This window comes from Pseudomonas sp. N2-3-1-14 (assembly GCF_041228395.1).
GTDB lineage: Bacteria > Pseudomonadota > Gammaproteobacteria > Pseudomonadales > Pseudomonadaceae > Aquipseudomonas.
Map to the genome: position 1 here is coordinate 6,076,068 of NZ_CP166199.1, position 56,009 is coordinate 6,132,076.

A 56,009-nucleotide genomic window follows, 5' to 3' on the forward strand; every position below is an offset into this window, starting at 1 on the left:
TGACTGACACTCCTTCATCGGGGGCAAGCCCCCTCCCACATTTTCAGAGCGCGTTGGCTTTAGTTCACCGCAAGAATCGGGCTACCCAGCTTTTCCAGCAATGTCGCTTGCGCACTGCGCGGGTTCTGGTTGCCAGTCGGCGTGTTGCGCACGTAGCGGCCATCCGACTGCAGGCTCCAGCTGTGCGTGTTGTCAGTGAGGTAGCTTTCCAGCTCTTTCTTGACGCGCATGATCAGCTTCTTGCCTTCCACCGGGAAGCAGGTCTCTACACGCTTATCGAGGTTGCGCTCCATCCAGTCGGCACTGGAGAGGAACATCTGCTCTTCGCCGCCGTTGAGGAAGTAGAACACCCGCGTGTGCTCCAGGAAGCGGCCGATGATCGATCGCACGTGGATGTTATGCGAGACCCCGGCGATGCCCGGCCGCAGGCAGCACATGCCACGCACCACCAAGTCGATGCGCACACCGGACTGGCTGGCCTTGTACAGCGCGCGGATGATCTTCGGATCGGTCAGCGAGTTGAACTTGGCGATGATGTGCGCCGGTTTGCCGTCGAGGGCGAACTGGGTCTCGCGGGCAATCATGTCGAGCATGCCCTTTTTGAGCGTGAACGGCGCGTGCAGCAGCTTCTTCATGCGCAAGGTCTTGCCCATGCCGATCAGCTGGCTGAACAACTTGCCGACGTCTTCACACAAGGCGTCGTCGGAGGTCAGCAGGCTGTAGTCGGTGTAGAGCTTGGCGTTGCCGGCGTGGTAGTTGCCAGTGCCCAAGTGCGCGTAACGCACAATCTCGCCGGCTTCGCGGCGCAGGATCAGCATCATCTTGGCGTGGGTCTTGAAACCGACCACCCCGTAGATCACCACCGCACCGGCCGCTTGCAGGCGGCTGGCCAGTTGCAGGTTGGACTCTTCGTCGAAGCGCGCACGCAGCTCGATCACCGCGGTGACTTCCTTGCCGTTTCGCGCGGCGTCTACCAGTGCGTCGACGATTTCCGAGTTGGCGCCGGAGCGGTACAGCGTCTGGCGCACAGCCAGAACATGCGGGTCCTTGGCGGCCTGGCGCAGCAGGTCGACCACCGGGGTGAAGGACTCGAACGGGTGCAGCAGCAGAATGTCCTGCTTGCTCACCACGCTGAAGATGTTCTCGCTGTTTTGCAGCAGTTTCGGGATCTGCGGAGTGAACGGCGTGTATTGCAGCTCCGGGTGGCTGTCCAGGCCGGTGATGCTGAACAGGCGCGTCAGGTTCACCGGGCCATTGACCTGGTACAACTCGGACTCGGCCAGGTTGAACTGCTTGAGCAGGTAGTCCGACAGGTGTTTAGGGCAAGTGTCGGCCACTTCCAGGCGCACCGCGTCGCCGTAGCGGCGCGAGAACAGCTCACCGCGCAGGGCGCGGGCCAAGTCTTCGACGTCTTCGGAATCCAGCGCCAGGTCGGCGTTACGGGTCAGGCGGAACTGATAGCAGCCCTTTACCTTCATGCCCTGGAACAGGTCATCGGCGTGCGCGTGGATCATCGACGACAGGAATACATAGTTGTCGCCAGCGCCCCCCACCTCTTCCGGTACCTTGATGATTCGTGGCAACAGACGCGGCGCCGGGATGATCGCCAGGCCTGAATCGCGACCGAAGGCGTCGATGCCTTCCAGTTCGACGATGAAGTTCAGGCTCTTGTTCACCAGCAGCGGGAACGGGTGCGTCGGGTCCAGACCAATCGGGGTGATGATCGGTGAAATCTCGTCACGGAAGTAACGGCGCACCCAGGTCTTGATCTTGGTGGTCCAGTGCCGGCGACGAATGAAGCGGACCTGATGTTTTTCCAGCTCCGGCAGCAGGATGTCGTTGAGGATCGCGTATTGGCGGTCGACATGACCGTGCACCAGCTCGCTGATGCGCGCCAGGGCCTGGTGCGGCTGCAGGCCGTCGGCACCGGCTTGTTCGCGGGCGAAGGTGATTTGTTTCTTGAGGCCGGCGACGCGGATCTCGAAGAACTCGTCCAGGTTGCTGGAGAAAATCAGCAGGAATTTCAGCCGCTCCAGCAGCGGGTAGGACTCATCCAGCGCCTGCTCGAGTACGCGGATGTTGAATTGCAGTTGTGACAACTCGCGGTGGATGTACAGGCTGCTGTCATCCAGGTTGGTGACCGCGACCACCGGGGCCGGCGCGGGCGCTTCGGCCACCACGGCAGGCGGTGCGGGCTCCAGCTCCGGCGGGGTTTCGGTGACTTGTTCCACCACCGGGTGAGCGTCTTTTACGGCAACTTCTGAGAGTCCTTCGGTATTCATTGAGTGTTCCTGTGAGGGCTATTGTTGCTCTCTAAGCAATTGGGCGGCGCGGGCGGCGAAGTAGGTCAGAATGCCATCAGCGCCGGCACGTTTAAAGGCAGTCAGGGATTCGAGGATCACCGCTTCACTCAACCAACCATTCTGGATCGCGGCCATGTGCATCGCGTATTCACCGCTGACCTGATAGACAAAGGTCGGCACCTTGAATTCCTCTTTGACCCGATAAAGGATGTCCAGGTACGGCATCCCTGGCTTGACCATCACCATGTCGGCGCCTTCAGCCAGATCCGCCGCCACTTCGTGCAGGGCTTCCTGGCTGTTGGCCGGGTCCATCTGGTACGAGGCCTTGTTGGCCTTGCCCAGGTTCAGTGCCGAGCCCACCGCATCGCGGAAAGGCCCGTAATAGGCGCTGGCGTACTTGGCCGAGTAGGCCATGATTCGCACATTGACGTGACCGGCCAGTTCCAGGGCTTCGCGAATCGCCTGGATGCGACCGTCCATCATGTCCGACGGCGCGACGACCTGGGCGCCAGCGGCTGCGTGGGACAGCGCCTGTTTGACCAGCGCATCGACGGTAATGTCGTTTTGAACATAGCCGTCTTCGTCAAGAATGCCATCCTGGCCGTGGGTGGTGAACGGATCCAGCGCCACGTCGGTGATCACACCCAGCTCCGGGAAACGCTCGCGCAAGGCGCGCGTGGCACGCTGGGCGATCCCTTGCGGGTTCCAGGCTTCGCAAGCGTCAAGCGACTTGAGTTCAGACGGCGTCACTGGAAATAGCGCCAGCGCCGGAATCCCGAGTTCCACCCAGTTCGCCGCTTCGATCAGCAGCTGATCAATGGTCAAGCGCTCCACACCCGGCATCGATGCCACTGCTTCCCGACGGTTTTCACCGTCCAGCACAAACACCGGCAAGATCAGATCGTTCGTCGTCAGCACGTTTTCACGCACCAAACGGCGAGAAAAATCATCACGGCGATTGCGGCGCAGGCGGGTAGCAGGGAACAGGCGATTGGCAGGGGTAAAGCTCACGACAGACTCCTGAGCCCGTGTTTACGGGCGAGCGTTGCAGTTATAAGCGGCCATTATGACGAAGGAATGACAGTTGTGCTTATCGATGCGACCTGCAGTCGCATTCGTCGCATATGTAGGAATTGTTCACTTCGTGACACATCTCGATACTTTCATGAATGTCCACGAAGGCGTAGGCTGCGCGTTCATTTCGCCAGCACCCCAGACCATGCTTCAACAATTTCTGCATGACTTCGGCTACTTTGCGCTCTTCCTGGGCACGTTCTTCGAAGGCGAAACCATTCTGGTTCTCGCAGGCTTCCTGGCGTTCCGTGGATACATGGATATCAACGTGGTAGTGGTCGTTGCCTTCTTTGGCAGCTATGCCGGTGACCAGCTGTGGTACTTCCTGGGGCGCAAGCATGGCCGCAAACTGTTGGCGCGCAAGCCGCGCTGGCAATTGATGGGCGACAAAGCGCTGGAACACATCCGCAAGCATCCGGATATCTGGGTGTTGAGCTTTCGGTTCGTCTACGGGCTGCGCACCGTGATGCCGGTGGCGATTGGCTTGTCCGGTTACCCGCCTTTGCGCTACTTGCTGCTCAACGGCATTGGCGCTGCGGTGTGGGCGGCGGCACTGGGCGCTGCGGCTTATCATTTTGGCGCGGTGCTGGAAGGCATGCTCGGCAGCATCAAGAAATATGAGCTGTGGGTGTTGGGCGCACTGCTGTTGCTGGGCTTGGGCCTGTGGCTGCGTCGCCGCTTCAAGAACGCGCGCATTGCCCGCCAGGCCTGCGAAGATGCCAAAGCCCGGCTGGCCGCAGAGCAACTCGCCGAGCCCGCCAAGGTCGACGCGCCTAAGACGCCAATCGAGTAAGCCGGTTTCTGCAGCAGTAGAGACCGATCACGCTGAGCAAGCTGTAACTCACCAAGCCCAGCCAGCCCAAATTGCTGGCCGGCCACAGCCCGACCAGCGGCGCCAGCCATACCAACGGTACATTCAGCCCCAGGCGCACCAGCTCAGCCTTCAGGGCCCAGGGGCGATTCTCCAACGCCACGCCCAGCGTGAACAACCCTAACGCCATCGCGCTCCAGCCCAGGATCAACGCCGCCGTGGGCAGCCCTTCGCCTGCATTCATCAGATAGCTGCCAAACCCCACATACGCCGCAAATTGCAGGGCAACGTAGACCTGCTGGCGTGCGTCCAGCGGCACTTCAAATTTGCGGAACTGGCTCAAATCGGGCTTGGCCAGCGGGTACTTGGCCTTCACGTCCGCCGGGCGCCAGCCGGTGCGCATGAACCAGATGCGCAGCTTGTCCCACCAGCGCTCGGTACGCCGCGCATCACTCCACAACTGTGCATAAAACTGCAGGTTGGCCCACAGCGGGTTCCAACTGGCCAAGGGCGTGGTCACGCCAAAGATCACCGGTTCGTTGTCGTCTTCTTCCTGGAAGCTGCCGAACAGCCGGTCCCAAATAATGAACACGCCGCCATAGTTGCGATCCATGTAAAGAGCGTTCTGTGCATGGTGAGCCCGATGATTGGACGGTGTGACGAAGAACCATTCGAACCAGCCAAGCTTGGGCACGTGACGGGTGTGCACCCAGAATTGATACAGCAGATTGAGCGAGGCCACGCTGATAAACACCACCAGCGGCACGCCCACCACGGCCAGGGGCAGGTAGAAAATCCAGCTCAGCAAGAAGCCGGTACTGGTCTGGCGCAAGGCGGTGGTGAGGTTGTAGTCCTCACTCTGGTGATGCACCGAGTGCGCGGCCCACAGGATGTTGCGCTCATGGCCGCAGCGATGCAGCCAGTAGTAGCAGAAGTCGTAGAACACAAAGGCGAACACCCAGGTCCACACACTCTGGGCCGAGAGCTCGACCAACGCCAGGTGCTTGAGGGCGAAGGCGTAAGTCAGCAGCCCGACCCCCTTGGTCAGCAAGCCCGTGGTGGTGGACAGCACACCCGTGCTGAGGCTGTTGATGGCGTCGGCCACCCGATAGTTGCGCGCGCCGCGCCAACGGTCGGCCAGCAGTTCAACCACGATCAAGGCAATGAAAAACGGTACCGCGTAAGGCACGAAGTCCATGGGCTAGTCCGGTCTGTTTTTGTTAGATCAAGATTAGGTGTAGCGGCGCGAGATCCCATTGGCAACAGATGACAAATTAGTAGACATTTAACGCCATGAAATAGGGAAAAATACTCATGAGCAAAAAGATTGCAGTGATCCTTTCCGGCTGTGGCGTGTACGACGGCGCAGAGATCCACGAAAGCGTGATCACCTTGCTGCGCCTGGACCAGCGAGGCGCCCAGGTCCAATGTTTTGCGCCGGATATCGCGCAACATCACGTGATCAACCACCTCACCGGCGAAGAGATGCCCGAGTCGCGTAACGTGCTGGTGGAGTCGGCGCGGATTGCTCGGGGTGACGTGAAAGATATCCGTGAGGCCCGCGCCGAAGACTTCGATGCGCTGATCGTGCCCGGCGGGTTTGGCGCGGCGAAGAACCTGTCGAACTTTGCCGTGGAAGGTGCGGGTTGCAGCGTCAACCCGCAGGTGCTGGCGCTGGCGGAAGCCTTCGCCGAAGCGAGCAAGCCGGTGGGGCTGATCTGCATTTCGCCGGCACTGGCCGCGAAAATCTACGGCCCCGGCGTGACGTGCACCATCGGCAACGACGCCGACACCGCCGCCGCCCTCGACAAAATGGGCGCCACCCACCGCGACTGCACAGTGGAAGACATCGTCGAGGACACCCCGCGCAAACTGGTGAGCACCCCGGCCTACATGCTCGGCAAGAACATCAGTGAGGTGGCCTCAGGTATCAACAAACTCGTGGATCGGGTGCTGGAATTGACCCACGAAAATGATTGAGCGCGTCCCGAACACTTAAGGGTGGTTATCCCACCCTTCGTGGCGGGCAGTCTCTTCGTGGCGAGCGGGCTTGCCCCGCGTTGGGCTGCGCAGCAGCCCCAATCCAGGCAACGCGGTCAGTCAGTTAATCTGCGGCGTGAAGTTTTGGGGCGGCTTCGCCCCCCAACGCGGGGCAAGCCCGCTCGCCACAAGAACACTGCTCGCCAACGTCAGGCCTCGCGCATCAACTTGGTCAATATCCTGTCCAGCGCATTGGCAAACGCCTGCTTATCCTTTTCCCCATGGGGCGGCGGGCCTCCGCCCATCTGGCCCTGCTCGCGCAGATCCGTGAAAAGGTTACGCACCGCCAGCCGTTCGCTCATGTTGGCCGGGCTGAATTCCTTGCCGCGAGGGTCAAGGGCCGTGATGCCCTTCTTCACCAGCCGGTCGGCCAAGGGCACATCGCTGCAAATCACCAGCTCACCGGGCACGGCGTGCTCCACCAGGTAGTCATCCGCCGCATCCGGGCCGCTGGGCACCACGATCAACTTCACACAAGCAAAGCTCGGTTTGATCTGGCTTTGCCCCGCCACCAGTACCACCTCGAACTGGCGCTTGAGGGCGAATTTCACCACCTGGTCCTTGGCCGCCCGTGGGCAAGCATCCGCATCGATCCACACGCGCATGGTCAGGCTGCCACGCGGCGTTTTTCTGCCAGGCGGCTGCGGCCGTACAGCACCACAATCGCCAGGATCGCCACGGCCTGCGCACTCAACGAATACGCGTCGGCGTGGATGCCCAGCCAGTCGAAGTCAAAGAACGCCACCGGCCGTGTGCCGAAGATGCCGGCTTCCTGCAAGGCCTTCACGCCATGGCCGGCGAACACCACCGACAGCGCGCACAGCAGCGCCGCGTTGATGCCGAAGAACAACGCCAAGGGCAGCTTCGCCGAGCCGCGCAGGATCACCCACGCCAGGCCCACCAGCAGCACCAGCGCCGTGGCGCCACCGGCCAGCACCGCGTTGTGCCCGGCGGGGCCGGCTTGCAGCCACAGGGTTTCGTAGAACAGGATCACTTCGAACAGCTCGCGGTACACCGAGAAGAACGCCAGCATGGCAAACCCGAAGCGCCCGCCGCCGCCCACCAGGCTGCTCTTGATGTAATCCTGCCAGGCCGCCGCGTGGCGTCGGTCGTGCATCCACACGCCGAGCCACAGCACCATCACACTGGCGAACAGTGCCGTGCAGCCTTCAAGCAATTCGCGCTGGGCGCCGCTGACGTCAATCACATACGCCGCCAATGCCCACGTCGCCAGGCCGGCCAACAGCGCAAGGCCCCAACCGACGTTGACGCTGCGCACCGCCGATTGCTGGCCGGTGTTACGCAGGAAAGCCAGAATCGCCGCCAGCACCAGGATCGCTTCCAGACCTTCACGTAACAGAATCAGGAGGCCGGAGATGTAACTCAACGACCAGCTCAAGCCATCGCTGCCCAGCAAGCCGGCAGATTCAGTGAGTTTGCCCTTGGCCACGTCCAGACGCTGCTGCACCTGCTCGATCGGCAGGCCGTCCTGCAATGACTGCCGGTAGGCCATCAGGGCTTTCTCGGTGTCCTTGCGCACGTTGGCGTCGACGTTGTCCAGCGAGCTTTCCACCAGCTCAAACCCTTCCAGGTAGGCGGCTACCGACAAGTCGTAGGCCTGTTCGTGATCACCGTTGCGGAACGCGGCGAGGCTCTTGTCCAGCGTGGTCGCGGTGTAATCGAGCAACTGCGCCGGGCCACGCTTGACCTGCGGCGGCTGCGCACGTTGGGCGCGGAACGTCGCGGCGGCGGCCGGGCCGTTTGCGGCGAGCACTTCATTGGGGGTCTGGCGGGCCAGGTCGGCAAGGTTGAAGGGTTGTTCGCTGTTTGCCGCAGCCGGGTCAGCGGTGAAACCGGCGATGTAGGTCGCCAGGTCCCAGCGTTGACGGTCATCCAATTGGTCAGCGAAAGACGGCATGTCAGTGCCCTCGACGCCCAGACCGAGTGTGTTGTAGATCGCGTAAAGGCTCAGGCGGTCCAGGCGCGCGGCGTCACGCAGGTTCGCGGGCGGCGGCGTCATGCCCGTGCTGGCCGGGCCATCACCAGCGCCCGCAGTGCCGTGGCATACCGAGCAGTGCTGGGCATAGAGCGGTGCGCCGCGCGTGGGGTCTGGGGTGATCGCCGGAGCCTGGCTGACCTCGTACGCCACTGCCAACTTGGCACCTAACTGACGGGACTGGTGGGCGACGGTCGTGCCCTCTTCACGCGCGGTCACCGCCGCCAGCAATTCATTGACGCCCTTTATCAAATCGGCGCGTTCGGGCTTCTCGGGTAAATCCGCTACCAGGCCCTGCAATACCCCAAGAAATTCCACCTGTTCGCGGTATTCGGATTCATCCACGACCTTGCCCGCGTCCACCGCTGGCGGGTAGTCGGCACCGATGTAATCGAGCAGATGCAAGGCTTGAGGCGCGCCCTCGGCAGTTGCCGCCAACAGATTAAAGCTGCACGACATCAGCGCCGGCAGCAGCAGCCAGGCGAGAAAACGGTAAAGGGCAGTCATGAATGAATCTCAAAGGGAAATGCGAAGTAACACATTGTTTAACGTTAAGGGGTTTGACTCAAGACGTCAGTGATAAGGCGATAGAAATATCGCCGTCGACATGATGGCAATCGCACAAAAAACGGAGCAAAAAGCCATTGTTTTGCCAGTAATGGCGCCTATAATGCCGCGCCCTGTTATTGCGAAAGGGAATTTAATTCCTCGTTTTTATGAGGAATAGGCACATCGGCTGATTATTTTCAGGGAAGAAGTTTGTATGGCATTTCGCGCCTTAACCCCGCTCGCACTCGCGGCGGTGACCTTGCTGTCCGGTTGTTCGATGTTTCGCAGCTACGACACAGAGCTGCAAGCCACCAACCAGCAGCTGGCCACCGGCAATGTCGACGGTGCCCTGACCCTGCTGGAAAAAAACAATACCGGCGACGACAAAGACCTGCTCTATTTCTTCGAAAAGGGCGAGCTGTTGCGCGCCAAGGGCGACCTCACCGGCAGCCAGACCGCCTGGCGCAGCGCCGACCTGCAAGTCTACAAGTGGGAAGAGTCAGTCAAATTCGACAGCGAAAAGTACCTCGCCCAGTTCGGCAGTTTCCTGGTCAACGACAAAGTGCGTCGCTACGAAGGTTATGACTACGAAAAAGTCATGCTCACCACCCAGATGGCCTTGAACCTGCTGGCCGTGAACGACTTCGACGGTGCCCGCACCGAGATCAAGAAGACCCACGAACGCGAAGCGGTGATCGCCGACCTGCGCGACAAGGAATACCTCAAGCGCGAAAACGAAGCCGAGCGCCAAGGCGTCACCACTCAGATCAAAGACTTGCGCGGCTACCCGGTGGAGGCACTGGACGCGCCGGAAGTGGTCGGCCTGAAAAACAGCTACCAGAGTGCGTTCAGCCATTACCTGGCAGGCTTTGTCTACGAAGCCCTCGGCGAAAAAGACCTGGCTGCGCCCGGCTACCGCAAGGCCGCCGAACTGCGCCCCAACACGCCGCTGCTGGAGCAGGCGTTGCTTGAGCTGGACAAGTCCAAGGTCGGCGCCGATGAGACCGACGTGCTGATCGTGGTCCAAAGCGGCCTGGCACCGGCACGTGATTCGATCCGCCTGCCATTGCCGATCCCGATCAATGGCAACCTGGTGATCACCCCGCTGTCGTTCCCGGTGATCAAGGCCGACAACTCCACCGCGACCTTTGCCCAGATCGGCGTGGACGGCAAGCAACAGAACCTCACCGCACTCAACAGCACCACGGCCATGTCGCGCCGCGCCCTGCGTGATGACATGCCGGGGATCATCCTGCGCACCACCGTGCGTGCGGTCAGCCGTGGCGTGGCGCAGAACAACCTGAACAAGACCAACCCCATGGCGGGCCTGGTGCTGGGCATCGCCTCGGCCGTGACCGAAGGCGCCGACACGCGCACCTGGCGCACGCTGCCGGACCTGACCCAAGTGACGCGACTGCGCCTCAAGCACGGCGACCACCAAGTTAGCCTGCCCAACGCCCTGGGCGGCACGCTGGTGACGGTTAAGGCCGACCAGCGCTATCAGGTGATCACCCTGCGCGTGGTCGGCAACCAGGTATTCGCCGGTGGCCTCGCGGCCCGCGTGGTGCCGAGTGCTGCCAACCAGGCCATCGCCCTCAAACAACCTTAAGGAGCACGCTATGCGTCATTTCATTCTCGGCGCCCTGGCGCTGGTCCTGCTCGCCGGCTGCGCCACACCGCCGCCGCCGGAGCCTGGCAGCGCCGCCAGCAAAATCGTGGTGATGGGCACGTTCAAAGGCATCGCCGTCGGTGCCATTCGTGTGGCCCGTGAAAATGGCTTTCTCACGGCCAAGGTGCAGCTGAGCAACATCACCAGCAGCAACCAGATGATGTATTACCGCTTTGCCTGGCTGGGCGCCGACGGTTTCCCGGTGGGCGATGAAGAAACCTGGAAAGTGCTGAACCTGTACGCCAACCAGGCCACGTTCTTGCCGGCCATCGCCAACCTGCCTCAGGCGGCAGACTTTCGTCTTGAAGTGAAAACGCCTTGAAGCCTTCACCTATCAGTTTTCAGAGAGATTTCCCCATGTTTGCACGCGTCTCGATTCTCGCCGTGGTTGCCCTGCTGGCCAGCGGTTGCTCCAACACCTCGCCGGTCCTTGGCGGCAAGAACATCAGCTACGGCGACTCTAAGGCCGTGGAATTGGTCACCAACGAGTTCGGCTCGACCGACCTGCAGATGATCGCCGAAAGCATGACCCGCTCCCTGGCCCAGTCCGGCATCTTGCAGGCCGTCCGGTCGTGCAGGTGTATGACGTGAAGAACAAGACCAGCGAGTACATCGACACCCGTGAGATCACCACGTCGATCAAGACCCAGCTGATGAAGACCGGCACTGCGCGCTTCGCCAGCGACAACACCGATATGCAAAGCCAGGTTGACCAACTCAAGCTGCAAAACCAGAGCGGCCTGTACAAAAAAGCCACCGTCAGCAAGACCGGCAATATGGTCGCCGCCAAGTACCGCCTGGAAGGCTCCATCAGCTCCATCGTCAAGCGCAGCTCGGACTACAAAGACGTCTTCTACAAATTCAGCCTGCAGCTGATCGACGTCGAGAGCGGCCTGGCCGAATGGATGGATGAGAAAGAAATCCGCAAAACCACGGAGCGCTGAGCAATGCGTGCATGGATCGGCATGATCGGCCTGCTGTGCGCCTTTGGCGCCTCGGCCGCCCCGAAGATCGCGGTGACTGACCTTGCCTACGAGGCGCGCGTCGAGGAGTACATCCACGCGGTCTCGGCCAGCAACAACTTCCAGGCCAGCGCCTATCAGGCCAGCGGTGCGTCGAGCTACAGCGAGTATGAGAGCCGCACCAGCTACATCGAACAGGCCGAGCTGCGTAAATTCAGCGGAGATATCAAGGGCGAGATTCTCAAGTCGCACCAGCTCCAACTGGTACAGGGCACGCCTTACACCGCCGACGCCAAGGGCGATGTGTACGACGTGATCAAGCGCATCAAGGCCGGCAACTTCAAGGGCGCCGACTACGTGCTGTTCGGCACCCTGTCAGACATCGACTTCACCCAGGACATCAACGCCCTGGACCACACCAACAGCTACTCGGCCGTGCTGGGCCTGACGCTGGTGGCGGATTTCAGCCTGATCAACACGCGCACCTTCGAGATCACCTCGGCGTTTACCGCGATGGGCGAAGGCCAGGACACCAAGCTGGTGAACAGCCGTGATGTGCGCGTGAGCCTGAACCGGCCACGAGTGGTAAGGGACGTGTCGAAAGCCTTGGGTGAGGATGTGGCCAGGCAACTGGCAGAGCAACTGGGCGGCGGGTATCAAGACCCCGGCAAGCCTGCGCTGCGCAACAACCTGCCCAGGGATGAAGCGCCGAAGATTCTGCGCTGAAGCTGCGATTGCACACGCAACACAAAACAAATGTGGGAGCTGGCTTGCCAGCGATGCAGGCACCGCGGTGTATCAGTTACACCTTGGTGATGCTATCGCAGGCAAGCCAGCTCCCACATTTTTAGCCGGTTTTTTCAGCCTCAGGTCGTTGCGCGATGCAAGCTGGCCAGGAAACCCGCAGCCCCCACAAACAACCCGGCAAAGGTGCGGTTCATGCGTCTTTGCTGTCTAGGCGTGCGCAGCAGGCGTAAGACCTTCGACGCCAGCCCCGTATAGCCCGCCATCACGATCATATCGACGCTGATCATGGTCGCGCCCAGGATCAGGTACTGGATCAGCAGTGGCGCCTGCGGGTTCACGAACTGCGGCAGCACCGCCAGCATGAACACCAGGGCCTTGGGGTTGCTGGCATTGACCAGGAAGCCACGGAACATCATCGCCAGCGGCTTGCCGATCGGGCGTATGGCCGAGTCTTCGCTCATGTCCATGGGCAGCGCGCGCCATTGCTTGACCGCGAGGTACACCAGGTACGCCACGCCAAACCATTTGATCGCATAAAACGCGTTCGAGGACGCCGCCAGAATGGCACCCAGGCCGCCCGCGACCACGGCAATCTGCATCGCCAGGCCCAGTTGCAGGCCAATGGCATTCCAATAGCCGCGCAGGAAACCGTATTGCAGGCCGCTGGACATCGACGCGATGGCGCCAGCGCCGGGGGACAGGGAAATGATCCAGCTGGCCACAAAAAAGGCCAGCCATGTGTCGAGTGCCATTACACACCTCAGAGGGAGAGTTAGCGATTGAGCCTAAAACTAACTCCGCCGAGCAAAGGCTGGCTAGATATTTTTACAGGATGTAAATACTAGCGGTCGCCAGGGAACACATGGGTGCCTGGCCAACGCCGCACCGAGCGCTGGAAGAACAAGCTGTTAGGCACTTGCACCATCGCACTGTCGGTGCCGGCGTCCTGCACTTCGATCAGCGTGGTGTAGAGCAGGTTGATCGCCACGACCCGGCCTTTGACGCCCGGTTTGTCGACGGTATCCACCAACTCGACAATGTCACCCAGGCGGAACGGCCCGACGGTGAAAATCAAGATCGCGCACAGCAGGTTGGACAGCACCGACCACATGGCGAAAAACGCCACGGCGGCCACCGCGACAAACCCCGACAGCGCCGTCCACAGCACCGTGGCTGACACGCCGAGACGGCCCAGCACAAAGATCAACGCGCTGCCCATGATCAGCCAGCGCAGGCCGCCACGCAGGGGCATCAGCAGTTGTGGCGGGAACGGGTAACGCTCCCCCAGACGATTCAAACCCTTGGCGACGAAGCGCTGGGCGAGATAACCCGCCAGCAGGATCAGCAGGATTTGCACACCGATCCAGACCGGTTCGACCCACTGCGTCGGCAATGGCAATTGCAGCGCTTCCATCAGGACAGCGCCTCCAGCTCCGCTTGCAGGGTTTCCAGCAGTTCGAGGGCTTCCATCCAGGTTTCCTCCAACTGACCTTCACGCACCTTGAGTTTGGCTTGTTCGGCCAACAAGTCGCGCAACTCGTCCTTGCGCGCCGCCTCGTACACGGCGCTGTCGCCCAGGCTGGTTTCGATCCTGGCCAGGCGCTCGTGCACCTTGCCCAGCTCGGCTTCCAGCTTGTCGGCTTCGCGCTTGTGCGGCGCCAGCTGCTGACGCAGGGCGGCGGCGGCCTGGCGCTGGGCCTTCTTGTCGGTCTTGTCCGGGTTGACCGGCGTAGTGCTGGCCGGCGCGTTGCGCAGACGGTAGTCCGTCAGCCAACGCGCGTAATCGTCCAGGTCGCCGTCGAACTCTTCGACTTTGCCGTCAGCCACCAGCAGGAAGTTATCGGTGGTGCTCTTGAGCAAGTGGCGATCGTGAGACACCACCAGTACCGCACCACTGAATTCCTGCAGGGCCATGGTCAGCGCAAGGCGCATTTCCAGGTCCAGGTGGTTGGTCGGTTCGTCGAGCAGCAGCAGGTTTGGCCGGTCCCAGGCGATCAGGGCCAAGGCCAGGCGGGCTTTTTCGCCGCCGGAGAAATTCAACACCGGCTCATCGATGCGTGCGCCACGGAAGTCGAAGCCACCGAGAAAATCACGCAAGGTTTGCTCACGTTCGGTCGGCGCCAGACGCTGCAGGTGCAACAACGGGCTGGCCTTGGAATCGAGGGAATCCAACTGATGCTGAGCGAAGTAGCCCACCACCAGGTTCTCGCCACGCGTCAGGCGGCCGGCCAGGGGTTGCAGTTCACCCGACAGGTTCTTGATCAGCGTCGACTTGCCTGCGCCGTTGGGGCCGAGCAAACCGATACGCGCACCTGGCGTGAGCTGCAGCTTGACCTTCTCCAGAATGGTTTTGTCGCCATAACCCAGGCGTGCATCCGAGAGGTCCAACAACGGGCTGGAGATCTTCACCGACTCACGGAACACGAAGTCGAACGGCGAATCGACGTGGGCCGCCGACAGCTCTTCCATGCGCTCCAATGCTTTGATCCGGCTCTGGGCCTGACGGGCCTTGGTGGCCTGGGCCTTGAACCGGGCGATGTAGCTTTCCATGTGCGCACGTTGCGCTTGCTGCTTCTCGAACGCTTGCTGCTGCTGAGCCAGGCGTTCGGCGCGGGCGCGCTCGAATGCGGTGTAGCCGCCACGGTAGAGCGTGATTTTCTTCTGTTCGACGTGGGCGATATTGTCGACCACGGCGTCGAGGAAATCCCGGTCGTGGGAAATCAGCAGCAAGGTGCCCGGGTAGCTCTTGAGGAAATCCTCCAGCCACAGGATCGCATCGAGGTCCAAGTGGTTGGTCGGTTCGTCGAGCAGCAACAGGTCGGACGGGCACATCAGCGCCTGGGCCAGGTTCAGGCGCATGCGCCAGCCGCCGGAGAAGTCGGCGACCGGGCGGTCCATCTGTTCATTGGTAAAACCCAGGCCGGCCAGCATCTTGCGGGCGCGAGCGTCGGCCGTGTAGCCATCGGCACTGTCGAGTTCCGAGTGCAGACGGGCCTGGGCGGCGCCGTCCTGGGCTGTCTCGGCCTCGGCCAGGTCGTGTTGCACCTGACGCAGGCGCAGGTCGCCATCGAGCACGTAGTCGATCGCGATGCGGTCCAGGGTGTCGATCTCCTGGCGCATATGGGCGATACGCCAGTCGGCCGGCAGCAGGCAATTCCCGGAATCCGGGGTCAGCTCACCAAGCAACAGGGCGAACAACGTGGATTTGCCGGCGCCGTTGGCACCGATCAGGCCGGCTTTGTGACCGGCGTGCAGGGTCAGCTCGGCGTCTTCAAGAAGACGTTGCGGGCCACGCTGTAATGTTAGGCTTTGAAGTCGGATCATAATGGCGGCGGAGTCTACCAGCTTCGTTGGCCGCTGGCTTGGGTGTGAATATGTGCGCTGACCTGTGGAGCTTTGCCCTCTCGACGTATGCCCACCCGGGCATTGAAGCTGCTTGCCTGCGCTTGCAGGCACAAGGCGCGGATGTGTGCCTGTTGCTCTGCGGCGCCTGGCTGGAGCAGCGCGGTGTTGCAGCGACCGCCGAACGCATGCAGGCGTTGCGCCAGATTGCGCAGCCGTGGCAGCAAGACGTGGTCGAACCGTTGCGACAGGTACGCGTGCAGTGGCGAACCATGGCGCAGCAGGATGCGCAATTGGCGGCGCTACGCGAACGGGTCAAGGCCCTGGAGCTGGAAGCTGAACGGCAGTTGCTGACGCGCCTGCAAGTGCTGGCGCAAACATGGCCGACTGGCGAGAAAGGGGGTCAATCGAGATGGCTTGAAGGCTTGGCGACCGGAGCCGCCAACCTTGACCACGACGCGCTGCAGTCGCTGCGCGTCGAGGCCACCGGCACTTAGGAAGCGCTGGTTGGGGTGGTGCTTGGCGCTGCCGGTGCAGGCGTGCTGCTGGCCGGCGCAGTTGGAGCGGTGGACGCTGCCGGGGTAGTAGCCGGAGCTGCCGGGGTTGCCGGCTTGGCCGGTGCAGGCTTGGCGGCTGGCTTTGCAGCAGTGGGTTTTGCGGCTGGCTTAGCAGCTGGTTTTGCAGCAGCCGGTTTGGCAGCTGGCTTGGCCGCCGGTTTTGCAGCAGCGGGTTTAGCGGCTGGCTTGACGGCTGGTTTTGCAGCAGCAGTCTTAGCGGCAGGCTTGGCGGCTGGTTTTGCAGCAGCCGTTTTAGCGGCTGGCTTGGCAGCTGGTTTTGCAGCAGCAGTTTTGGCAGCTGGCTTGGCGGCTGGTTTTGCAGCAGCAGTTTTAGCGGCTGGCTTGGCAGCTGGTTTTGCAGCAGCAGTTTTGGCAGCTGGCTTGGCGGCTGGTTTTGCAGCAGCAGTTTTGGCAGCTGGCTTGGCGGCTGGTTTTGCAGCAGCAGTTTTGGCAGCTGGCTTGGCGGCTGGTTTTGCAGCAGCAGTTTTAGCGGCTGGCTTGGCAGCTGGTTTTGCAGCAGCAGTTTTGGCAGCTGGCTTGGCGGCTGGTTTTGCAGCAGCAGTTTTAGCGGCTGGCTTGGCGGCTGGTTTTGCAGCAGCAGTTTTAGCGGCTGGCTTGGCGGCCGGTTTTGCAGCAGCGGTTTTAGCGGCTGGCTTGGCGGCCGGTTTTGCAGCAGCAGTTTTAGCGGCTGGCTTGGCAGCTGGTTTTGCAGCAGCGGACTTGGACGCTGCCTTAGTCGAAGCCTTCGACGCAACGGCTTTTGCTGGCGTGCGAGCGCCCAGTGCTTTAGCCACGGCTTCTTTCACACGACCAACGCCCTGGGCCAGTTTCAGGCTTTCCTGAGCATCGCGTTTGAGTTGGGAAATGTAGGTGCGGGTTTCAGCTTGGCGATCCTTGAGGGCGTCCAGCAGATCCTCAAGTTCCTTAACGGCGTCTTTGGCTTTGGCTTGTGCCTTGGCCTTGCCGGCAGTGGCGGCGTCTTGCAGTTTGGTACGGGATTTGTGCAGCTTTTCTTGCGCTTTACCGCGTTGTTTTTCCAATTTGGCGAGCAGTTTTTCTGCATCAGCCAAGGCTTGGGAACACGCGCTTTCCAGATGTTCGAGCAAGCTGCCCGAAAGTTGTTGGAGTAAATGCAACGGGGTATTTACAGGCTTCTGTTTGGCCGACATGGTTTACCTCCTGGCTGACGTGGGTGCGGCTCATACTAGCCCTCTGCTCTTACCGCCGCTAGGGCATGTTGACAGTATCGTTTGCCTTGCGTTGCACCGTAGGAAAATTCTTATCGATATAACGAAAAACCACGGCACTTTTTGCGCACTCACACTGGCATAATCCGTCGCACTTTCGGCGGGAGAATAACCATGTCGCGTTACCTTTTTTTAATGCTTGGCTTGGTAGTTTCCATGACCCATGCGGCAGAACAATCGCCGTCAAAAACTACTGCCCAAGACCCGCACGACCTTGCTTACAGCCTGGGCGCCAGCCTCGGCGAACGACTGCGCCAGGAAGTACCCGACCTGCAGATTCAGGCGTTGATCGATGGCCTTAAACAAGCCTATCAGGGCAAACCACTGGCGCTGGACAATGCACGTATCGAGCAGATCCTCGCCGAGCACGAAGCACAGAGCGCGGCCGAGGCTGAGGCGCCGCAAAGCGAAAAAGCACTCGCTGCCGAACAGCAATTTTTATCCAAGGAAAAAGCAGCAGCCGGCGTGCGTGAGTTATCGAATGGCATCCTGCTCACGGAGCTGACGCCTGGCACCGGCAGCAAGCCGTTGGCCAGTGATGAGGTGCAAGTGAAATACGTAGGGCGGTTGCCCGACGGGACTGTCTTCGATCAGAGCACGCAACCGCAATGGTTTCGCCTGGACAGTGTGATCAGCGGCTGGAGCAGCGCGCTGCAACAGATGCCGGTTGGCGCGAAATGGCGTCTGGTGATCCCATCCGCCCAAGCCTATGGCGCCGACGGTGCTGGCGAGTTGATCCCCGCTTATACGCCGCTGGTGTTCGAGATCGAATTGCTCGGCACTCGCCACTGACCCAATAAAAAACGGTGCGCCATGCGCACCGTTTTTTTGTCTCGCCGCCAAGGCTCAGGCCTGGGTGGCGGCCTCTTCCTTGTGAGCGTTGTGCAACACTTCGATCAGGCAATCTTCCAGCTCGAAACGTTCGTGCAACAACCCGCCAAGCTCTTTGAATTTTTCGGCAACGCATTTGCCGGCATCGCACAACTCGGTGAACACCAGCAGTTTTTCCGTAATGACGTCGATGCGCGGGTAGATGGTTTCGGCCAAGTCCAGACCACGCTGATCATCAAAGGCTTCCGCCTCTTTGGTCAGTTGTTCGTAGACGCCGAAATGTCCGGCAGACACGTAGTCCACCAACACAGCGCAAAAGTCTTGCAGCGGCTCGCGATTCTCACCCAATGCTTCGGGCTTGGCGCCGAGAGCATCAAAGGCCCGAACCAGTTCGTGACGTGCCTTCAACCAGCTGTCGATCAGCTTGTGCACCCCACCCCAGCGTTCCTGAGCATTCTGACAACTTTCCAGCATGATGATCTCTCTTCCCTATAGGGGGCGCTGCCGCCTGTGCCCGCGCAACACTCAAGGATAAAAGCAGCAGCCGGACAAGGCCACATTTGGCAAACGGTTTCGATAATGCGTGCGGGCCAGATTATGCCCGCATGACTATGGCTTCAAGGTACGCAGGAGAGAAAGTTCATACAAGTGTTTAATCCCGTCCTACGACCCGCGACACACGTTCAAGGCCTTGCGAGACCCCATCGGCGACTTAAAAACAACCGAGAAAACTGCAGGGCGCCCAACATCAGCATGGCCAAAAAGAACAGCAAGCTCCATTCGGGAACGCTGAGGTCGAACAGTGTCCAGTTGATCTCAACGCAATCGACAGTGCCTTTGACGGTCAATTGCAGTGCTTGCCACAGCGACAGGTTTTCAATCATGTAGTGCAGGCTTGGCCAGCAATCGGTGGTCTGCTCCGGTGCGGCATTTTGTAGCAGCACCTGGCGTACGGCAGTGATAGCGCCGAGCAATGCGCAGCCCATGCTGGCAAACCCGTAGAGGTAAACCGCAGAGCGCTTTGGATTATGAATCGCCGCGACCAGATTGATCAGCGTGAAGGCTGCCAGAAAGATACGTTGCAGCTGGCAAAGGAAACACGGGCGTAGCAGCGCGCCGTACTCGAGATAAAACGACGCGCCCAACGTCAGCACACCAGCCATGAACGCCAGGAAAAACAAGGAGCGTGAAGGGGCCAAAGACATTGTTATCCGTACCGCAAGAGATAGGCCGTCACGGTAGAGGAAAGGCCTTACCCCTTTCAATACTCGTTAGAGCAGGCAATTCCGCGAGAGCATAGGGATATCTCGTCAGACCCTGGATGACTTTAAGCAGCTATCAGTAGGAATTTACTACGTAGCGCTTTAGACCCAGTATTTACAGGCTAACGAAGGGTTGGCTCTCAGAAACATCCGAGCCAACCTTCGCCCTCTTTCCTACTTCAGACGCGCGCGGGCATGGGCAACGGCGAGGCCAGCAAGCGACTGTCAAGCAGCCCCAGACCCTCCTGGAACAGCTGGTTGCTGCGCTCGGTGTCACCCAATTGGGCCAACAGCCGTGCCAGCTCAGCGCAGGCCTCAGGGTTGCGTTGCACCTGCAGGCTGCTTTCAAGGTAATCGCGCGCCTTGCCCCACAAGCTGTTTTGCAGACACAGGCGGCCCAGGGTCAGCAACAAGCTGGCATCACCCGGGTGATCCTTGAGCCAGCCTTCGGCAAACTTCAACTGACGGGCCGAATCAGCGCCCCGCAACAAACCATAAAGCCGGATCAAGTGGCTGTCATAACCACGCTTGATGGCGCTGCGCAGCACCTCTTCAGCCTTGGCGTCGGCACCCAGCCGGCGCAGTTGCTCGGCGTAAGCCAGAACCAGCTGTGGCTCCTGGCGCTGGGCGGAAGTGAGCTGCTCCCACGCCCGCTCAAGAGACTGCAAGCCTGCTTCGCCCTGCTCTTCACGCTGGGCCGCCAGCCCGAGGTTTTCACCCCAAGCGCGACGCTCCAACTCGGCCAGCTCGCTGGCGGGAAGGACTTTGTCTTTTCGCAGCTCCGGCAACAAGCGAATCACTGAAGACCAATCGCCCCGCTGCTGATGCAGACGCTGCAACTGGCGCAACACCTGCGGGTTGTGCGGATGACGCTCGTGCATCGCCTGCAAAGTCACCAGTGCGCCTTCTGTATCGCCACGGTCCATCTGCAATTGCGCATGGCTCAAGGCAACCGCCAGCTCAGCCTGAGGCTGGCGCTCCAGAGCGCGCTCCAGCAAACCGTCGGACTCTTCATAACGGCCCTGCTCATTGGCCGCACGTGCCGCGCCAAGGTAGTACAACAATGGCTGGCGCTCCGCTTCGGCGGCGCGGTGCAGGTGGCGTTCGGCACTGGCCCAGCGACCTTCAGCGAGGTCCATCTGGCCCTGCTCAATCGCAATTTGTACCCGGCGACTGCGGTTACGTCGCGACCATGGGTTGACCACACCACCGGAGGTGCTGAGCAGGCTCAGCAACACACGGATCAGATAGATCGCCAGGCCGACGGCAAACACGGCCACCAGCGTCGCCCACAGGCTCGACTCGTAATGCAGCAGATGGGGATAGGTAATCAGCACGTAGCCGGTGTGTTTGGAAATGCCCACGCCCAGCGCCAGGGCGATTGCAATTGCCAGGACCAGGATCACATAGAAACGCTTCATCGGCTCTACTCCTGGGTCGCCGGCGTGCCCGCCGACGCCTTGGCTTCATCGGCAGACAGATGACGACGTTCGAGGTAGGCCTGCACCGCGGCCAGGCTGGCCGCCAGGTCAGGCGTGGCCACGGAAACGGCCTTGGGCTCAAGCTCGGCAATACGCGCGAGCATCGCTTTGCTCTGTGGGTTGTCCTGGTTGAAGTTGTCTTGCAGCACGCTGCGCGCCTCGCCCAGGGAACGGCTGTACACCGCCGTTTCACCATTGAGCGCAGCCCATTGCGCCTGCTCAAGGGCCAGGCTCAGCGCCAGGCGTACCTGATTCAAGCCCTGACCGGCGAGCAACGGTCGAATGTTGTCGTCCGGGTTGAAATCGATGCGGAAGTAGCGGGAAATCTCCTCCCACCATTGGCTCAGGCGACCTTGCGTATCGCTGGTCGGGCGACCTTGAGAGGCCGGCTCGCTGAGTTGGTATTCCGGGGCAATAGCCGCCAGCTGTACAACCTGATCGCGCAGCGCGGCGAGTTGCAGATAAAGCCCGGTGCGGTCCGGCTGCTCGGTACTGCGCAACGCGGCAAGGCTCTTGGCCAGTTGCTCTCGTGCGGCGTAGGAACCCGGATCGCTTTGCTCACGCAGAATTTCGTCAGCCCCCTGGACCAGAGACTGAGCGCTGTTGATGTCCTGCAGGGCAGACAAACGCAAGCTGGCCAGACGGATCAAATGCTCGGCTTCGGCCAGACGCCAGTCCTGGCGACTGGCGCCCAGCACGGTTTCCAGGCGCTGGCTCAAGCGCTGCTGATCGCCCTGCAACTGGGTTACCAGACGGCGGCGTTCTTCCAGCTCATCTGCACCGGGCAATTGCGCCAGCCGGGTAGTCAGCTGTTGCTGGCTCTGCTTGAGAGACTGGGATTGCTCGTCGAGTGCCTGCACCTGGCTCGACTGCTGTTGACTGCCGGCTTGCAGGGCGCGGACCTGCCAAATGCCCCATCCGCCAGCGGCAACACCTGCGGCGCCGAGCAACAAGGCCACGATTGCCAGGCCATTGCCACGGCGTGGCGCGGCGACCGGTGACTCAGCCGGCGCATCAAGTGCGGGCTGGGTTTCATCTTTAGGCAAGGCTGTTTCGCTCACGTATCCGTCCTTTGCGTATCAGAGAGTGGGCGCGGCTTGCCTCACAAGGCAGCGCTGCGCAACGCCACTAACAAAGCCGCGGCACTCGCACCGCGACAATCCACAACTTTTTCTGCGCCAGCGGCCCGCGCCATTTCATGGACGCGGGGGCTGGGCACGAACAATGGCAGCCGCGCCACCTGCGGCCAATCGGGGCCAGCCAACGCTTGCAGGTGCAAAAAACCCTGCCCACTGCTGACCACCACGCCGTTCAAGCGTTCCAACTGTATGCGTTGCATCAGCTCCCCGGTGTCGTAAGCCGGCAGGGTGCGACGATACAACTCCAGATAATCGACACTAGCACCTTGCTCGCGTAAACGCTCAGCCAGCAGCTCTCGCCCGCCTTCGCCACGCAAGATCAATACCCGGGCATCGGGGCGTGCGATAGCCTCGCGCAAGGCGGGCAGTGCAAGCAAGGCCTCGCTGTCGTCGCCGGTTTGCGGATAATGAACAGTGAGGTCGTGATCGGCCAGTACTTGCGCAGTGGCCGCGCCGACGCTGAACCAGGGCAGCTGCGGCCAACGCCGATCCAGCTGTTGCAAGGCCAGGCGTGCGGCAGGCTTGCTGACCACGATGACCGCGCTATAACGGCCCAGATCACAAAAGACCGCTTGTTGCTCAGCCGTCACCGGCAAGGCCTGGATCGCCAACAATGGCAGGCTGCTGCTGAAAATGCCGGCCTCGGACAACGTCGCGGCCAGGGCCGTGGTTTCCTCGGCAGGCCGCGTCAGCAACAGACGCCAGTCGGTCACTGCGGGCCAGCCTCGCCATAGATTTTTTGCAGAATCACACCGGCGCCTTTTTCCAGCAGCTCTTCTGCCACCTGGATTCCCAGCGCGGTAGCATCACGCTGCGGCCCGCGAACCTGGGCGGTGAGCAGCGTGCCGCCTGCGGGGTCGCCTACCAAGCCACGCAGCCACAGGTTTTCACCCTCAAGCACGGCGTAACAGGCGATTGGTACCTGGCAGCCACCGTTGAGGCGTTTGTTCAGCGCGCGCTCGGCCGTGACACGCACTTCGGTGTCTTGATGATCAAGGGGTTTGAGCAGGGCGTGAATTTCACTGTCAGCAGTGCGGCATTCGATCCCCACAGCGCCTTGTCCGCCCGCGGGCAAGCTGTCTTCTACGCTGATGGCCGAGGTGATGCGGTCTTCGAAGCCCAGGCGAATCAGGCCAGCCGCCGCGAGAATAATCGCGTCATACTCGCCCGCATCCAACTTGGCCAGACGGGTGTTGACGTTGCCGCGCAGAAACCGGATTTGCAGGTCCGGCCGGCGAGTCAGCAACTGCGCCTGGCGACGCAGGCTCGAGGTGCCGACGACACTGCCCAAGGGCAGTTCATCCAGCGACGCATAAGTATTGGAAACAAACGCGTCACGCGGGTCTTCGCGCTCGCAGATGCAATACAGGCCAAGACCTTCGGGGAAGTCCATCGGCACGTCTTTCATCGAATGCACGGCGATGTCGGCTTCGTTTTCCAGCAGTGCGGTTTCCAGTTCCTTGACGAACAAGCCCTTGCCGCCAATCTTCGACAATGGCGAGTCGAGCAGCTTGTCGCCGCGACTGACCATGGGCACCAGAGACACTTTCAACCCCGGATGGGCTTGCTCAAGGCGTGCTTTGACGTATTCGGCCTGCCACAAGGCCAGGGCACTTTTACGGGTGGCGATGCGGATTTCGCGAGAGGACATGGATCAATCCGTACTGAATAGATACGGCAGATAATAACAGCTCAGGCAAACACGCTTTGATTTGAATCAGCAAGTGCGGGGCCTCCCTGGCCGCGTCGCACCGGGATACAGAATGCAGACCTCGCCAAAGCCCCTGGCTAAAGCTGCTGCATCATCTTGCGCACACCGGCGACATGGCGTCGGCTGACGATCAAGGCATCGCCGTTAAGCCCTTTGAGGAACAACTGAAAGTGCCCCAGGGGCGTGCGCTGCAAGCGTTCTATTCGCTCGCGGGCCACCAGCGCATTGCGGTGGATGCGCACAAAGCGGTCGCCGAATTCGTCCTCAAGGGCCTTGAGCGGCTCATCGAGCAACACTTCACCCGTCTCGTGACGCAAGGTCACGTACTTGTGGTCGGCGATAAAGTAGACCACCTGGTTCAGCGGAATCAGCTCGATACCTTTACGGGTCCGCGCGCTGATATGGCTGCGTGGCCCGTTACCACTCTGAGCGGCTGGCTGGGTCAAAGCGGCGAGCTGGACGCGGTTGGGACGCTCGGCCTTTTTCAAGGCTTTGAGCAGCGCCTCAGCACTCACCGGTTTGGCAAGAAAGCTGACACCGCTGTCTTCCAGGGTCTGCGCAGAAAACTCTTCGTGAGCTGCACACAACACCACGGCAGGCGGCGATTCTCGCTCGCTCAGGCGGGCGGCCACTTGCAAGCCATCAAGGCCTGGCAGGCGAATATCGAGCAACACCACATCCGGTTTGAGGCTGTCGATCAGCGTCAACGCCTCTTCGCCGTTGGTGGCGCTCGGTTCAAGGACTGTATAACCCTCGAGTTCACTGACCAAACGGCTCAGTCGCTCGCGGGCTTGGGGTTCGTCATCAACGATCAGGACATTCATATTGCGCTGGATTCCTGCGTGAGTCTCGCACAAGGATAGCGTAGACAGGTGCGGTGACTTGCGTCACAGCGATCCACGCTAAGACTAGCGCGAGCGGCAAAAAGTGCCCCGGCAGCGGCACCCATATTTACCCGGACCTGTTCAATTGCGCCCAAGACCTGCTGCCTTCGGGCATCGTCGTAGGGTTTGCTGATACACAATCCGAATACCCCCCTTTTTTAATGGATAGTCTGGGCTATGACCGCATCACCCGACTTTGGTGCATTCACGCTCTATCAGTGCAACTGTAGACGCTCGCTGAGACGATATTGCTCAATCGTCAAATATCGTTTCAATTAGGGCCCGCTCCAGTCTCTTCCCGGAAGCGTCCGGCGGCAAGGCACTTAGCCATCCTTGGCACAAATAAAAATGCCGACCACCCGCAGCACCGCCTCTAAGTGCAACCCTGTTATTATCCGCGGCACACCTCCACGCCTCTTTTAAGCAGATCACGAGCGAATCCATGAGCACCGACAAGACCAACCAGTCCTGGGGCGGCCGCTTCAGTGAACCCGTCGACGCCTTCGTCGCGCGCTTCACCGCCTCCGTCACTTTCGACCAGCGCCTGTACCGCCACGACATCATGGGCTCGATCGCCCACGCCACGATGCTGGCCAAGGTCGGCGTACTGACCGACGCCGAGCGCGACAGCATCATCGATGGCCTGACCACCATTCGCGGTGAAATCGAGGCCGGCACGTTCGACTGGCGCGTCGACCTGGAAGACGTGCACATGAACATCGAAGCCCGCCTCACCGATCGCATCGGTGTGACCGGCAAGAAACTGCACACTGGTCGCAGCCGTAACGACCAGGTGGCTACCGATATCCGCCTGTGGCTGCGTGACGAAATCGACCTGATCCTGGGCGAAATCACCCGCCTGCAAAAAGGTCTGCTGGAGCAGGCCGAGCGTGAGTCCGGCACCATCATGCCCGGCTTCACCCACCTGCAAACTGCGCAACCGGTGACTTTCGGCCACCACTTGCTGGCCTGGTTCGAGATGCTCAGCCGCGACTACGAGCGCCTGGTGGATTGCCGCAAGCGCGCCAACCGCATGCCGTTGGGCAGCGCCGCACTGGCCGGCACTACCTACCCGATCGACCGCGAATACACCGCACAACTGCTGGGTTTTGACGCGGTTGGCGGCAACTCTCTGGACGGCGTGTCGGACCGTGACTTCGCCATCGAATTCTGCGCTGCCGCCAGCATCGCGATGATGCACTTGTCGCGTTTCTCCGAAGAACTGGTGCTGTGGACCAGTGCGCAATTCCAGTTCATCGACCTGCCGGACCGCTTCTGCACCGGCAGCTCGATCATGCCGCAAAAGAAAAACCCCGACGTGCCCGAACTGGTGCGTGGCAAAAGCGGCCGTGTATTCGGCGCGCTGATGGGCTTGCTGACCTTGATGAAGGGCCAGCCATTGGCCTACAACAAGGACAATCAGGAAGACAAAGAGCCGCTGTTCGACGCCGCCGACACCCTGCGCGATTCGCTGCGTGCATTTGCCGACATGATCCCGGCGATCAAGCCCAAGCACGCGATCATGCGTGAAGCGGCCTTGCGCGGGTTCTCCACGGCAACCGACCTGGCGGACTACCTGGTGCGCCGTGGCCTGCCATTTCGCGACTGCCACGAAATCGTCGGCCACGCCGTTAAGTACGGCGTAGACACCGGCAAGGACCTGGCGGAAATGAGCCTGGAAGAGCTGCGCCAATTCAGCGACCAGATCGAGCAGGACGTGTTTGCCGTGCTGACCCTGGAAGGCTCGGTGAATGCGCGCAATCACGTGGGCGGCACCGCGCCGGCGCAGGTCAAAGCTGCGGTCGTGCGCGGTCAGGCACTGCTCGCCAGCCGCTAAAAAGCCTCAGACCCGCGCGGTCAAAAATGTGGGAGCGGGCTTGCTCGCGAATACGGTAGACCAGTCGCTATATGTATTGACTGACACACCGCTTTCGCGAGCAAGCCCGCTCCCGCATTTGATTTGTGCACGACTGATTACTTCTTGGCCGCAATCATCGCCATAAACGCCGGCATCGCCGCCTCCCTGTCCGCCGCCACTTTCTGCGCGTTGGGCATCGCGTGCAGTTGCTCCAGCAGCGCTTTCGCCTTCGGCAACTCAGCCAGCAGATCCAGGCCAAACAGCTTCTCGCCCACGGCACAGGCCAGGTTCACGCTGTACATGAAATACAGATCGGCCAGCGTGAAGCTCTCCCCCGCCACGTACGGCGCAAACTTGCCGTGTCGGCCTAAAGAACTGATCCCCAACAGCAACTCGGCCCTGGATTTTTCCTTGATCGCCTCCGGCACCGGCATACCGAAGAACGCCTCGGCGAAACACGCGCGGGCGGGCAACTCGATGTACAGCTCGATTTCCCTGCACAGCGCCAGCACCTGAGCCCGCTGAAAAGGCTCGGCCGGCAGCAGCGAAGGACCTTCCTGAGTGTGTTCGATGTACTCCAGAATCACGCTGGTTTCGTTGATAAAGCCTTGTTTGACGCCCAGCACCGGCACTTTGCCTCGCGGGCTTACTGCAAGCGCTTCAGGCGTCTGGCCTGCATAAAATGGCACCTCTTCAAACGGCAGACCTTTCTCCAGCAGCGCCAGTTTGACCATGTTGTAGTAGTTGCTGACCGAAAATCCGTAAAGCTTGAGCATCGCGAATGCCTCCAGGCCGGGTGTGGGGTTGGCTGCGGAAGTTATAGAGCGTGCGGCCCGACCTGACCAGCAGCATCACCTGCCTGAATGGGGTTAGACTGGCGCCCTTTCCTTGAGGAGCCCCGCCATGAGCGAGCCGACCGATATCGACAACGACGAAGAAGAATTCACCGAAAGCACGCTGACCCAGGCCATCGAAAACCAGATCGAAAGCGACAACCCGCCTGCCGCCAAAGCCACCTTCAACAAGCTGACCCTGGTGGGCTACGAGCGCGAAGACATTTTGAATCTCATGGCCCACGTGCTGGCTGTGGAAATCGACAAGATGCTTGAAGAAGACCGCGCCTTCGATACCCAATGGTATGAAACCGCGCTGCGCGCACTGCCGGAATTACCCCCGGAAAACGACTGAATCGAGCACTTTCGTGGCCGGGAAGCCTGCTTCCTCGCCACAAACCTGCGCCATATCAAGACCCACGACTTTCTCACTGGACAGCCTGGCAAAGTGCGTTCACCTTATGCCCTGCTAGCCTCTAATAAATTTTAGAAAGTCTGGAGTCCTTATGTCGTATACCCCTGAGTTGGTTGCCGAACTGGAAATCCTTGTACTCTTCCCCTTGGACAGCACCAAGGAAGGTCTGAAAGTCCACCAGACCGCCGCTCCCACTGCCATCGCCGCGGCCAAGCGCCTCCATGCAAAAGGCCTTATCGACCAGCCAGACGGGGGCTACCTGACCAGCCTTGGCCGGGACGCTGCAGAGCAGGCCCAAACCCTGCTGACCATTCTGACGACTGCTACCACCAAAGAAGCTGCCTGATCCCTGATACCGCCCATGGAGTCCGCTTTCTGCGGATTCCGAGGGCATTGCTGTGGATGGCACAAAATTCTGACGCCAGAAACCATTTCCCTCTAAACCTCCTACGCTTGTGTCTGTAAACTCCTAGACGGCCGCCCACGTCGGGCCCTGCGAGCCAACGAGTTCGACATGACCCGCACCCATGAAATCCGCCCCGACCTGGACGAAGGCATCGACCGCAAGGTGCTGGCCCAATTGCGCGCGCGCTTCATGGCCCTCAATGAAGGCCGCATGGCCCGGGCCGTCGAAGGTCTGACCCCGCGCCAGCAAAGCGTGTTGACGCTGTTGCCGCTGTTTTTCCACGTCAACCACCCTCTGCTGCCAGGTTATGTCTCGGGCAGTACGCCGGCCGGGCTGTCCAATTTCGAACCGGACGCCCAGGCCCTCACTGAAGCTCAGCGCCTGACCCGTTCGTTCTCATACAAGCCACGCCATGGCAATCCGCCACGACCTATCCTTGGCCTGTACCTGATGGGCAGCCTTGGCACCCTGGCTCAAGCGGACCAAAGCGATATGGACGTGTGGGTCTGCCACTCGCCCGAACTTGGCGAAACCGAACTGGCCGAGCTGCGCAAAAAGTGCCAGTTGCTGGAAGCCTGGGCCCTGACCATGGGCGCCGAGGCGCATTTTTTTCTGATCGAACCGACGCGCTTTGTATTGGGTGAGCGCGACACGCAACTGAGCTCCGACGACTGTGGCACCACCCAGCATTACCTGCTGCTGGATGAGTTCTACCGCACCGCCATCTGGCTGGCCGGGCGCACGCCGATCTGGTGGCTGGTGCCGGTGTACGAGGAACGCCGCTACGCCGAGTTCACCCATACGCTGATTTCCAAACGATTTATCCGCGCCGACGAGACCCTGGACCTTGGGCACCTGGCCCACATCCCTCCGGGCGAATTCATCGGCGCCGGGCTGTGGCAATTGTTCAAGGGCATCGAGTCGCCCTACAAATCGGTGCTCAAGCTGCTGCTGACCGAGGTTTATGCCAGCGAGCACCCGAACGTGTACTGCCTGAGCCTGCGCTTCAAGCGCGCCGTATTCGCCAATCAGATGGACCTGGACGAGTTGGACCCGTACATCGTGGTTTACCGCCGCATCGAGGAATACCTCAAGGCGCGCAATGAGCCGGAGCGCCTCGAACTGGTGCGGCGCGCGCTGTACCTGAAGGTCAATCGCAAGCTCAGCGTCGGCCAACGCAGCACCGGCTGGCAACGCCGCCTGCTGGAGCGCCTGGCCAATGAATGGGGTTGGGACCAACGCCAACTGGCTCTGCTGGACAGCCGCAGCCAGTGGAAAGTGCGCCAGGTCGCCTCCGAGCGCCGCGCACTGGTCAACGAACTGAATTACAGCTACCGCTTCCTCACGCAGTTCGCCCGTACCGAGCAAACCGCCAGCCTGATCAACAAGCGCGATCTGAACGTGCTGGGCCGGCGCCTCTATGCAGCGTTCGAACGCAAGGCCGGCAAGGTTGAGTTCATCAACCCCGGCATCGCGCCCGACTTGGCCGAAGACACGCTCACGCTGGTGCAGTCCCCCAATCGCAAGGAACCGGGCCAGTATCACTGGGGCCTGTACAACGGCAACCTTACGGCGCTGGAATGGGAGCACTTCGCGCCGATCAAGCGCAGCCGCGACCTCTTGGAAATGCTCACCTGGTGCCATCGCAACGGCGTGATCGACAGCAGCACCCGCCTGGCACTGCACCCGGGCGTCAGTGACATGACCGAATTCGAGCTGTTCAACCTGCTGGGCAGCCTGCAACAAACCATCGCCCTGCCCCTGGCCAGCGTCGATGAGGATCGCCTGTTGCGCTCGGCGGTGCCGGAAGAAGTGCTGTTGCTGATCAACGTTGGTGTCGACCCGCTCAAACATCATCGCGACTTGAACATCCTGATGACCACCGAACGCACCGACTCCCTGAGCTATGCCGGCGTGCGCGACAACCTGGTGCTGACTCTGGATCAGGTCACGCTCAATAGCTGGAACGAGGTCATGGTCAGCCGCTACGACGGCCCCCACGCACTGCTCGATTGCCTGCGTGACTACCTCAATCAATTGCCGTCGGACTACTTGCCACGCCTGCGAGTACGCTGCTTCTGTCACAACCGTGCGCAGTTCATTGCCCAGCGGGTAGAAGAAATTTTCGACACCGCGCAAAACCTGCTGCTTAGCCAGTCCAATCACCGCTACCTGTTGCAGGTGCAGCAGCACTACCACGTGATGGAGCTGATGCCGGGTCAGGCCACCCATGTGTCACTGCCGACCCAGGACGCGCTGATTGCCTACCTCAGCGAAGAACTGGCCAGCTACAGCCCACTGCACCTGGACGCCATGGCCCTGGAAGACCACGACCTGGCGCTGCTGCTGCCGATGGGCCTGGCCGATTGCGTGCAGGTGTTCTACCGGGTCAATGAAGGTTTTGCCGAGTTGTATGTGTTGGATGAGTTCAACGCCCTCTGGCAGCAACGCCTGCCGTTTCATGATGAGCAGAGCCTGTTGGCGCCGTTGCAGCGTTTTCTGCAATCGATCATCTATCGCCGCGAAGCGCTGGCGCCGCTGGATACGCAGCAGCCGTTGGGCGAAGTGCAAATCTTGTATTACCAACTGTTGCCATCAGGCAGCAATCGCGCACGCGGCATCGAGCCGCGCCCCGCGCCGCAGAACCCGGCCAATAAGCCGTTTTATGACGTGCAGGCGATTATCGGCAAGGCGGCGCCCGGCCAAGTGGGCATCACCCTGTACTGCAACCAGCGGGAGTTTTGCGAACTGGAGTTTGGCGACCAGCTGTTTGCCGTGGTCGCCCAGGAAATCGTCGGGCAACGTCGAGAAACCGAACGTTACCGCTGCTACATCACCGACCTGGACCTGTCCGGCCTGCTCGGTGATGTGCAAAGCCCGAGCAACCTGTACCTGCGTTACAAGGCCGAGCTGGAGCTGTCGCTCAACAACGCACTGAAGCAGGTTTAAAGCGGCTCTTGTTACAGAGAGAACGCGCCGCCGTCTTTAGGCTGGCCTTCAACGCTGAGCAGTTCAAGCTTGAGGGTTTTGCCGCCGGGTGCCGGCCAGTCGATATGCTGGCCCACTTTCAGGCCGAGTAACGCACTGCCTACCGGCGCGAGGATCGAGATCTTGCCCTCGTCTGCGTTGGCATCCTTGGGGTAAACCAGGGTCAGGTGATAGTCCTTGCCGCTGCCTTGCTCACGGCAATGCACGCTGGAGTTCATCGTCACGACACTTGCAGGCACATCCTCGTGGCCAACCACTTCTTCGGCGCGGTCGAGTTCGTGCTGCAGGGCTTCGACGCCCGGCGAGTCCTCGCCTACACGGTCGATCAATTGCTCAAGACGCTGCACGTCGAGACGGGTAAGTATGATGGAAGGTGCGGTCATGATTCAGGCAGACTCCTTTTTTCTGCACAAAAAAGCAAAACCCCGCCAGAAAAAGGCGGGGTTCTCACGGACCTCGATGAGTTGAGGTGTACCCGGACACTACCACAGCGACACAAATAAACAAGACGACCTCAGGCACGCTCCCTGCGTTGCTCGGCCTCTGCGCAGATCACCCGGCGCCGGTTATCGTCGGCGGAGCGCCATTCACGAATGTCTTCCACATGGCGGAAGCACCCGAGGCAGACTTTCTGCTCGTCCAGGCGACACAAACTGATACAAGGTGACGGTACCGCCGGGCTGACATTGCTGAACAGCGGCTTGGGCGGGCGTACGGGTGCAGGCTGGGTCACCATCAGATCTCGTCGAAGTCCAGGTCAGCGCCGGACTGTTCCTTCGTGAGGCGCGCAAGCATTTCGCTCAGCAGCTCCTCGGTGGTGTCGTGCGCCCAACGGTTTTCTTCTTCGTCGTAATCGAAGTGAAAACCACCGGTGCGGGCCGCCAGCCATAGCTGACGCAACGGCTCCTGGCGACTGAAGATCAGTTGGGTGCCGTTTTCAAACTTGACGGTCAGCACGCCGGCCGAGTTTTCCAGGTCCACGTCCAGGCCGCTGTCGTCGAAAATATCTTCCAGCGCCTGCTGGGTCGCATCCACCAGGTCGTGAAAACGGGCTTCGGTCAAACTCATTGTGGCAACCTCAAAAGTGTCTGGTTTTGCTCAAGCGCCGCACGATACGGGCGAGCCCCGCTGATTGCAAAGGATACCGAGTTCATTACCGATGGAGGTATGAAATATCCCCGGCCAGCGTAGCCTGCTTCGCGCCCAAGTCGGCAAACCCCCGCCGGACGGGTATTTCGGCGCATAGGCAAGCTGGCGGGTGGTCGGTATACTCGGGCGCAATTAATGCATATTCAAGGATTTCGCCATGAAGCGCCTGATCTCTTCCCTTGCTGCGCTCGTCGCGGTCGCTTGCCTCGTCAGTGCCTGTGGTCAAAAAGGCCCGCTCTACCTGCCCGATGACAGCAAAGACCCGAATGACCAGGCGCAGTCGTCACAAAAGCCGTCAAAAGCGCATAAGCACGACACCTATCAATAAGGGAAACCCATGGACGCTTTTAACTACCGGGACGGCGAGCTGTTCGCGGAAGGCGTGGCGTTGTCCGCGATTGCCGAGCGCTTTGGCACCCCGACCTATGTGTACTCGCGTGCGCACATCGAAGCCCAATACCGCTCTTTCACCGACCCACTGAACGGCGTTCCACACTTGGTGTGCTACGCGGTCAAGGCCAACTCCAACCTGGGTGTACTCAATGTCCTGGCGCGCCTGGGCGCCGGTTTCGACATCGTCTCCCGTGGCGAGCTGGAGCGTGTGCTGGCAGCTGGCGGCAAGGCTGACAAAATCGTCTTCTCCGGCGTCGGCAAGAGCCGCGAAGACATGCGCCGCGCCCTGGAAGTCGGCGTGCATTGCTTTAACGTCGAGTCCACCGACGAGCTGGAGCGCCTGCAAGTCGTCGCCGCCGAGATGGGCGTTCGTGCGCCGATCTCGCTGCGCGTCAACCCGGACGTCGACGCCGGCACTCACCCCTACATTTCCACCGGTCTCAAAGAGAACAAGTTCGGCATCGCCATTGCTGACGCCGAGGACGTGTACATCCGCGCCGCGCAGTTGCCGAACCTGGAAGTGCTGGGTGTCGACTGCCATATCGGCTCGCAACTGACCAGCCTGCCACCGTTCCTGGATGCGCTCGACCGCCTGCTGGCGTTGACCGATCGCCTGGGCGAGTGCGGCATCTACCTGCAACACATCGATCTGGGTGGTGGCGTGGGTGTGCGTTATCGCGATGAAGAACCGCCGCAGATCGCCGACTACATCCAGGCTGTACGCGAGCGCACTGAAGGCCGCGGCCTGACCCTGATGTTCGAGCCGGGCCGCTACATCGTTGCCAACGCGAGCGTGTTGCTGACCCAGGTCGAGTACCTCAAGCACACCGAGTACAAGGACTTCGCCATCGTCGACGCGGCGATGAACGACCTGATCCGCCCGGCGCTGTACCAGGCCTGGATGGATGTGACAGCCGTCAAGCCACGTGCTGGCGAAGGCCGTAATTACGACATCGTCGGCCCGATCTGCGAGACCGGTGACTTCCTGGCCAAGGAGCGTCAGCTGGCCCTGGAAGAAGGCGACCTGCTGGCCGTGCATTCGGCCGGTGCCTACGGGTTTGTCATGAGTTCCAACTACAACACGCGCGGCCGTGCCGCCGAGGTGCTGGTGGACGGTGATCAAGCGTTTGAAGTGCGTCGCCGCGAGACGGTAGCCGAGTTGTATGCTGGCGAAAGCCTGCTGCCGGAGTAAGCCATGCTGCTGCGTTTTACCAAGATGCACGGGCTGGGTAACGATTTCATGGTCCTCGACCTGGTCAGCCAGCACGCGCACATCCTGCCCAAGCACGCTAAACAATGGGGCGACCGTCACACCGGCATTGGCTTTGATCAATTGCTGATCGTCGAGGCGCCGAGCAACCCGGAAGTGGATTTCCGTTACCGGATCTTCAACTCCGACGGTTCCGAAGTGGAACAGTGCGGCAACGGTGCGCGTTGCTTTGCGCGTTTTGTGCTGGACAAGCGCTTGACCGCCAAGCGCCAGATTCGCGTCGAGACTAAAAGCGGCGTGATCGAGCTGGATATTCGCAGCGACGGCCAGATCAGCGTCAACATGGGCGAGCCACGTCTGGTGCCGGCGGATATTCCGTTTCAGGCCACCGAGCAGGCTACCAGTTATGCGCTGGACGTTGATGGCAAGCACGTGGATATCGCCGCAGTGTCGATGGGCAACCCGCACGCCGTGCTGCGGGTCAACGACATCAATAACGCCCCGGTGCATGAATTGGGGCCGAAAATCGAACATCACCCGCGCTTTCCGGCACGGGTCAATGTGGGCTTCCTGCAGGTGATCGACCGTTCCCGCGCACAATTGCGTGTATGGGAACGCGGCGCCGGCGAAACCCAGGCCTGCGGCACCGGCGCTTGCGCTGCGGCCGTGGCCGCGATCAGCCAGGGGTGGATGGATTCGCCACTGTTGATCGACCTGCCCGGCGGACGCTTGTCCATCGAATGGGCAGGCCCTGGCCACCCGGTGATGATGACCGGGCCGGCCTCGCGCGTATACGAAGGACAGGTCCGCCTATGAGTGAGCAAAGCTAATGACCGACAAGCCTCAAGTACCCGCCCAAGCATCCCCGAGCGAAAGTCTGGAGGCCGCTGCTGTCGCGGCGTACCTTGAGGCTAATCCGGACTTCTTCGTCGAACACGAAGAGCTGTTGCCGGCCCTGCGCATTCCCCACCAGCGCGGCGATACCGTGTCGCTGGTAGAGCGGCAGATGAAGATTCTGCGCGAGCGCAATATCGAAATGCGTCATCGGCTCTCGCAGTTGATGGACGTGGCCCGCGACAACGACCGCCTTTTCGACAAGACCCGTCGCCTGATTCTTACCCTGATGGACGCCACCAGCCTGGAAGAAACGGTGATTGCCGTGGAAGACAGCCTGCGCCAGGACTTCCAGGTGCCGTTTGTGAGCCTGATCCTGTTCAGCGACAACCCGATGCCGGTGGGTCGCTGGGTCAGCGGTGGCGAAGCGCAGACCGCGATTGGCGGCTTGCTCTCTGAAGGCAAGACCATCAGCGGCACCTTGCGTGAGCATGAGCTGGATTTCCTGTTTGGCGCCGAACAGCGCAAGCAGATCGGCTCCACCGCCGTAGTCGCCCTCAGCCATCAAGGCCTGCACGGCGTACTGGCGATTGCCAGCCGTGACCCGCAGCACTACAAAAGCTCCGTAGGCACGCTGTTTTTGACCTACATCGCTGAAGTGCTCGGCCGGGTACTGCCGCGCTTCACCACCGCCCTGCGCGCGGTGCGCTAGCCATGGAACGGCAACTGGACGCTTATTGCGCTCACCTGCGCAACGAGCGCCAGGTGTCGCCCCATACGCTGGAAGCTTATCGGCGAGACTTGAGCAAGGTCCTGGCGTACTGCGAAAAACAACAGATCGCCAGCTGGAAAGCCCTGGATATCCAGAGCCTGCGCAGCCTCATCGCGCGACTGCACCAGCAAGGCCAGTCTTCACGCAGCCTGTCGCGATTGCTTTCGGCGGTGCGCGGCCTGTATCACTACCTCAACCGTGAAGGCCTGTGCGATCACGACCCGGCCAATGGCCTGGCCCCGCCCAAGGGCGAACGGCGCCTGCCCAAGACCCTCGACACTGATCGCGCCCTGCAATTGCTCGACGGTGCCGTCGAAGACGACTTCCTTGCCCACCGCGACCAGGCCATCCTCGAGCTGTTCTATTCCTCGGGCCTGCGCTTGTCAGAATTGACCGGCCTGAACCTCGATCAACTGGACCTGGCGGACGGCCTGGTGCAAGTGCTCGGCAAGGGCAGCAAGACCCGTGTGCTGCCGGTCGGCAGCAAGGCTCGGGAAGCCTTGCAGCTGTGGTTGCCGCTGCGTCTGTTGACCAACCCCGCGGACGACGCGGTGTTTGTCAGCCAGCAAGGCCGACGCCTCGGTCCACGGGCGATCCAGGTGCGGGTCAAGCTCGCCGGTGAGCGCGAGCTGGGGCAGAATCTGCACCCGCACATGCTGCGACATTCCTTTGCCAGCCATCTGCTGGAATCGTCCCAGGACCTGCGCGCGGTGCAGGAGCTGCTCGGCCACGCCGACATCAAGACCACGCAGATCTACACCCACCTCGACTTCCAGCACCTGGCGACGGTGTACGACAGCGCCCATCCACGGGCCAAACGCATCAAGGGCGGCGACTCATGAGTATCAAGCTGATCACCTTCGACCTGGACGACACACTCTGGGACAACGTACCCGTCATCATCGGCGCCGAAGCGTCGATGCGCGAATGGCTGGCGACCCATGCCTCCAAGGTCGGCGATTTGCCTCTTGAGCATTTCGCCAGCCTTCGCCAGCAGGTGCTGGAGCGCCATCCCGAGCTCAAGTACCGCATCAGCCTCCTGCGCCACCGCGTGCTGATGCACGCGTTTGAAGAGGCGGGTTATCCACAGCCCGAGGCCACGCAAATGGCAGACGTGTGCTATGAGGCGTTCATTCACGCCCGGCACCAGCTCACGCCTTTTCCTGAGGCCGAGCCGATGCTTCAAGCATTGCGCCAGCATTTCCTCCTGGGCGTGATCACCAACGGCAACGCCGACGTGCAGCGCGTGGGCTTGGCAGACTATTTCCACTTTGCCCTGCGCGCCGAAGATATCGGCATCGCCAAGCCGGATGCGCGACTGTTTCAGGAAGCGCTGCAACGCGCCGGCGTGGACGCCAGTCAGGCCGTGCATATTGGCGATCACCCCGGCGATGACATCGCCGGGGCGCAGCAGGCCGGGCTGCGGGCGGTGTGGTTCAACCCGACAGGCAAGGCATGGGAAGCGGATAAACGCCCGGATGCGGAAATTCGTAGCTTGAACGAGCTGCCGCCGTTGCTTCGCAGTTGGCAGTAACGCTATCGCGGCACCACTAAAAATCAACATGTGGGAGCGGGCTTGCTTGCGAATGCGGTGTATCAGTCAGCCCATCAGCAACTGACAGAGCACTTCGCGAAAACGCCCGCTCCCACATTTGATGAGTGGAGACCCGTAGGATTTATTACATCCATGAAAAAGCCCGCAGCGACGGCGGGCTTTTTCATGCAAGCGAGCGGCTGACCTCAGATAGGACGGCTACCGTACTTGTTATCCGGCTTCTTCGGTGGATCTGCTACCACGTTGGCCTCGACTTCCTGCACTTTGCCGCCTTTGGCGAGGAATTCTTCCATCGCACGGGCCAGCGCATCGCGCTCTTTGTTCTTGGCTTCAACGCTTGGCAGTTCATCTACCGAAACAGCGGCCTTGGCTTTGCCTTTGGCTGCCGGGACAGGTGCATCATCACCACCGTCGTCGTCAGCAACGTCCTCAGCTGCCGCCTCAAGACCTTCTTCGGCCTCGTCGTCGTCACCGACTTCGAGTTCGTCGTTTTCCAGATCATCGTCGCTCATGTTCTACCTCATGACTTGCGAAAAGCAGATTAGTTATAGCCCAGCTTCACCCTCTGTCGAGGTCGCCGGAAAAAAATCAACATCCACCGGATTACCAGTGGCTTATGCCCCATCACCGTGCAAGGTGGCGAGGACTTTACGAGCACCGCCATGATCACGGTGCTCGCCCAGATAAACACCTTGCCAGGTCCCCATCGCCAAGCGGCCGGCCTTGACCGGCAAACTCAGCTGGCAGCCCAGGAGACTGGCCTTGAAGTGCGCCGGCAGATCATCCGGACCTTCGTCGTTGTGTTCGAACCCCGCACGCCCTTGCGGCACCAGCGAGTTGAAAAAACGCTCGAAGTCACGGCGAACCGCCGGGTCGGCATTTTCGTTGACCGTCAACGAAGCCGAGGTGTGCTGCAACCACAAATGCAACAGGCCCACACGGCACGCCTTCAATTCAGGCAGGCCGGCGAGCAACTCATCCGTCACCAAGTGAAAGCCCCGGGGCTTGGCCCGCAGGGTTATCAGGGTCTGTTGCCACATACAGTTCTCCGCCCATCGGCGCGCATTCTAGCGCGCTCTGGAAAAAAACAAAGTACCGAATACACCTACATGCCTGTAAGAGATTCACACCCTTAAAAGTGCCGTGTGGATCCCATCACAAAGTCGGCATAAACCCGTACACCTTTAGCCACAGACAAACCCCAGACAAAAAAATGCCCGGCAAGCCGGGCATCTTTTTTTTCGCGTACTTACAAGTTGTAGCCGCGCTCGTTGTGTTGTGCCAGGTCGAGGCCCACGGCCTCTTCTTCGTCGGTAACCCGCAGGCCCATGACCATGTCCAGCACCTTGAGGATGATGAAGGTCACGATAGCCGTGTAGATCACGGTGAAGCCGACGCCTTTGCACTGGATCCAGACTTGCGCTGCGATGTCAGTGGTCGCCGCGTTGAAGCCGCCCAGAGAAGGCGCCGCGAACACGCCGGTCAGGATCGCGCCGAGGATACCGCCGATACCGTGCACGCCGAAGGCGTCCAGGGAGTCGTCGTAGCCGAGTTTGCGTTTCAGGGTAGTGGCGCAGAAGAAGCACACTACGCCCGCCGCCAGACCGATCACCAGGGCGCCCATTGGGCCCACGGTGCCCGCAGCCGGGGTGATTGCAACCAGGCCGGCAACGACGCCCGAGGCGATGCCCAGTGCGCTTGGCTTACCGTGGGTGACCCACTCGGCAAACATCCAGCCCAGCGCGGCAGCAGCGGTCGCAATCTGAGTGACCAGCATCGCCATACCGGCAGTGCCGTTGGCCGCAGCCGCAGAACCGGCGTTGAAGCCAAACCAACCGACCCACAGCATGGCAGCACCGACCAGGGTGTAACCCAGGTTGTGAGGCGCCATCGGCGTGGTTGGGAAGCCTTTACGCTTGCCGAGTACCAGGCACGCCACCAGGCCAGCCACACCGGCGTTGATGTGCACCACGGTGCCGCCGGCGAAGTCCAGCACGCCCCAATCGCCCAGCAACGAACCCGGACCGCCCCACACCATGTGCGCAATCGGTGCGTAGACCAGGGTGAACCAGACGCCCATGAAGATCAGCATCGCGGAGAACTTCATACGCTCGGCGAAGGCACCGACGATCAGCGCAGGCGTAATGATGGCGAACGTCATCTGGAAAGTGACGAACACCGCCTCAGGGAACAGCGCCGCAGGGCCGGTGATGCTCGCCGGGGTGACACCCGACAGGAACAGTTTGGACAGGCCGCCCACGAACGAGTTGAGGTTGACGACGCCTGCTTCCATACCGGTAGTGTCGAACGCCATGCTGTAGCCGTAAACGAACCACAAAATGGTGATCAGACCGGTGATGGCGAAGCACTGCATCATCACGGAAAGAATGTTTTTGGAGCGAACCATGCCGCCGTAGAACAGCGCGAGGCCTGGAATGGTCATGAACAGTACCAGCGCGGTGGACGTGAGCATCCACGCGGTGTCGCCGGAATTGAGGACTGGAGCAGGTACTGGGTCCGCCGCCATGGCCAGGGCCGGCATTACGAGGGACAACAGGGCTCCTAGCCCTGCGAATTTACGCAGAGTCATATTGTTTTCTCCTGGGGCGTTGGGGTTTGGCGGCTTAGATTGCGTCGGTATCGGTTTCGCCGGTACGGATGCGAATAGCCTGTTCCAGATTGACCACGAAGATCTTGCCGTCACCGATTTTGCCGGTGTTGGCGGCCTTGGTTATCGCCTCGATAACCCGGTCAAGATCCTTGTCGTCAATGGCGACATCAATCTTCACCTTTGGCAGAAAATCGACCACGTATTCCGCGCCGCGATACAGCTCGGTGTGACCCTTCTGCCGACCGAAGCCTTTGACCTCAGTAACGGTAATGCCCTGCACGCCGATCTCGGACAGCGACTCGCGTACATCGTCCAACTTGAACGGCTTGATGATGGCAGTGACTAGCTTCATGAAAACTCTCTCCCGAATTGGTGGACTTGCCCCAGGAAAACAAACCCGTCTCAAGTCTAAGCGCAGTGCCTGGCTTTGTAACGCGTCGTCGCCTCGGCATTTGCCGTTGCGACGCCAGCGAACCACTGGTGACGAAACCTGTACCCCTGATCCGTCGGCGCACTGCATTCGTCACAGCGACTGCATCAGTGCATGGGTCATGATCGTCTAAGCAGAAACCTTGCCAGCTCCGTAAAAATCACTGAAATCAGTCCTTTGCCCACTTATGCCCACCTGCGGGGCGTTTTGGCGACGCCAATGCGCACAAAAACAGTGCGCGGCTGCCCGAACCACTGCGCGAAAAGCGTGCGCTCCAGGCGGTGAAAAAGACTATAGACGCTGCGTGATACACTGCCCGCCAACAGTTTTTCCGGAATGTTTCCCATGCTCGCGCCCAAAGATCTCCTCGACGCCCTGAGCGGCCACGCCTCTCGCCTGTTCAGCGGCGATACCCCGCTGCCTCGCAACGAAATCGAAAGCCAGTTCAAGGCGCTGCTGCAAAGCGGCTTCAGCAAACTCGACCTGGTGAGCCGTGAAGAGTTTGATAGCCAAATGGTGGTGCTGGCCCGCACGCGTGCACGGCTGGAGAGTTTGGAAGCCAAAGTCGCTGAGCTGGAAGCACGGCTGACGCCACCTGCTGCTGAATAAACGCGGTCAGTGTGGGAGCTGGCTTGCCTGCGATGCGGGCGCCTCGGTGTATCAGTTACACCGAGTCGATGCCATCGCAGGCAAGCCAGCTCCCACATTTGCTCTACCTCGCTCTCCGGATACGTTCTGTAAAACCTCCCCCGCCTCGCTATTCCCTACCTCGTCTACCCTTGAAAAACCCGCAGGAAGCGGCCCCTCTTTCAAGGAACGAGCATGTCCCTCGCCATCGTCCACAGCCGCGCCCAGATCGGCGTCGAAGCCCCTGCCGTCACGGTTGAAGTGCACATGGCCAATGGTCTGCCGTCCCTGACACTGGTGGGCTTGCCGGAAACCGCCGTCAAGGAAAGCAAGGACCGCGTGCGCAGCGCCATCCTCAATTGCGCGCTGCAATACCCAGCCCGGCGCATCACCCTCAACCTCGCGCCCGCCGACCTGCCCAAGGACGGCGGGCGTTTTGATTTGGCGATTGCCTTAGGGATCCTGGCGGCCAGTGTGCAGGTGCCGGCGTTGATGCTCGATGACGTGGAATGCCTGGGCGAATTGGCATTGTCCGGCGAAGTACGCGCAGTGAAAGGCGTGTTGCCGGCAGCGCTGGCAGCCCGCAAGGCCGGGCGCACCGTGATAGTGCCGCGGGCGAATGCCGAGGAGGCGTGCCTGGCCTCCGGGTTGAAGGTGATTGCGGTGGATCACTTGCTGCAGGTGGTGGCGCACCTGAATGGGCAGGTGCCAATCGAGCCCTACAAGTCTGATGGCTTGCAGTACCTGAACAAGCCCTATCCAGACCTGAGCGAAGTACAAGGGCAACTGGCGGCCAAGCGCGCGCTGCTGATCGCTGCGGCGGGCGCGCATAACCTGCTGTTCAGCGGGCCGCCCGGCACCGGCAAGACTTTGCTGGCCAGCCGGCTGCCGGGGTTGCTGCCGCCGTTGAGCGAGCAGGAAGCGCTGGAAGTGGCGGCGATCCAGTCAGTGGTCAGCCTCGCGCCACTGAGCCATTGGCCGCACCGCCCGTTCCGTCAGCCACACCACTCAGCCTCGGGGCCGGCGCTGGTGGGCGGCGGATCAAAACCGCAACCGGGGGAAATCACCCTCGCCCACCACGGCGTGTTGTTTCTGGATGAGTTGCCGGAGTTTGATCGCAAGGTCCTGGAGGTGCTGCGCGAACCGCTTGAATCGGGACACATCGTCATTTCTCGTGCCCGCGACCGAGTGAGTTTCCCGGCACGTTTTCAACTGGTGGCCGCCATGAACCCCTGCCCTTGCGGGTATATGGGCGAGCCCAGTGGACGCTGTCGGTGTACGCCGGAGCAGATTCAGCGCTATCGCAACAAACTTTCCGGCCCCCTGCTGGACCGGATCGACTTGCACCTTACCGTCGCCCGGGAAACCACCGCACTTAACCCGACCCAGCAGCCTGGCGATAACACGGCGAAGGCCTCGGCACAGGTGGCCGACGCCCGCGAGCGCCAACTCAAGCGCCAGGGTTGCGCCAATGCCTTTCTGGATTTGCCAGGGTTACGCAAACACTGCCAATTGGCGAAAGCCGATGAAGGCTGGCTGGAAAGCGCCTGCGAGCGGCTGACGCTGTCGCTGCGCGCGGCACATCGCTTGCTCAAGGTGGCGCGCACGCTGGCAGACCTTGAGCGGGTTGAGAATATTGCTCGGCATCACTTGGCCGAGGCACTGCAATATCGGCCTGCGGCGGTGAGCTAGCCTGAAAACGCAAAATCCATGGCAAGCGGGTTTGGTGTGGCGAGCGGGCTTGCCCCGCGTTGGGCTGCGCAGCGGCCCTAAAAACCGGCGACGCGGTCCAACAGTTGAAACATGGCGGCCGCACTGGGAGCGCTTCGCACTCCAACGCGGGGCAAGCCCGCTCGCCACAAAACGGGACCGCTCTCCACAGGAGCGTGCGGAATGGCGGCCTATGCGGGAAAGTCCAGCAACAGCCTCGCCACTTCCATCACTTCATCCAGTGCCGCCTCTGCCGACTCGGTAGAAGGATTCAGCATCAAGTCATCGGCATACCCCATCGCCATGGCGAAGATCTGCCGGGCTGCGCGTTGGGGCGAATCACAGCGCAAAACGTCGGGCGAGCGCTAAGCCTCAACGAAACCGATCAACCTCATGCCGCAAACCAGCCGCCAGGGTTTCCAGCTCCTTGGCGGTAACGGCCAGGTTCGACACCACTTCACGCTGCTCGCTGTTGGCCAGCGCAATGCTCTGCAAATTGCTGCTGAGCAACGTCGCGGTGCTGCTCTGTTCCTGGGTTGCCGTGGTAATTGCCGCAAATTGCTGACCGGCCGAGCGACTTTGCTCGTCGATACGCGCCAGCGCCGAAGCCACGTCGGCGTTGCGCGACAGGCCTTCCTGCATCAACGCATTGCCGTGTTCCATGGTGCTGATGGCATTCCCGGTTTCCTGCTGAATGCTGTGGATCATCCCAGAGATTTCATCGGTGGCCTGGCGGGTGCGCGAGGCCAGGTTGCGCACCTCGTCGGCAACCACGGCGAAACCACGGCCTTGTTCACCGGCGCGGGCGGCCTCGATGGCCGCGTTGAGCGCCAACAGGTTGGTCTGTTCGGCGATCGAGGTGATCACGCCGACGATCCCGCCGATTTCCTGGGAGCGTTGGCCGAGGGTATTGATCACCGTGGCCGTGCTGTTCAGCGCGGTGGCGATATGTTCCAGGGACGACGACGCCTCTTGCATCGAGGTACGGCCGATGCGCGTCTGCTGGGCGTTTTCCTGGGCCAACCGCTCGGTGTTGCCCATGTTGTCGGCGATGTTCAGCGAGGTGGCGCTGAACTCTTCCACCGCGCCGGCCATGCTGGTGATCTCGCCGGACTGCTGCTCCATGCCCTCATAGGCACCACCCGACAAACCGGACAAGGCCTGGGCTCGGCTGTTGACCTCTTCGGCGGCCTTGCGGATATGCGAGACCATGGTCGACAGGGCTTCACCCATCTGGTTGAAGCTGCGTGCCAATTGGCCTATTTCGTCATTACTGGACACATTGAGGCGCACACTCAAGTCACCCGCGCCGAGGGCTTCGGCTTGACGCACCAGGTCACTCAAGGGCTGCAACTTGCTGCGCAACAGCCAGACCGCCGCGCCCACCGCGAACAACATTGCCAACACGCTGCCAATCACCAGGCGAATACCAACGGCCCAGGTCACCTCGCGAATTTCGGATTTCGGCATGCTCGCCACCACCGACCACGGGCCGCCTTCAAACGGCACCGAGACGCTGTAGAAATCTTCGTTCTTGTCGCTCCAGAAGCGCCCCTCGCCCGGCTTTTTGGCCAGGTCGAGCATCACCGGTACCGCCTGGTCCAGCGCCTGCACGCCGGCCGGGGGCACCAGCCAGTGTTTCTGTTCGTCCAGCAGCGCAAGGGAACCCGTTTTGCCGATACGGAAGCGCTTGAGGTTTTCAAACTGGGCTTTCTGGGCGTCGGTGTAGTCGAAACCGACAAACAGCACCGCAATCACTTTGCCGCCGGCATCGCGCACCGGTGTGTATTGGGTCATGTAGGAGCGGTCGAACAGCACGGCACGGCCGACGTAACTTTGCCCGGCAAGCAGGCGTTGGTAGGCCGGATGCTGGTGGTCCAGCGCCGTACCGATGGCGCGGCTGCCGTCTTGTTTGGTCAGGGACGTGCTGATGCGGACAAAGTCTTCGCCGCTGCGCACAAATACGGTGGCCACGCCGCCAGAGGTGTCCTTGAATTCATCGACCTCATCGAAATCGTTGTTCAACAGGTTGTTGCCCAGGAACAGGCTCGGGGTTTGTACACCCGCCACTGCGACCTGCTGCTCGCCGCGCACACTCAACCCCGCACCGAAGCGCTTTTCAAACAGCCCGCTCAAACGCTGGGTACTTTCGCGCAAGGTGCTGTGGAAGGTATTGAGTTGGTCGGCGAGCAAACGCGCTTCGCTGGCCAGGTGTTCCTCGCGGGTGTCGAGGTTGGCGGAGTCGAGCGACCGCAGGGCGAAAACCGTACTGCCGCTGATGACGACAGCCAGTATCACGGCTAATGCGAGGCCTAACTGGGAGGCAATCCGAGCGCGAGGTTGAGACATGACAGCTCCTGGCCGAGGCCAGGATCATCCTGATCTCATAGCGCTACTCGGCAAATTATCGAGTGGGAAACGTTGGTGCACGGTTGTTCCAACACACCTTATTCGGCGGGTGCGAGGAATACTTGAGCGATTCACAGGGGTATCGCGCAAACGATTGCACAAATGCTTCAGTCGAGGCGCTCGACCTGGGGCAGCTCCATGGCCTTGACCTCACCCTGGAGAAATTCCGCCAAGCGCCTTAAACGCTCACCACCGGGGCGGGTTTTCGGCCACACCAGGTAGTAATTTTCCCCACTGGCCACGGCGGTCGGCCACGGCAGGCTCAATCGTCCCTGGGCCACGTCTTCGGCGACCATCAGCAAATCGCCCATCGACACCCCGTAACCTCGTGCTGCGGCAATCATGCCCAGCTCAAGCGTGTCGAACACCTGCCCGCCCTTGAGCGAGACCTGAGATGCCAGCCCCATGCGCTGCAGCCAATTGCGCCAGTCGCGGCGGTCGGGCGTGGGGTGCAGCAGCTCAGCGCACGCCAGGCGCGTTACGTCCCACGGCCCGTCTGCCAGCAGGTTGGGGGCGCCCACGGGGATCAGCAGTTCGGGGAACAGGTAACTGGCCTCCCAGTCCGCCGGAAAGTGCCCGTAGCTCAGCAATACCGCGCAATCGAATGGCTCTTGGTTGAAGTCCACTTCGTCCACGCTCATCCACGCACTGGTCAGTTGCACCTCATTGCCCGGCTGCAACGCCCGGAAGCGACTGAGCCGCGCCAGCAACCAGCGCATGGTCAGGGTCGACGGCGCTTTCATGCGCAGGATGTCGTCCTCGGCATTCAGGGTGTGGCAGGCGCGCTCCAGCGCAGCGAAACCCTCGCGCACGCCGGGCAGCAGCAAGCGCGCCGCTTCGGTGAGCTGCAGGTTGCGGCCGCTGCGCTGGAACAGGCGGCAGGCAAAATGCTCTTCGAGTGTGCGGATATGCCGGCTGACGGCACTTTGCGTGATCGACAGCTCCTCTGCCGCGCGGGTAAAGGAGTTGTGCCGTGAAGCGGCCTCAAATGCGCGCAAGGCGTACAACGGAGGGAGACGACGTGGCATAGGGAAACCTCCGACAGAGCAAGCCCAAACCCTACCATGAGTTTTAATCATGCGAACGATCGCTTTTATCCTTTTGTGTAATGCGTTGGGAGCGCCGAGAATCCACCCCTCCCCAACCTTCTGACTTTTTGAGCGTGATGACCATGCAGCATCCGGTGCGTACTGAACTCTGGGCCATTCTGCGGCTGTCGGGGCCGTTGATTGCCTCACAGTTGGCGCACATGTTGATGGTGCTGACCGACACGCTGATGATGGCCCGCCTGAGCCCCGAAGCCCTTGCCGGCGGCGGCCTGGGCGCGGCGAGCTATTCGTTTGTGGCGATTTTCTGCATCGGCGTGATTGCTGCAGTGGGCACGCTTGTGGCCATCCGCCACGGCGCCGGCGACATTGAAGGCGCCACCCGCCTGACCCAGGCCGGGCTGTGGCTTGCCTGGCTGATGGCACTGGTGGCCGGCTTGCTGCTGTGGAACCTAAAGCCCGTATTGCTGATGTTTGGCCAGACCGAAACCAACGTGCACGCGGCGGGGCAATTTCTGACCATCCTGCCATTCGCCCTGCCCGGCTACCTGAGCTTCATGGCCTTGCGCGGCTTTACCAGCGCTATCGGCAAAGCCACGCCAGTGATGGTGATCAGCCTGGGCGGCACGGTGCTCAACTACTTCCTCAACCACGCCTTGATAGAAGGCATGTTCGGCCTGCCGAAACTGGGATTGATGGGTATTGGCCTGGTCACCGCGATTGTCGCCAACAGCATGGCCTTGGCGCTGATGTGGTACATCCGCAGCAACCGGGCTTACGCCGCCTACCCGCTGAGTTCAGGCCTGCTGCGCCTCAACACCCTGTATCTGCGCGAGCTGTGGCGCCTGGGCCTGCCGATTGGCGGCACCTATGCGGTGGAGGTCGGCTTGTTTGCCTTCGCGGCGCTGTGCATGGGCACCATGGGCAGTACGCAACTGGCGGCGCATCAGATTGCCCTGCAAATCGTCTCGGTAGCGTTCATGGTGCCGGCGGGGATGTCGTACGCGATCACCATGCGCATCGGCCAGCATTACGGCGCCGGGCAGTTGCTGCAAGCGCGCATGGCCGGGCGGGTCGGCATCGGATTCGGTGCGGCAGTGATGTTGGGTTTTGCCGCAGTGCTGTGGCTGTTTTCCGATGCGCTTATCGGGCTGTTCCTCGACCATAACGACCCGGCCTTCCATGACGTTATCGTCCTGGCCGTCAGCCTGCTGGCCGTGGCGGCCTGGTTCGAATTGTTCGACGGTGTGCAGACCATCGCCATGGGCTGCATCCGTGGGTTGAAGGACGCCAAGACGACCTTTCTGGTGGGCTTGGGCTGCTACTGGCTGATCGGCGCGCCGGCGGCGTGGTTGATGGCGTTCACCCTCGGCTGGGGGCCGACCGGTGTGTGGTGGGGCCTGGCGTTGGGCCTGGCCTGCGCGGCCGTCAGTTTGACCTGGGCGTTTGAGGCGAAGATGAAAAGGATGATTCGGCGGGAGCCGGAAATTCGCGCTGAATTCCAAGCCATGCAGCCAGACTAGAGACTGTACTCGGTCAATGTGAGAGCTGGCTTGCCTGCGATAGCATCACCTGGATAGGCCTGACACACCGAGGTGCCTGCATCGCAGGCAAGTCAGCTCCCACACAAACCAGTTCAGCCCAGCAAAGCCTGCTGGCTCTTGCCGAACGTCAAATACTCCACCAACTCCGGCAACGGCAATGGCTTGCTGATCAAATACCCCTGCGCCTGATCGCAGCCAAACAAGCGCAACAGCGCCAGTTGCTCAGGCGTTTCCACACCTTCAGCCACCACTTCCAGGTTGAGGTTGTGCGCCAGGTTGATCATGGCGTGCACCAGCTTGCGGTTCTCTTCGCGCTCTTCCATGCCGCCGACAAAGCTCTTGTCGATCTTCAACAAGGCAATCGGCAGGCTGTTGAGGTGCACGAACGACGAAAATCCGGTGCCGAAGTCATCCAGGGAAAACCGCACGCCCAGGCGGCCGAGGGCGTCCATGGTCTGTTTGACCAAGTCACTGCGGCGCATGACGGCGGTTTCGGTCAATTCGAACTCCAGCCACTGTGCTTCCACGCCGCGCTCGGCAATCAGCCGGCTGAGGGTCGAGAGCAGTTGGCTATCCTGGAACTGGCGAAACGACAGGTTGACCGCCATGTGCAGCGGCGGCAGGCCGCGTTCGCGCAGGTCTTGCATGTCGCGCAGGGCACGGGAGATCACCCAGTAGCCCAGCGGCACAATCAGACCGCTCTGTTCGGCCAGCGGCACGAACTCGCTGGGTGGCAACAGGCCGCGTTCGCCATGGCGCCAGCGCACCAAGGCTTCCAGGCCGACAATATGCCCGTCGTCCAGGTCCAGGCGCGGTTGGTAGTGCAGTTCCAGCTCGTCGCGGCGCAATGCGCGGCGCAGTTCACTTTCCAGGTCGGCCAGGCTGCGCGCGTTGCGGTTGATGCGTTCGTTGAAGATATGAAAGGTGCAGCCTTGCGTACTTTTGGCTTGCTGCATGGCGATATGCGCGTGCCACATCAGCGGGTCGGCGCCAGCGCGCGCGCGGGCATGCGCCACGCCCAGGCTACAGCCGATCAACAGGCTTTCGCCATCCACCCAATAGGGTTCGGCCATGGCTTCGGTGATGCGTTCGGCCATCCATTCGGCACGCTGGGGCGCGCGGCGCGTATCAATCAGCAGGGCGAACTCATCGCTGCCCAGACGCGCCAACTGGTCCCCGGCTTCGAGCTGGCTCTTGAGGCGCGAGACCACTTGCAGGATCAACCGGTCGCCGGCCTGATGGCCTAAGGCGTCGTTGGCATGGCGAAAGTTATCGAGGTCGAGATGGCCGAGCGCCAGGCCGCGGCCTTCGTTTTCAACCAGACGCGCCGCCAGCAGGGTCTGGAAACCCTGGCGATTGGCGATCCCGGTGAGCGGGTCCTGTTCGGCCAGGCGCTGCAAGGTGGTCTCCAGCACGCCGCGCTCGCGGACATGGCGCAGGCAGCGGCGCAATGTATCGGCATCCAATACGTCACGGATCAACCAATCGCTGACACCCAGCGGCGAAACCAGAGGTTCCTGCTCCAACAACAATATGCACGGCAAGTTGCAACGGCCGGGGCAGGGTTGCAGGCTGGGCGTGGTCAATAACACGGCCGAGTGGTCGTCATCGAACAGACGACTCACCGAGTCCCAGTTGGGCGCACTGATCAGCACAGCCCCATCGCCCATCGGCGCCAGGCACTCGCGCAACAACGCTGCCCACGCTGGCTCATCGGCCAGTAGCAGCAAACGCAAGGGTTCGACAGGCGTAGACAAGCTAGCTCCCTAGACTCTGCAAAATTTCGTTGGCGGCGGGCATTATGACGCGCGGCCTGATAATCACCAATGATAAGGGTTATCAAATACGCTGACTGTAAGCATTCGTCCCGATCTTCAGGACAGAAGGCCCACACATCCTGCGGCAAAGTATCAAAACCGGCAAATTTAGATCGAGTGGTACGTCACACTGTCGTTCTGTGAGAGCAGAATCCTGCGAGCCTGTTAAAATGCCCGCCCTTTTGAACAACGACTCCCTGAATTCTGTATGTCCCGACTCAATCCCCGGCAGCAAGAAGCCGTGAACTACGTCGGCGGCCCTCTATTGGTGCTCGCCGGCGCGGGCTCCGGCAAGACCAGCGTGATCACCCGCAAGATCGCGCACCTGATCCAGAACTGTGGCATCCGCGCCCAGTACATCGTCGCCATGACCTTTACCAACAAGGCGGCGCGCGAAATGAAAGAGCGTGTCGGCACGCTGCTCAAGGGCGGCGAAGGCCGTGGCCTCACGGTGTGTACCTTCCACAACCTGGGCCTGAACATCATCCGCAAGGAGCATGCGCGGCTGGGCTACAAGCCCGGTTTCTCGATCTTCGACGAAACCGATGTGAAGTCGCTGATGACCGACATCATGCAAAAGGAATACGCAGGCGACGACGGCGTGGATGAGATCAAGAACATGATCGGCGCCTGGAAAAACGACCTGATCCTGCCCGCCCAGGCGCTGGAAAACGCACGCAACCCCAAGGAGCAGACCGCCGCCATCGTCTACACCCACTACCAGCGCACGCTCAAGGCGTTCAACGCGGTGGACTTCGACGACCTGATCCTGCTGCCGGTAAAGCTGTTCGAGGAACACGCCGACATCCTCGAAAAGTGGCAGAACAAGGTGCGCTACCTGCTGGTGGACGAATACCAGGACACCAACGCCAGCCAATACCTGCTGGTGAAGATGCTGATCGGCACGCGCAACCAGTTCACCGTGGTGGGCGACGACGACCAGTCGATCTATGCCTGGCGCGGTGCGCGCCCGGAAAACCTGATGCTGCTCAAGGACGACTATCCGTCCCTGAAAGTGGTGATGCTGGAGCAAAACTACCGCTCCACCAGCCGTATCCTGCGTTGCGCCAACGTGCTCATCTCCAACAACCCCCACGAGTTTGAAAAACAACTGTGGAGCGAGATGGGCCACGGCGACGAAATCCGCGTGATCCGCTGCCGCAATGAAGACGCCGAAGCCGAACGCGTGGCCGTGGAAATCCTCAGCCTGCACTTGCGCACCGACCGGCCCTACAGCGACTTCGCGATCCTGTACCGCGGCAACTACCAGGCCAAGCTGATCGAACTGAAATTGCAGCACCACCAGGTGCCGTATCGCCTGTCGGGCGGCAACAGCTTTTTCGGACGCCAGGAAGTAAAAGACTTGATGGCTTACTTCCGCCTGATCGTGAACCCGGACGACGACAACGCCTTCCTGCGCGTGATCAACGTGCCGCGCCGGGAAATCGGTTCGACTACCCTGGAAAAACTCGGCAACTACGCCACGGAACGCAAAATTTCGATGTACGCCGCCACCGACGAAATCGGCCTGGGCGAGCACCTGGACACACGCTTCACCGACCGCCTGTCGCGCTTCAAGCGCTTCATGGACAAGGTGCGCGAGCAGTGCGCCGGCGAAGACCCGATCAGCGCGCTACGCAGCATGGTCATGGACATCGACTATGAAAACTGGCTGCGCACCAACAGCTCCAGCGACAAAGCTGCGGATTACCGCATGGGCAACGTCTGGTTCCTGATCGAAGCGCTGAAAAACACCCTGGAAAAAGACGAAGACGGCGAGATGACCGTCGAAGACGCCATCGGCAAGCTGGTGCTGCGCGACATGCTCGAGCGCCAGCAAGAAGAGGAAGACGGCGCCGAAGGCGTGCAGATGATGACCTTGCATGCGTCCAAGGGGCTGGAATTCCCCTACGTGTTCATCATGGGCATGGAAGAGGAAATCCTCCCGCACCGTTCCAGCATCGAAGCCGACACTATCGAAGAAGAACGGCGCCTGGCCTACGTGGGCATTACCCGCGCGCGTCAGACGTTGGCCTTCACCTTCGCCGCCAAGCGTAAGCAATACGGCGAAATCATCGACTGTGCCCCCAGCCGGTTCCTCGACGAACTACCACCGGACGATCTGGCCTGGGAAGGCAATGACGACACCCCGACCGAGGTGAAAGCCGTTCGCGGCAATACCGCCTTGGCGGACATACGCGCGATGTTAAAGCGCTAGAATCGACTACTTTTTAATCTACTTTCGGCGCACACCGCGCCATTAGAGGAAGCTTTCCGTGGAAGCACTGCACAAGAAAATTCGCGAAGAAGGCATCGTGCTTTCCGATCAGGTACTCAAGGTCGACTCCTTTCTGAACCACCAGATCGACCCGGCGCTGATGAAACTGATCGGCGACGAATTCGCCGAGCGCTTCAAGGACTCGGGCATCACCAAGATCGTCACCATCGAAGCCTCGGGCATTGCGCCGGCGATCATGACCGGCCTGAACCTTGGCGTGCCGGTGATCTTCGCTCGCAAGCAGCAGTCCCTGACCCTGACGGAAAACCTGCTGTCGGCGACCGTGTATTCCTTCACCAAAAAGGTCGAAAGCACCGTGGCGATCTCGCCGCGTCACCTGACCAGCAGCGACCGCGTGCTGGTGATCGATGACTTCCTGGCCAACGGCAAGGCGTCCCAGGCGCTGATCTCGATCATCAAACAAGCCGGCGCGACCGTCGCAGGCCTTGGGATTGTGATCGAGAAGTCGTTCCAGGGTGGCCGTGCCGAGCTGGATGCGCAGGGTTATCGAGTTGAATCGCTGGCGCGCGTGAAGTCGCTGGCCGGTGGCGTGGTCACGTTCATCGAGTAATGGGCAGCACCGCAAACCCCAAGTGAACACAGATCAAAATGTGGGAGGGGGCTTGCCCCGATAGCAGTGGGTCAGCCAACACATTGGGTGACTGATACACGGCAATCGGGGGCAAGCCCCCTCCCACATTTGGTTTCGTGGAAATTTTTAGTGTGCGGTGGCCTGTAGGCCGGCGAGCAACAGGCGCTGGTACAGATCTTCTTTCAGCCCGTCTGGCTTATCCAGCCGCATCCGTTTGAGATGCTCAGGAAACGCCTCCGGCTCCGGTGCATCCAGCGCCGCCTTGCCCAACTCCAGAATCTCCGTCAGCTTGAATTTGCTTTTGAGCCAGTTCAAAGCGCGCAACAGATCCTTCTCCTCATCCGTGAAGTCAGTGCCCAGCGGATACTCCGGAAACAGCCGGTGATGCCGCGCCTGAATACCCTTGAGCCGCTCGGGCGTATTGTCGGCAAAGCGAGGGTCCAGCTGGAAATCCTTGGGTAATTTGCCGGCCTTTTGCGCCTGTTCGATCAAGTCGTTCTGAAAGCGCGAGTCGGTGATATTCAGCAGCGCCTCGATCACCTTGGCATCTGTCTGCCCACGCAAATCGGCAATCCCGTACTCGGTGATGACGATATCGCGCAGGTGTCGGGGAATGGTGCAGTGGCCGTACTCCCAGACAATATTGGAACTGACCTCGCCAGCCGACTCGCGCCAGCTGCGCAGGATCAGGATCGAACGCGCGCCTTCCAATGCATGGCCTTGCGCAACAAAGTTGTACTGCCCGCCGACGCCGCTGAGCACGCGGCCATCTTCCAGCTGATCGGCCACACCTGCGCCGAGCAAGGTCACCATGATCGCGCTGTTGATAAACCGCGCGTCCAGGCGTTGCAGGCGCTTGAGCTCTTCCTGGCCATACAGCTCGTTGATGTAGCTGATGCGAGTCATGTTGAATTCGAGGCGCTTGGCGTGCGTCATTTCCTGCAGGCGCTGGTAAAAACTGCGCGGCCCGAGAAAGAAACCGCCATGGATCGACACGCCGTCAGGTTGCGCCGCGTCGTCCAGCGTACCGGCATTGGCTTGCGCCTGGGTCGCCACATCCGGGTAAACCTTGCGCCGGATAATGCCGGCGTCAGCCAGTACCAGCAGGCCGTTAACGAACATTTCGCTGCAGCCATACAGGCCACGGGCAAAGGGCGACACACCGCCTTCGCGGCTGATCAGGGGCGCCCATTGATACACATCAAGGTCGGTGAGCAGCAGTCGATAAGCCTCGTTATCCGCCTGGCGCGCCAGCAGGGCGGCGGTCAGCGCATCGCCCATGGAGCCGATACCGATCTGCAACGTGCCGCCATCGCGCACCAGCGTGCTGGCATGCACACCGATAAAGTGGTCCTGCAGGCCCACCGGCATATTGGGTGTGGAGAACAGCGTGGTGCTGTCCTTTGCGTCGATCAGGTAATCGAACGCGTCCATGCCCAGTTCGGCATCGCCCGGCATGTAGGGCAGATCGGAGTGCACTTGGCCAACGATCAGGATGGTTTCGCCATCCTCACGGCGCTTTTCGATCATCGGCAGCAGGTCGAGCGTGATGTCGGGGTTGCAGCTCAAGCTCAGGCGATCCGGATGCTCAGTGCTGCTGGCCACCAGTTGCGCCACCAGATTCAGGCCGGCGGCGTTGATGTCGCGCGCCGCGTGACTGTAATTGCTGCTGACGTAATCCTGCTGCGCCGATGCGCTGTGGAGCAGGCTGCCGGGCTGCATGAAGAACTGCTGCACGCGGATGTTCGCGGGCAGGCTGTCCTTGTGCAGGTCGGCGAGAAAATCCAGCTCGGGGTAGTCGCCAAATACGCGTTCGATGAAGGGCTCGAGAAAGCGCTTCTGCAAACCGTCGCCCAAGGTCGGACGACCCAGGGCCAGCGCGGTGTAGATCGTCAGCGCCCGCTCCGGCAACTTGGCGATGCGCCGGTACAGCGCGTTGACGAACAGGTTGGGCTTGCCCAGGCCCAGGGGCATGCCCATGTGGATATGCGCGGGCAAGCGCGCCAATACGTCGTCAACTGCTTGCTCGATTGAACACAACTGCACCATCCGACCCTCCTGAACATTCCATGATTAGGGGTTGGACCGAGCTTGCCGGGTCTTTGCTGCAATGAACAGCCTGCAAACTTAAATCACGGGCACAAAAAAGCCGCTGGGCAGCGGCTTTTTGGCGAAGATCGGTTTATTTAAGCCCCGACATCTTCTCGATCGCACCTTTAAGCTCGTCGTCCGAGCAATCAGCGCAAGTGCCTTTAGGCGGCATGGCGTTGAGGCCGGTGATCGCCTTGGCGAGCAGGCCGTCGAGGCCGCCCTGGTGATCGGCGCGGTCTTTCCAGGCAGCGGTGTCACCGATTTTCGGTGCGCCCAGCAGGCCGGTGCCGTGGCAGGCGTTGCAGTGCTTGGCGATCACGTCATCCGGCGTTTTTGCACCGCCGCCGCCACCGGCTGCCACCGCCACTTCCATCCCTTTGCATTCCTGGCCCTGAACACAGACTTGGCCGACAGGTTCCAGGCGCTTGGCAATTTCATCATTGGTCGCAGCTTGAGCGCTGACAGCCCATAGGGCCAGTACGGTTGCTGGTGCAGCCAGCATTTTCATAATTAGGTTCACGCGTTCACCCTCAATGGTGGCTATTCACGCCTGCGGCCACGGTTTCGCAGGCGGCGAAAGTATAACGGTTAGCCCGTCCGGCCGAAACAACCCTATTAAATAAAGGGAGATTCAGCCCTGCGGCGTACAGCTACGGGAGTGTCTGCAACGCTGGCAGCACGCCTCTTGTGTCAAAAGTTCGCGGGTGTGGCTGCGCTGATTAGTCGCGCCGGCACGTCGAACGGGTTGCGAAAACGATGGGGCTTGGTGCTTTCAAAGTAGTAGCTATCGCCGGCTTCGAGCACAAAAGTTTCAAGACCGACCACCAACTCTAGGCGACCTTCCACCAGAATTCCGGTTTCCTCGCCTTCGTGGGTGAGCATTTCTTCGCCGGTGTCGGCGCCCGGCGGGTAAATCTCGTTGAGAAACGCGATCGCCCGGCTCGGGTGTGCGCGGCCGACCAATTTCATGGTGACGGCGCCGTCCGATATGTCGATCAGCTCATTGGCTTTATAGACGATCTGGGTCGGTTTTTCCTGGAGGATCTCCTCGGAAAAGAACTCGACCATCGACATGGGAATGCCGCCCAGCACCTTGCGCAAGGAGCTGATTGAGGGGCTGACACTGTTTTTTTCGATCATCGAAATGGTGCTGTTGGTGACACCCGCGCGCTTGGCGAGCTCGCGCTGGGAAAGACCCTTCAGTTTACGGATGGATTGCAGTCGTTCGCCGACGTCCAATGCAGGAGCCTCCTAGGATTCAGGCTTTGTTGTAATTGAGCGTTATCATGGCGACAGCGTTCAGTATTTACAACACTTGGGCCTAAATCCCGGCCAGCTCCACTCGTAGGCCGTGCTCAAGCCCCGCAATAGAGCCTTGGCACGCGGCGCAGGTTGCAGAAGATCTGGTAGGGAATGGTCTCGGCAGCGGTCGCAACGTCGCTGGCGAGAATAGTTTTGCCCCACAGCTCCACGGTGGAACCGAGCCCGGCCTGCGGCACGTCGGTGAGGTCGACACACAGCATGTCCATGGATACACGGCCCAGCAACTGACTGCGCTGGCCCGCCACCAACACGGGTGTGCCAGTGGGCGCATGACGTGGATAACCGTCGGCATAGCCCATGGCGACCACGCCGATCCGCATCGGTTTGGGTGTGATGAACTTGGCGCCGTAGCCCACCGGCTCGCCGGCCGGCAGTTCGCGCACGCAGATGACTTTGGATTCCAGCGTCATCACCGGCTGCAAGCGCGCGGCAATCGCCTGGTCTTCGCCAAACGGCGTGGCGCCGTAGAGCATGATGCCTGGGCGCACCCAGTCGCTGGACACGTTCGGCCAG

General features: G+C 60.9%; 53 protein-coding genes and 3 pseudogenes (1 of these 56 only partly in view). 23 read left to right on the forward strand and 33 right to left on the reverse strand.

Annotated elements, in window-relative coordinates:
* Positions 1-59: 59 nt before the first annotated feature.
* On the reverse strand, positions 60-2,282 hold the full coding sequence (ppk1, locus tag AB5I78_RS28215; RefSeq protein ID WP_106575798.1) for a polyphosphate kinase 1: 2,223 nt from the start codon (positions 2,280-2,282) through the stop codon (positions 60-62).
* 18 nt (positions 2,283-2,300) lie between these two features.
* A complete protein-coding gene (hemB, locus tag AB5I78_RS28220; RefSeq protein ID WP_369301898.1) occupies positions 2,301-3,314 on the reverse strand; it encodes a porphobilinogen synthase in 1,014 nt (337 codons plus the stop codon).
* A gap of 208 nt (positions 3,315-3,522) precedes the next feature.
* Here hemB and AB5I78_RS28225 point away from each other — a divergent pair, with 208 nt between their 5' ends.
* Entirely contained in the window at positions 3,523-4,170 is a 648-nt protein-coding gene (locus tag AB5I78_RS28225; RefSeq protein WP_369301921.1) for a DedA family protein, read from the forward strand.
* Here the strand turns inward: AB5I78_RS28225 and AB5I78_RS28230 are convergent.
* Entirely contained in the window at positions 4,151-5,386 is a 1,236-nt protein-coding gene (locus AB5I78_RS28230) for a sterol desaturase family protein (protein WP_369301897.1), read from the reverse strand. The two genes, AB5I78_RS28225 and AB5I78_RS28230, sit on opposite strands and share 20 nt — an antisense overlap.
* 116 nt (positions 5,387-5,502) lie before the next feature.
* Here AB5I78_RS28230 and elbB point away from each other — a divergent pair, with 116 nt between their 5' ends.
* Positions 5,503-6,168 (forward strand): isoprenoid biosynthesis glyoxalase ElbB, encoded by a 666-nt coding sequence (gene elbB / locus AB5I78_RS28235; RefSeq protein ID WP_145158018.1) that lies wholly within the window; start codon positions 5,503-5,505, stop codon positions 6,166-6,168.
* A 209-nt stretch (positions 6,169-6,377) separates the two neighbouring features.
* On the opposite strand, the gene AB5I78_RS28240 is transcribed toward elbB, so the two are convergent.
* Together AB5I78_RS28240 and AB5I78_RS28245 are read right to left on the reverse strand one after the other, a co-directional pair.
* Complete coding sequence (locus AB5I78_RS28240) at positions 6,378-6,833, reverse strand: YaiI/YqxD family protein (RefSeq protein WP_369301896.1); 456 nt, start codon at positions 6,831-6,833, stop codon at positions 6,378-6,380.
* Positions 6,834-6,835: 2 nt separating this feature from the next.
* Positions 6,836-8,731, reverse strand: a complete 1,896-nt coding sequence (locus AB5I78_RS28245; RefSeq protein ID WP_369301895.1) for an FTR1 family protein — start codon at positions 8,729-8,731, stop codon at positions 6,836-6,838.
* A gap of 256 nt (positions 8,732-8,987) precedes the next feature.
* On the opposite strand from AB5I78_RS28245, the gene AB5I78_RS28250 reads away from it, so the two are divergent.
* The 4 genes and pseudogenes from AB5I78_RS28250 (at position 8,988) to AB5I78_RS28265 (ending at position 12,130) form a co-directional block, all read left to right on the forward strand.
* Entirely contained in the window at positions 8,988-10,382 is a 1,395-nt protein-coding gene (locus tag AB5I78_RS28250) for a COG3014 family protein (RefSeq protein WP_369301894.1), read from the forward strand.
* A 10-nt stretch (positions 10,383-10,392) separates the two neighbouring features.
* Positions 10,393-10,764: a YcfL family protein gene (locus tag AB5I78_RS28255; protein ID WP_106575804.1), complete on the forward strand. Its 372-nt coding sequence runs from the start codon at positions 10,393-10,395 to the stop codon at positions 10,762-10,764.
* 35 nt (positions 10,765-10,799) lie between these two features.
* Positions 10,800-11,386: pseudogene (gene lpoB, locus AB5I78_RS28260) on the forward strand (penicillin-binding protein activator LpoB).
* A 3-nt stretch (positions 11,387-11,389) separates the two neighbouring features.
* Positions 11,390-12,130, forward strand: a complete 741-nt coding sequence (locus AB5I78_RS28265) for a penicillin-binding protein activator LpoB (RefSeq protein WP_369301893.1) — start codon at positions 11,390-11,392, stop codon at positions 12,128-12,130.
* 140 nt (positions 12,131-12,270) lie between these two features.
* Here the strand turns inward: AB5I78_RS28265 and AB5I78_RS28270 are convergent, their stop codons facing one another.
* From AB5I78_RS28270 to AB5I78_RS28280, 3 genes are all read right to left on the reverse strand, one after another.
* Positions 12,271-12,903: a LysE family transporter gene (locus AB5I78_RS28270; protein WP_145158033.1), complete on the reverse strand. Its 633-nt coding sequence runs from the start codon at positions 12,901-12,903 to the stop codon at positions 12,271-12,273.
* A gap of 89 nt (positions 12,904-12,992) precedes the next feature.
* Positions 12,993-13,565 (reverse strand): mechanosensitive ion channel family protein, encoded by a 573-nt coding sequence (locus AB5I78_RS28275; RefSeq protein ID WP_145158036.1) that lies wholly within the window; start codon positions 13,563-13,565, stop codon positions 12,993-12,995.
* Positions 13,565-15,475, reverse strand: coding sequence for an ATP-binding cassette domain-containing protein (locus AB5I78_RS28280; RefSeq protein ID WP_369301892.1), 1,911 nt, complete (start codon positions 15,473-15,475; stop codon positions 13,565-13,567). Before AB5I78_RS28280 ends, AB5I78_RS28275 begins: the two co-directional genes overlap by 1 nt.
* Positions 15,476-15,525: 50 nt before the next feature.
* On the opposite strand from AB5I78_RS28280, the gene AB5I78_RS28285 reads away from it, so the two are divergent.
* Complete coding sequence (locus tag AB5I78_RS28285; protein ID WP_369301891.1) at positions 15,526-15,990, forward strand: TIGR02444 family protein; 465 nt, start codon at positions 15,526-15,528, stop codon at positions 15,988-15,990.
* On the opposite strand, the gene AB5I78_RS28290 is transcribed toward AB5I78_RS28285, so the two are convergent.
* Positions 15,987-17,219, reverse strand: coding sequence for an AlgP family protein (locus tag AB5I78_RS28290; RefSeq protein WP_370004284.1), 1,233 nt, complete (start codon positions 17,217-17,219; stop codon positions 15,987-15,989). The two genes, AB5I78_RS28285 and AB5I78_RS28290, sit on opposite strands and share 4 nt — an antisense overlap.
* Positions 17,220-17,411: 192 nt before the next feature.
* On the opposite strand from AB5I78_RS28290, the gene AB5I78_RS28295 reads away from it, so the two are divergent.
* The gene (locus AB5I78_RS28295) at positions 17,412-18,089 is read left to right on the forward strand and encodes an FKBP-type peptidyl-prolyl cis-trans isomerase (protein ID WP_145158047.1); all 678 of its coding nucleotides are present in this window, start codon (positions 17,412-17,414) and stop codon (positions 18,087-18,089) included.
* Between the two features lie 54 nt (positions 18,090-18,143).
* Here AB5I78_RS28295 and rsd read toward each other — a convergent pair whose 3' ends face one another.
* From rsd to AB5I78_RS28335, 8 genes and pseudogenes are all read right to left on the reverse strand, one after another.
* A complete protein-coding gene (gene rsd / locus AB5I78_RS28300; protein WP_106575814.1) occupies positions 18,144-18,602 on the reverse strand; it encodes a sigma D regulator in 459 nt (152 codons plus the stop codon).
* Positions 18,603-18,811: 209 nt separating this feature from the next.
* Positions 18,812-19,333: a disulfide bond formation protein B gene (locus tag AB5I78_RS28305; RefSeq protein WP_369301890.1), complete on the reverse strand. Its 522-nt coding sequence runs from the start codon at positions 19,331-19,333 to the stop codon at positions 18,812-18,814.
* 236 nt (positions 19,334-19,569) lie between these two features.
* On the reverse strand, positions 19,570-20,811 hold the full coding sequence (locus tag AB5I78_RS28310) for a heme biosynthesis protein HemY (RefSeq protein WP_369301889.1): 1,242 nt from the start codon (positions 20,809-20,811) through the stop codon (positions 19,570-19,572).
* 5 nt (positions 20,812-20,816) lie between these two features.
* Positions 20,817-21,932, reverse strand: a complete 1,116-nt coding sequence (locus tag AB5I78_RS28315; protein ID WP_145158053.1) for a uroporphyrinogen-III C-methyltransferase — start codon at positions 21,930-21,932, stop codon at positions 20,817-20,819.
* A gap of 41 nt (positions 21,933-21,973) precedes the next feature.
* Positions 21,974-22,723 (reverse strand): uroporphyrinogen-III synthase, encoded by a 750-nt coding sequence (locus tag AB5I78_RS28320; RefSeq protein ID WP_369301888.1) that lies wholly within the window; start codon positions 22,721-22,723, stop codon positions 21,974-21,976.
* A complete protein-coding gene (hemC, locus tag AB5I78_RS28325; protein ID WP_369301887.1) occupies positions 22,720-23,661 on the reverse strand; it encodes a hydroxymethylbilane synthase in 942 nt (313 codons plus the stop codon). The genes AB5I78_RS28320 and hemC overlap by 4 nt, the downstream gene beginning before the upstream one ends.
* Before the next feature lie 137 nt (positions 23,662-23,798).
* Positions 23,799-24,545 carry a LytTR family DNA-binding domain-containing protein gene (locus AB5I78_RS28330; RefSeq protein WP_145158061.1) on the reverse strand — a complete coding sequence of 249 codons (747 nt, stop codon included), beginning with the start codon at positions 24,543-24,545 and terminating at the stop codon, positions 23,799-23,801.
* Positions 24,542-24,658: pseudogene (locus tag AB5I78_RS28335) on the reverse strand (sensor histidine kinase); the annotation flags it as partial. The pseudogene AB5I78_RS28335 and the gene AB5I78_RS28330, both read right to left, overlap by 4 nt.
* Positions 24,659-25,047: 389 nt before the next feature.
* Here AB5I78_RS28335 and argH point away from each other — a divergent pair.
* On the forward strand, positions 25,048-26,442 hold the full coding sequence (gene argH / locus AB5I78_RS28340; protein ID WP_145158064.1) for an argininosuccinate lyase: 1,395 nt from the start codon (positions 25,048-25,050) through the stop codon (positions 26,440-26,442).
* Between the two features lie 137 nt (positions 26,443-26,579).
* On the opposite strand, the gene AB5I78_RS28345 is transcribed toward argH, so the two are convergent.
* Positions 26,580-27,239: a glutathione S-transferase family protein gene (locus tag AB5I78_RS28345; protein ID WP_369301886.1), complete on the reverse strand. Its 660-nt coding sequence runs from the start codon at positions 27,237-27,239 to the stop codon at positions 26,580-26,582.
* Positions 27,240-27,366: 127 nt separating this feature from the next.
* Between AB5I78_RS28345 and AB5I78_RS28350 the strand changes: the two genes are divergently transcribed.
* From AB5I78_RS28350 to AB5I78_RS28360, 3 genes are all read left to right on the forward strand, one after another.
* Positions 27,367-27,651 (forward strand): hypothetical protein, encoded by a 285-nt coding sequence (locus AB5I78_RS28350; protein WP_106575823.1) that lies wholly within the window; start codon positions 27,367-27,369, stop codon positions 27,649-27,651.
* Between the two features lie 151 nt (positions 27,652-27,802).
* Positions 27,803-28,057: a TIGR02647 family protein gene (locus AB5I78_RS28355; RefSeq protein ID WP_010207442.1), complete on the forward strand. Its 255-nt coding sequence runs from the start codon at positions 27,803-27,805 to the stop codon at positions 28,055-28,057.
* Between the two features lie 168 nt (positions 28,058-28,225).
* A complete protein-coding gene (locus tag AB5I78_RS28360; protein ID WP_369301885.1) occupies positions 28,226-31,066 on the forward strand; it encodes a class I adenylate cyclase in 2,841 nt (946 codons plus the stop codon).
* Positions 31,067-31,077: 11 nt separating this feature from the next.
* On the opposite strand, the gene rnk is transcribed toward AB5I78_RS28360, so the two are convergent.
* From rnk to cyaY, 3 genes are all read right to left on the reverse strand, one after another.
* Positions 31,078-31,488, reverse strand: coding sequence for a nucleoside diphosphate kinase regulator (gene rnk, locus AB5I78_RS28365; protein ID WP_369301884.1), 411 nt, complete (start codon positions 31,486-31,488; stop codon positions 31,078-31,080).
* A gap of 131 nt (positions 31,489-31,619) precedes the next feature.
* The gene (locus tag AB5I78_RS28370; RefSeq protein WP_106575827.1) at positions 31,620-31,838 is read right to left on the reverse strand and encodes a DUF1289 domain-containing protein; all 219 of its coding nucleotides are present in this window, start codon (positions 31,836-31,838) and stop codon (positions 31,620-31,622) included.
* A gap of 2 nt (positions 31,839-31,840) precedes the next feature.
* The gene (gene cyaY / locus AB5I78_RS28375) at positions 31,841-32,173 is read right to left on the reverse strand and encodes an iron donor protein CyaY (RefSeq protein WP_094948747.1); all 333 of its coding nucleotides are present in this window, start codon (positions 32,171-32,173) and stop codon (positions 31,841-31,843) included.
* A gap of 238 nt (positions 32,174-32,411) precedes the next feature.
* Between cyaY and AB5I78_RS28380 the strand changes: the two genes are divergently transcribed.
* The 6 genes from AB5I78_RS28380 to AB5I78_RS28405 are packed head-to-tail and all read left to right on the forward strand — an operon-like array spanning position 32,412 to position 36,997.
* Entirely contained in the window at positions 32,412-32,582 is a 171-nt protein-coding gene (locus AB5I78_RS28380; RefSeq protein WP_106575828.1) for a lipoprotein, read from the forward strand.
* Between the two features lie 9 nt (positions 32,583-32,591).
* Positions 32,592-33,839 (forward strand): diaminopimelate decarboxylase, encoded by a 1,248-nt coding sequence (gene lysA, locus AB5I78_RS28385; protein ID WP_242199633.1) that lies wholly within the window; start codon positions 32,592-32,594, stop codon positions 33,837-33,839.
* A 3-nt stretch (positions 33,840-33,842) separates the two neighbouring features.
* A complete protein-coding gene (gene dapF / locus AB5I78_RS28390) occupies positions 33,843-34,673 on the forward strand; it encodes a diaminopimelate epimerase (protein ID WP_242199631.1) in 831 nt (276 codons plus the stop codon).
* A 13-nt stretch (positions 34,674-34,686) separates the two neighbouring features.
* Positions 34,687-35,403 (forward strand): DUF484 family protein, encoded by a 717-nt coding sequence (locus AB5I78_RS28395; protein ID WP_242199630.1) that lies wholly within the window; start codon positions 34,687-34,689, stop codon positions 35,401-35,403.
* Positions 35,404-35,405: 2 nt separating this feature from the next.
* A complete protein-coding gene (gene xerC, locus AB5I78_RS28400) occupies positions 35,406-36,305 on the forward strand; it encodes a tyrosine recombinase XerC (RefSeq protein ID WP_369301883.1) in 900 nt (299 codons plus the stop codon).
* Entirely contained in the window at positions 36,302-36,997 is a 696-nt protein-coding gene (locus tag AB5I78_RS28405; protein WP_242199622.1) for an HAD family hydrolase, read from the forward strand. Before xerC ends, AB5I78_RS28405 begins: the two co-directional genes overlap by 4 nt.
* 206 nt (positions 36,998-37,203) lie before the next feature.
* Here the strand turns inward: AB5I78_RS28405 and sutA are convergent, their stop codons facing one another.
* The 4 genes from sutA to glnK form a co-directional block, all read right to left on the reverse strand.
* Positions 37,204-37,530 carry a transcriptional regulator SutA gene (gene sutA / locus AB5I78_RS28410; protein WP_106575834.1) on the reverse strand — a complete coding sequence of 109 codons (327 nt, stop codon included), beginning with the start codon at positions 37,528-37,530 and terminating at the stop codon, positions 37,204-37,206.
* 102 nt (positions 37,531-37,632) lie between these two features.
* A complete protein-coding gene (locus AB5I78_RS28415; RefSeq protein ID WP_071485166.1) occupies positions 37,633-38,058 on the reverse strand; it encodes a secondary thiamine-phosphate synthase enzyme YjbQ in 426 nt (141 codons plus the stop codon).
* Positions 38,059-38,267: 209 nt separating this feature from the next.
* Positions 38,268-39,608 carry an ammonium transporter gene (locus AB5I78_RS28420; RefSeq protein WP_145158088.1) on the reverse strand — a complete coding sequence of 447 codons (1,341 nt, stop codon included), beginning with the start codon at positions 39,606-39,608 and terminating at the stop codon, positions 38,268-38,270.
* 34 nt (positions 39,609-39,642) lie between these two features.
* Positions 39,643-39,981, reverse strand: coding sequence for a P-II family nitrogen regulator (glnK, locus tag AB5I78_RS28425; RefSeq protein WP_002555808.1), 339 nt, complete (start codon positions 39,979-39,981; stop codon positions 39,643-39,645).
* A 423-nt stretch (positions 39,982-40,404) separates the two neighbouring features.
* Here glnK and AB5I78_RS28430 point away from each other — a divergent pair, with 423 nt between their 5' ends.
* Positions 40,405-40,668 carry an accessory factor UbiK family protein gene (locus AB5I78_RS28430; RefSeq protein WP_145158091.1) on the forward strand — a complete coding sequence of 88 codons (264 nt, stop codon included), beginning with the start codon at positions 40,405-40,407 and terminating at the stop codon, positions 40,666-40,668.
* A gap of 213 nt (positions 40,669-40,881) precedes the next feature.
* On the forward strand, positions 40,882-42,378 hold the full coding sequence (locus AB5I78_RS28435; RefSeq protein WP_369301882.1) for a YifB family Mg chelatase-like AAA ATPase: 1,497 nt from the start codon (positions 40,882-40,884) through the stop codon (positions 42,376-42,378).
* Positions 42,379-42,587: 209 nt separating this feature from the next.
* Here the strand turns inward: AB5I78_RS28435 and AB5I78_RS28440 are convergent.
* The 3 genes and pseudogenes from AB5I78_RS28440 to AB5I78_RS28450 form a co-directional block, all read right to left on the reverse strand.
* A pseudogene (locus AB5I78_RS28440) lies at positions 42,588-42,749 on the reverse strand (TetR/AcrR family transcriptional regulator); the annotation flags it as partial.
* A 19-nt stretch (positions 42,750-42,768) separates the two neighbouring features.
* On the reverse strand, positions 42,769-44,745 hold the full coding sequence (locus AB5I78_RS28445) for a methyl-accepting chemotaxis protein (RefSeq protein ID WP_145158097.1): 1,977 nt from the start codon (positions 44,743-44,745) through the stop codon (positions 42,769-42,771).
* Between the two features lie 167 nt (positions 44,746-44,912).
* Entirely contained in the window at positions 44,913-45,833 is a 921-nt protein-coding gene (locus AB5I78_RS28450; protein ID WP_124418743.1) for a LysR substrate-binding domain-containing protein, read from the reverse strand.
* A gap of 137 nt (positions 45,834-45,970) precedes the next feature.
* Between AB5I78_RS28450 and AB5I78_RS28455 the strand changes: the two genes are divergently transcribed.
* On the forward strand, positions 45,971-47,374 hold the full coding sequence (locus tag AB5I78_RS28455) for a NorM family multidrug efflux MATE transporter (RefSeq protein ID WP_262207198.1): 1,404 nt from the start codon (positions 45,971-45,973) through the stop codon (positions 47,372-47,374).
* A gap of 113 nt (positions 47,375-47,487) precedes the next feature.
* Here the strand turns inward: AB5I78_RS28455 and AB5I78_RS28460 are convergent, their stop codons facing one another.
* A complete protein-coding gene (locus tag AB5I78_RS28460; RefSeq protein ID WP_145158102.1) occupies positions 47,488-49,152 on the reverse strand; it encodes a bifunctional diguanylate cyclase/phosphodiesterase in 1,665 nt (554 codons plus the stop codon).
* A gap of 268 nt (positions 49,153-49,420) precedes the next feature.
* Between AB5I78_RS28460 and rep the strand changes: the two genes are divergently transcribed.
* Positions 49,421-51,430: a DNA helicase Rep gene (gene rep / locus AB5I78_RS28465; protein ID WP_369301881.1), complete on the forward strand. Its 2,010-nt coding sequence runs from the start codon at positions 49,421-49,423 to the stop codon at positions 51,428-51,430.
* A 58-nt stretch (positions 51,431-51,488) separates the two neighbouring features.
* The gene (locus AB5I78_RS28470; RefSeq protein WP_369301880.1) at positions 51,489-52,061 is read left to right on the forward strand and encodes a xanthine phosphoribosyltransferase; all 573 of its coding nucleotides are present in this window, start codon (positions 51,489-51,491) and stop codon (positions 52,059-52,061) included.
* Positions 52,062-52,208: 147 nt separating this feature from the next.
* On the opposite strand, the gene AB5I78_RS28475 is transcribed toward AB5I78_RS28470, so the two are convergent.
* From AB5I78_RS28475 to alr, 4 genes are all read right to left on the reverse strand, one after another.
* Positions 52,209-54,131 (reverse strand): acetyl-CoA hydrolase/transferase C-terminal domain-containing protein, encoded by a 1,923-nt coding sequence (locus tag AB5I78_RS28475; RefSeq protein WP_369301879.1) that lies wholly within the window; start codon positions 54,129-54,131, stop codon positions 52,209-52,211.
* Positions 54,132-54,264: 133 nt separating this feature from the next.
* A complete protein-coding gene (locus AB5I78_RS28480) occupies positions 54,265-54,681 on the reverse strand; it encodes a cytochrome c5 family protein (RefSeq protein WP_065931891.1) in 417 nt (138 codons plus the stop codon).
* Between the two features lie 182 nt (positions 54,682-54,863).
* Positions 54,864-55,412 carry a cupin domain-containing protein gene (locus tag AB5I78_RS28485; protein WP_017135864.1) on the reverse strand — a complete coding sequence of 183 codons (549 nt, stop codon included), beginning with the start codon at positions 55,410-55,412 and terminating at the stop codon, positions 54,864-54,866.
* Positions 55,413-55,528: 116 nt separating this feature from the next.
* Positions 55,529-56,009 carry the 3' end of an alanine racemase gene (gene alr, locus AB5I78_RS28490; protein WP_369301878.1) on the reverse strand. 593 nt of this gene lie beyond the right edge of the window, so the window shows 481 of its 1,074 coding nt (coding positions 594-1,074); its start codon lies beyond the right edge, outside the window — the gene reads right to left on this strand; it ends in the stop codon at positions 55,529-55,531.

Excerpts from the sequence above, each read along its gene's own strand:
- rsd (WP_106575814.1), bottom strand. The coding sequence starts at position 18,602 with ATGCTGGAAAGTTGTCAGAATGCTCAGGAACGCTGGGGTGGGGTGCAC.
- AB5I78_RS28435 (WP_369301882.1), top strand. The coding sequence starts at position 40,882 with ATGTCCCTCGCCATCGTCCACAGCCGCGCCCAGATCGGCGTCGAAGCC.
- AB5I78_RS28295 (WP_145158047.1), top strand. The coding sequence starts at position 17,412 with ATGTCGCGTTACCTTTTTTTAATGCTTGGCTTGGTAGTTTCCATGACC.
- AB5I78_RS28250 (WP_369301894.1), top strand. The coding sequence starts at position 8,988 with ATGGCATTTCGCGCCTTAACCCCGCTCGCACTCGCGGCGGTGACCTTG.
- argH (WP_145158064.1), top strand. The coding sequence starts at position 25,048 with ATGAGCACCGACAAGACCAACCAGTCCTGGGGCGGCCGCTTCAGTGAA.
- sutA (WP_106575834.1), bottom strand. The coding sequence starts at position 37,530 with ATGAGCGACGATGATCTGGAAAACGACGAACTCGAAGTCGGTGACGAC.
- AB5I78_RS28480 (WP_065931891.1), bottom strand. The coding sequence starts at position 54,681 with ATGAAAATGCTGGCTGCACCAGCAACCGTACTGGCCCTATGGGCTGTC.
- AB5I78_RS28355 (WP_010207442.1), top strand. The coding sequence starts at position 27,803 with ATGTCGTATACCCCTGAGTTGGTTGCCGAACTGGAAATCCTTGTACTC.
- AB5I78_RS28270 (WP_145158033.1), bottom strand. The coding sequence starts at position 12,903 with ATGGCACTCGACACATGGCTGGCCTTTTTTGTGGCCAGCTGGATCATT.
- hemC (WP_369301887.1), bottom strand. The coding sequence starts at position 23,661 with ATGTCCTCTCGCGAAATCCGCATCGCCACCCGTAAAAGTGCCCTGGCC.
- AB5I78_RS28275 (WP_145158036.1), bottom strand. The coding sequence starts at position 13,565 with ATGGAAGCGCTGCAATTGCCATTGCCGACGCAGTGGGTCGAACCGGTC.
- AB5I78_RS28420 (WP_145158088.1), bottom strand. The coding sequence starts at position 39,608 with ATGACTCTGCGTAAATTCGCAGGGCTAGGAGCCCTGTTGTCCCTCGTA.
- AB5I78_RS28445 (WP_145158097.1), bottom strand. The coding sequence starts at position 44,745 with ATGTCTCAACCTCGCGCTCGGATTGCCTCCCAGTTAGGCCTCGCATTA.
- AB5I78_RS28345 (WP_369301886.1), bottom strand. The coding sequence starts at position 27,239 with ATGCTCAAGCTTTACGGATTTTCGGTCAGCAACTACTACAACATGGTC.
- AB5I78_RS28305 (WP_369301890.1), bottom strand. The coding sequence starts at position 19,333 with ATGTCTTTGGCCCCTTCACGCTCCTTGTTTTTCCTGGCGTTCATGGCT.
- lysA (WP_242199633.1), top strand. The coding sequence starts at position 32,592 with ATGGACGCTTTTAACTACCGGGACGGCGAGCTGTTCGCGGAAGGCGTG.
- AB5I78_RS28450 (WP_124418743.1), bottom strand. The coding sequence starts at position 45,833 with ATGCCACGTCGTCTCCCTCCGTTGTACGCCTTGCGCGCATTTGAGGCC.
- AB5I78_RS28230 (WP_369301897.1), bottom strand. The coding sequence starts at position 5,386 with ATGGACTTCGTGCCTTACGCGGTACCGTTTTTCATTGCCTTGATCGTG.
- AB5I78_RS28360 (WP_369301885.1), top strand. The coding sequence starts at position 28,226 with ATGACCCGCACCCATGAAATCCGCCCCGACCTGGACGAAGGCATCGAC.
- AB5I78_RS28380 (WP_106575828.1), top strand. The coding sequence starts at position 32,412 with ATGAAGCGCCTGATCTCTTCCCTTGCTGCGCTCGTCGCGGTCGCTTGC.
- AB5I78_RS28455 (WP_262207198.1), top strand. The coding sequence starts at position 45,971 with ATGACCATGCAGCATCCGGTGCGTACTGAACTCTGGGCCATTCTGCGG.
- AB5I78_RS28255 (WP_106575804.1), top strand. The coding sequence starts at position 10,393 with ATGCGTCATTTCATTCTCGGCGCCCTGGCGCTGGTCCTGCTCGCCGGC.
- AB5I78_RS28265 (WP_369301893.1), top strand. The coding sequence starts at position 11,390 with ATGCGTGCATGGATCGGCATGATCGGCCTGCTGTGCGCCTTTGGCGCC.
- xerC (WP_369301883.1), top strand. The coding sequence starts at position 35,406 with ATGGAACGGCAACTGGACGCTTATTGCGCTCACCTGCGCAACGAGCGC.
- elbB (WP_145158018.1), top strand. The coding sequence starts at position 5,503 with ATGAGCAAAAAGATTGCAGTGATCCTTTCCGGCTGTGGCGTGTACGAC.
- ppk1 (WP_106575798.1), bottom strand. The coding sequence starts at position 2,282 with ATGAATACCGAAGGACTCTCAGAAGTTGCCGTAAAAGACGCTCACCCG.
- rep (WP_369301881.1), top strand. The coding sequence starts at position 49,421 with ATGTCCCGACTCAATCCCCGGCAGCAAGAAGCCGTGAACTACGTCGGC.
- AB5I78_RS28280 (WP_369301892.1), bottom strand. The coding sequence starts at position 15,475 with ATGATCCGACTTCAAAGCCTAACATTACAGCGTGGCCCGCAACGTCTT.
- AB5I78_RS28405 (WP_242199622.1), top strand. The coding sequence starts at position 36,302 with ATGAGTATCAAGCTGATCACCTTCGACCTGGACGACACACTCTGGGAC.
- AB5I78_RS28225 (WP_369301921.1), top strand. The coding sequence starts at position 3,523 with ATGCTTCAACAATTTCTGCATGACTTCGGCTACTTTGCGCTCTTCCTG.
- AB5I78_RS28290 (WP_370004284.1), bottom strand. The coding sequence starts at position 17,219 with ATGTCGGCCAAACAGAAGCCTGTAAATACCCCGTTGCATTTACTCCAA.
- AB5I78_RS28415 (WP_071485166.1), bottom strand. The coding sequence starts at position 38,058 with ATGTGGCAACAGACCCTGATAACCCTGCGGGCCAAGCCCCGGGGCTTT.
- AB5I78_RS28245 (WP_369301895.1), bottom strand. The coding sequence starts at position 8,731 with ATGACTGCCCTTTACCGTTTTCTCGCCTGGCTGCTGCTGCCGGCGCTG.
- AB5I78_RS28395 (WP_242199630.1), top strand. The coding sequence starts at position 34,687 with ATGACCGACAAGCCTCAAGTACCCGCCCAAGCATCCCCGAGCGAAAGT.
- AB5I78_RS28310 (WP_369301889.1), bottom strand. The coding sequence starts at position 20,811 with ATGAAGCGTTTCTATGTGATCCTGGTCCTGGCAATTGCAATCGCCCTG.
- rnk (WP_369301884.1), bottom strand. The coding sequence starts at position 31,488 with ATGACCGCACCTTCCATCATACTTACCCGTCTCGACGTGCAGCGTCTT.
- AB5I78_RS28285 (WP_369301891.1), top strand. The coding sequence starts at position 15,526 with ATGTGCGCTGACCTGTGGAGCTTTGCCCTCTCGACGTATGCCCACCCG.
- glnK (WP_002555808.1), bottom strand. The coding sequence starts at position 39,981 with ATGAAGCTAGTCACTGCCATCATCAAGCCGTTCAAGTTGGACGATGTA.
- AB5I78_RS28350 (WP_106575823.1), top strand. The coding sequence starts at position 27,367 with ATGAGCGAGCCGACCGATATCGACAACGACGAAGAAGAATTCACCGAA.
- AB5I78_RS28330 (WP_145158061.1), bottom strand. The coding sequence starts at position 24,545 with ATGAATGTCCTGATCGTTGATGACGAACCCCAAGCCCGCGAGCGACTG.
- AB5I78_RS28430 (WP_145158091.1), top strand. The coding sequence starts at position 40,405 with ATGCTCGCGCCCAAAGATCTCCTCGACGCCCTGAGCGGCCACGCCTCT.
- cyaY (WP_094948747.1), bottom strand. The coding sequence starts at position 32,173 with ATGAGTTTGACCGAAGCCCGTTTTCACGACCTGGTGGATGCGACCCAG.
- AB5I78_RS28240 (WP_369301896.1), bottom strand. The coding sequence starts at position 6,833 with ATGCGCGTGTGGATCGATGCGGATGCTTGCCCACGGGCGGCCAAGGAC.
- AB5I78_RS28475 (WP_369301879.1), bottom strand. The coding sequence starts at position 54,131 with ATGGTGCAGTTGTGTTCAATCGAGCAAGCAGTTGACGACGTATTGGCG.
- dapF (WP_242199631.1), top strand. The coding sequence starts at position 33,843 with ATGCTGCTGCGTTTTACCAAGATGCACGGGCTGGGTAACGATTTCATG.